Origin of the sequence: Marinobacter sp. F3R08 (assembly GCF_018860425.1) — a bacterium.
Taxonomy (GTDB): domain Bacteria; phylum Pseudomonadota; class Gammaproteobacteria; order Pseudomonadales; family Oleiphilaceae; genus Marinobacter.
This window is the reverse complement of record NZ_JAHKPI010000025.1, coordinates 173,014-230,684: the sequence shown is the minus strand read 5'-3', so window position 1 is coordinate 230,684 and position 57,671 is coordinate 173,014. Positions and strand designations below refer to the sequence as shown.

Genomic DNA, 57,671 nt, shown 5'->3' with positions numbered 1-57,671 from the left:
GACCTGAAACCCCGAGCCCGGTCCCCGGCCCTATAACAAGTCTGGGGCGACGGTTGTCGCCCGGCCCGCCACAGACATGCACCAGCTGCTCATCTGCAACGTGGGGGACGCCAAGCGCCATCGCGGTAAAATCGTTGATCACCTTGAACGCCGACCAGCCAAACAACTGACGGATTGCTTCAGTATCGAAACACCAGTGATTATTGGTCATACGCACCCGGGTTCCGCGAACCGGCGAGGCCACGGCCAGGCAGGCTCTATCAACTTCCGGAACCCCGACCCTGCTCAGGTAATCCCGCACGGCATCGTCAAGATTGCTGTATTTCCCGCAAACCAGAACCTCAATAGCCCGGGGCTGCACACTGCCCTGCTCTACCAGTGCAAAGCGCGCATTGGTGCCACCTATATCACCAACAAGCGAATAGGGAGTTGCCGTCATGCATCATGATTCCAGAAAAAACTGGCGCCCTCTTCGGGATTGCCGGCAGCGCGACGCATCCAGCCAAACAACTCCCGGCCATAGCCGTGATGGTACCCGCTCAGATCCGCATTTTCAGAATCCCGGCCGGCAAATTCCTGCTCATCCACACTGACCGCAAGAACACCTTGTTCGGCATCCAGGCAGACTTGATCACCATCCCGGACCTTGGCCAGAGGGCCGCCATCCAGGGCTTCCGGATAGACGTGGATTGCCGCCGGGACCTTGCCAGAGGCGCCTGACATACGGCCATCCGTTACCAGGCCTACCTTGAATCCTCGATCCTGCAACACCCCAAGGTAGGGAGTGAGTTTGTGCAGCTCCGGCATACCATTACTTTTCGGACCCTGGAAACGCACGATCACAATGCAGTCCCTGTCCAGATCACCGGCTTCAAACGCCGCCTTGAGCTCGTTCTGATCATTGAAGACGACAGCCGGAGCTTCAACCTTCCGGTGTTCGGGGGCGACCGCAGAGACCTTGATAACACCCCGACCAAGGTTGCCGTCGAGCACCCTGAGCCCGCCATCCGGTGCAAACGGCTCAGCCACAGGGCTGAGAACATCCGGGCGCAGGCTCTGTTCCGGCGCTGGCTTCCAGATAAGCTTATTATCCTCCAGCTCCGGCATCTCACTGAAGCGCTCAAGGCCATAACCAACCACTGTGTTCACGTCGTTGTGCAGGTAGCCGCCGCTCAGCAGCTCTTTGATCAGGAACGGAGTTCCCCCAGCCTCGTGGAACGCATTTACATCTTCCTGCCCGTTGGGGTAGATCCGGGTCATGGACGGAACCACAGAGGAAAGCTCGGCATAGTCGTTCCAGTCGATGATAATCCCTGCCGCCCGGGCAATAGCGATCCAGTGGATGGTGTGATTGGTAGAGCCACCAGTGACCAGCAGCGCCACCAGGGCGTTGACGATGCTTTTCTCATCAACCATGTCGCCCAGACCAAGCTCCCCTCCGTGAGGCTTCGACAGTTTGATCACCTGCTCGGTCGCCGCCCTCGTGAGCTCATCGCGCAGTGGTGTACCAGGATTCACGAATGCCGATCCGGGCAGGTGCAGCCCCATCACCTCTACCAATAGCTGATTACTGTTAGCCGTGCCGTAAAACGTACAGGTACCCGCACTGTGATAAGACTTGCTCTCGGCTTCAAGCAGTTCATCCTTGCCCACCTTGCCTTCGGCATAGAGCTGACGGATCCGCTGCTTCTCCTTGTTCGGCAATCCGGAAGGCATCGGCCCTGCCGGAACCAGAATGGTGGGCAGGTAGCCGAAACTCAGCGAGCCGATCAGAAGCCCCGGGACAATCTTGTCACAGATTCCCAAAAGCAGCGTGGCATCAAACATATTGTGACTCAGCGCCACAGCAGTACTCATGGCGATGGTGTCCCGGGAAAAAAGACTCAACTCCATACCTGGCTGCCCCTGGGTCACGCCGTCACACATGGCAGGTGTGCCACCGGCCACCTGAGCCACGGACCCCATCCCGCGCGCCGCTTCCCGAATAAGATCGGGGAACTTTTCGTAGGGTTGATGGGCCGAAAGCATATCGTTATAGGCCGTTACCATGGCTACGTTGGCTTTGTTCATAAACTTCAGTGCGTCTTTGTCGCCCTGATTACAAGCCGCAAAACCGTGGGCCAGATTGCCACAGGACAGAGAACTCCGGTGCGGGGATTGGGCTTTGAGAGCATTCATCCGGTTCAGGTAATCCTGCCGCGTTGATCGACTGCGCTCGATGATTCTCCGGGTAACTTTGTCTACGGTCGGGTGCATGGTGGGCTCCAGTGCATAGAATATTAGAATGCTCGCCTTTAAAGGTAATCTTACTTTCTTTTTTTGGCATTTCCACCTTTGGCACGTTCATTTATCCAATTTTTGTTGTTATATTTACTACATGCAAGCGGTTAACCAAACAAAAACGAACACCCGAGGAGTCAAACGATGACGATTCGTATCGCAATCAACGGCTTTGGCCGCATCGGTCGCAATGTTCTCAGGGCATTATATGAAAATAACTACCGAAACCAGCTACAGGTTGTTGCTATCAACGACCTGGGTGATGCCGAAACCAATGCCCACCTGCTGAAGTATGACAGCGTTCATGGCAGGTTTGATGCCGACGTCAGCCACGACACCCAATCCCTGACCGTTAACGGTGACCGGATTGCCATCACAGCACTGCGCAACCCGGAAGATCTGCCTTGGGCGGATAACCGCATTGATGTTGTCTTCGAGTGTACCGGTCTTTTCACCCAACGGGCCAAGGCGGCAGCCCATCTGACGGCCGGCGCCCGCAAGGTGATCATTTCAGCACCCAGCCCGGACTCGGATGCCATGGTGGTCTATGGCGTCAACCACCAAACCCTGACCGCCGAACACGACGTTATTTCCAACGCCTCATGCACCACGAATTGTCTGGCCCCCGTTGTCGACGCCCTGCACAAAGTCCTTGGCATTGAGAGTGGCCTGATGACCACCATCCACTCCTACACCAACGATCAGAAACTCAGCGACGTCTACCATACTGACCTCTACCGGGCACGGTCCGCTACCCAATCCATGATCCCGACCAAAACCGGCGCCGCTGCTGCTATCGGTAAGGTCATCCCGGAACTTAACGGAAAACTGGATGGCCTTGCCATTCGGGTTCCGACCATCAACGTATCGCTCGTGGATTTCGGCTTTATTGCCGGCCGGGAAACAACCGTTGAGGAAGTGAACGAGGCGGTAAAAGCAGCCGCCGAGAAAAATCCGGTTCTCGGTTATAATGTCGAGAAACTGGTGAGCGTGGACTTCAATCACAACCCACTCTCCAGCGTCTTCGACGCCAACCATACCCGGGTGCTGGGTCGTCACGTAAAAGTCATGGCCTGGTACGATAATGAATGGGGCTTCTCCAATCGCATGCTGGACAATGCGATTGCCCTGATCAAGGCCGGCCAGTAACCCGTGCCGTTCGGGCTCATTCCACCACTTTGCACGAGAATATCTTGAAGAACCAAAGGACACCTACCATGCTCAGGCGTACCAAAATTGTCGCCACCCTCGGCCCCGCCACTGACTCTCCGGAATCTCTCGCTGCCATTATTGGCGCCGGTGTAGACGTTACCCGACTGAACTTCTCACACGGCAGCGCCGAGGAGCATATCGCGCGGGCCCGACGCGTCCGAGAAGCCGCAGCTGCCCAGGGGCGGTTCGTCGCACTTCTGGCCGACCTGCAGGGGCCCAAGCTTCGCATCGCCCGGTTTTCTGAGAACAAGGTTACCCTGACGGCGGGCCAGACGTTCATTCTGGACGCGGCCATGGACAAGGAAGCGGGCACTGAAGAGAGCGTCGGGATCGACTACGAACAGCTGATCGAGGATGTGAAGCCTGGCGACATTTTGGTTCTCGATGACGGCCGCATCGAAATGGAAGTCAAGTCAGTGAACGACCACAGCATCACGTCCACTGTTCTGATTGGCGGCCCGCTCTCCAACAACAAGGGCCTGAACAAGCGTGGTGGCGGCCTGTCAGCCGAGGCACTCACTGAAAAGGACAAACAGGACATCGTCACGGCTGCCCAACTGGGCGCCGATTACGTTGCCGTCTCTTTTGTCCGAACTGCTGAGGACATGCATGTCGCCCGGCGCCTGCTCAAAGAAGCAGGATCTGAGGCCGGCCTAGTTGCAAAAATCGAACGGGCAGAACTTGCCGACGACGTGGAAGCTCTGGATGCTGTTATCGAGGCGTCAGATGCCGTCATGGTTGCCCGCGGCGACCTGGCTGTGGAGATCGGTGACGCCCAGCTGGTTGGCGTGCAGAAGCACATTATTTCCCGGGCTCGGGTCTTGAACCGTGCAGTGATCACAGCCACCCAGATGATGGAGTCCATGATCACCAGTCCAATGCCTACACGCGCCGAAGTCTCGGACGTTGCCAACGCGGTAATGGATTACACTGACGCGGTGATGCTCTCCGCAGAGACCGCTGTTGGTGACTATCCGAAAGAAGCGGTGGAAGCCATGGTACGCATCTGCCTGGGCGCGGAAAAGCACCCTTCGATGCATCAATCCAAGCACCGGATCCATGAAAGCATGGAAGAGGTCGATGAGGCTATCGCCCTGTCTGCCATGTATGCCGCCAACCACCTGGAAGGCGTGTCAGCCATCATTTGCATGACCGAAACGGGCGCCACACCCCGGTTGATGTCCCGCATCAAGTCCAGTCTGCCAATTTTTGCGTTCTCTCGCCATCACTCAACCCAACACCGGGTCGTGATGTTCCGGGGTGTCCAGACCATTCCATTTGATTCAGCAAAAATTCCGAATGAACGAACCAATGCTCTGGCGGTGTCAGAACTTGTTCATTGTGGTGCGGTCAAGGAAGGCGATCTGGTGGTGATTACCAAGGGTGATTATGTAAACGCCCAGGGCGGAACCAATACCATGAAGATTGTTCGGGTAGGTTCTGATATCCGGTAATATTCATTTCGGATGTGTCACGGTCGGATTCGCCTTGGGCGCAATCCGACCGATCCGTTCAGAGATCAGCCAGGCTGCCCCGCGCAATCTCGGTAATCTGCGCCCAATCCCTGGCCGCCACCACATCTGATGGCGTAAGCCAGGTACCACCAACGGCCTGGACGTTGCCGAGAGCCAGATAGTCTGCCGCCGTGTTTCGGCGGATTCCGCCCGTCGGGCAGAAAGAGACATCCGGGAAGGGTCCGTTAAAGGCCTTGAGGGCCGGGATACCACCAGCCACCTCAGCCGGAAAGAACTTGAATTCCCGATAGCCGAGATTGTAGCCAACCATCATTTCGGAGATCGTAGCAATTCCCGGCAGTAACGGCGCCTTCGAGGTTACCCCGAATTCCAGGATAGCTTCAGTCACACCCGGGGTGATAACAAACTGAGCGCCTGCCGCTTCCACCTGTCGGTATTGATCAATGCTGGTGACAGTACCCGCGCCCACCCAGGCGTCCGGAATGGCCTTACGGACGCGCTCAATGGCTTTGAGTCCGTGTTCGGTGCGCAGAGTGATCTCCAGGACGTTGATGCCGCCATCAACAAGCGCCTGACACAGAGGAACGGCGTCATCGAGTTCGTTAATGGCGATGACCGGCACCAGGGGCGAAGCTTGTAATACGGCCCTGACGCGCTCACGATGAAAGTCGGTTAGCTGGCTCATGGTATTCTCCATTACAAATGGTCGGGCGTTTCAGGGACTCCAGAACACCCGGAGGCCAGGTTTCAGAAAGGCTCTGACAGGCATTTCCAGAACCTTTTCCGGTTCGGCAATGGCCTGGCTCAACGTAGCCACCTTGTCCTCGCCCTTAAGGTGCAAGGCGGTGAAGCGAGCCTCCCTGAGCAGTGGCCAGGTCAGGGTGATCCGCTTTTGGGGTTGTGACACCGGGGTTGAAGCGGCAACAATTTCCTGACACTCGGTGTCCATGGCAGCCTCCAATTCCGGCGCGTCCGGGAACAACGATGCAGTGTGGCCATCATTCCCCATACCCAGAATCAGCACATCGACCGGCAAGGCCAGATCCGCCAATTCGGCCTTCACCCGCGCCAACCCTTCAACGGGCGTGGCGCCAGGCTGTTTAAGAGACAGGAACCGCGCCGATGAGGCCTTGTTCTGCAACAGATTTTCGCGAACCAGCCGGGTATTGCTGGCATCGTCGCCTTCCTCGACCCACCGCTCATCCGCGAGCAGAACATCTACCCTCCCCCACTCCAGATCCATGTCAGAGAGTGACCTGAAAAACGGCAGCGGTGTAGAGCCACCGGAAACCACCAGACTTACCCTCGGCGCTTCTTTCAATCGGGCATCCAGGAATCGCGTAACGGTCCCGGCAAGAGCCTGAGCCACCTCATCGGGAGACTCCCCGGAGTAGGCACTGACACCCTCGGGTAGACGGAGATCAGACATCCTCATACCAGCTCCTCCCGTCCCGGGTAATCATGGCGATGGATGCAACCGGGCCCCAGGTTCCAGCGGCGTAGCGTTTGGGCGGCTCGCCACCGTCTCTCCAGTTCTGGATAACCTGATCAACCCAGCGCCAGGCGTATTCCACTTCGTCCCGGCGAACAAACAGATATTGATTGCCCTTCATGACTTCCCATAGCAGACGCTCGTAGGCATCGGGAATGCGGTCAGTATCGAACGTTTCGGAGAAGGTCAGCTCCAGCGGACCCTGGCGCAGACGCATGCCTTTGTCGAGCCCCTGATCCTTGGTGAGGATTTTCAGGGCCATACCCTCGTCTGGCTGAAGCCGGATAATCAGCTTGTTATTGGCCAGGTGCTTCTGGTCCGGATCAAAAATATAGTGAGGCGCCGGCTTGAAATGAATGATGATCTGCGACAGCTTCTCGGGTAGGCGTTTGCCGGTGCGGATATAAAAGGGAACACCAGACCAGCGCCAGTTATCGATTTCCGCCTTTAACGCTACAAACGTTTCTGTGGCGCTGCCCTTATTGGCGCCATCCTCTTCCAGATAGCCCGGCACCGGCTTGCCGTCGCTTGTGCCGGCAGTGTACTGACCACGGACAACATAGCTGTCCATCATGTATGGCGTGATCTGCTTTAGCGCCTTCAGCACTTTTACCTTTTCATCCCGAATACTGTCTGCCGACAGATCCGAGGGCGGGTCCATCGCTATCAGACAAAGCAGCTGCAACAGATGGTTCTGGATCATGTCCCGAATCTGGCCAGCCTTGTCGAAGTAGCCCCAGCGACCTTCGATACCCACACTTTCCGCCACCGTGATCTCCACATGGGAGATGTGATTCTGATCCCACTGGGAGGCAAACAGGTTATTGGCAAACCGCAACGCGATCAGATTCTGGACCGTCTCTTTGCCGAGGTAATGGTCAATCCGGAACAACTGGTTCTCGTTATAGACCTCACCCAATTCGTCATTGATGACCTTTGACGATTCCAGGTCATGGCCGATCGGCTTTTCAACCACCACGCGTGTTTTTTCGGTGCAACAACTGGCACCGCGAAGATTCCGGGCGATCACGCCGTACATGGAAGGCGGTGTAGCCATGTAAACAATCAGCTCATTATTGACGTCATCGCGCCACTCATTGAGCACACTGAAACCATCCGGGTTATTAAAATCAAGAATCTGGTAATCAACCCGTTGCAAAAAAGCCTCTGCCAGCTGCGCATCGAACTCCCCCGGCTTAACGTGCTGCTTGAGTTTTTCGAACAACTGGCGACGTACCGTTTCGGTGTCGGCATCCGTACGGGCAATCGCCAGTATCCGACTACCCTCGGCCAGCAGATTGGCGCGCTCCAACTGGTACAAAGCGGGGAAGAGTTTACGCTGGGCAAGGTCGCCCAGAGCCCCGAACAGCATCAGATCACAACGGGTATTGATCTTGTTTACCATTGGTTCCTTCTCTCTGGTGGGCAGCCTGTCGTACAACCTTAACGGCAAGACTCAATGTAGTAATTCTAAACAAATAGTGACATCCGCAAGCGATAATTCCAAGAAAAAACTGCACCTCGTGATACTTTTACTACCCAAACCCCGTCGAAAAAGCGGTATAATCAGCGCGATTTTATAATAACGACCGCCCATGAATCAGGGAGTACCATTGATGGCCGCGAACCAGGCGCACCGTGACGACAATCTGCTTGAGGATATCCAGTCCCGACTGGACAGCCTTAACAAATCCGAGCGAAAAGTGGCTGAAGCCATTCTCCGCGACCCAAGCGCGGCCACCCGTTACAGCATAGCGGCGCTGGCCAGAGCCGCTGATGTCAGTGAACCGACCGTAAACCGTTTCTGCCGCGGGTTTTCGGCCACAGGTTTCCCGGACTTCAAAATCCGCCTGGCTCAGAGCATTGCGACCGGCACTCCTTATGTGGGTCAGAACATCGAACCCGACGACACGGTTGCCGAATTTGCTGACAAGATCATGCTCAGCACCATCGCCAATCTCGACAAGGCCCGCCAGGCACTGGACCCAAAGGCATTGGCCACAGCCATCGATTACCTTATTCAGGCCAAGCAGATAAATTTCTTCGGCATGGGTGGGTCAGCTTCAGTCGCCCTGGATGCCCAGCATAAGTTTTTTCGCTTCAACATTCCGGTCATGTCCTACGATGATGCACTGATGCAACGTATGGTTGCCGCAGGCTCCAGCGTGGGCGATGTCATCGTACTGATCTCCTATACCGGTCGAACCCGTGAAACCGTCGATATAGCACAACTGGCAAGGGCCAATGGCGCCACCGTGATTGGCATCACCAATCCGGACTCGCCCCTGGCGAGAATCTGCACAGTGGTTCTGGGCGTCACCGCACCGGAGGATACTGAAGTGTATATGCCAATGTCGTCGCGCATTATTCATCTGACCGTTATCGACGTCCTGGCAACCGGCGTAACCCTCAAACGTGGCGCGGACTTCCTCGGGCACCTCAAGAAGATAAAAGAAAGCCTGAAGCCAACCCGATTTCCCACAAGCTAAAGCCGGTAACCAAGGGCAAACCTCTCACACAGATACAGAAAAGCCCGGGCCTGGGCACCGGGCTTCAAGTCTTTACTTCAGGGCGCCACCCGGCGCCCTTTTTTCGTTGAGCGGTCTCAGGGTCTCTCGACTTCCGCCCGGTTCCTCAGGAACTGCTGGTAGGCGGCGTACTCTCGCTGACCCTCAAGGGATGCCAGGAACTCACGAAGCTGGTTCAATTCGGCACCTTCACCTGCTTCCGCAATTTCACCGTCCGCAACTTCATCAAGCGCAATTACCGAGGCAACCTCGGCTGTAACAGCCTTACCGAAACGAGGCTCATCCTCGCCCGGACGAGCCAGGGAAAAGACCCGCTGCATAATGGCCGGACCTGCCTCGGATGAGTTCCGGGGCACAGCCTGATAGACAGCCCACTCACCCATTGTTTCGGCATTCACGCCCGCCTCAAGGTCAGCAATGATCGCATCGGCCTTCTCCGCAAGAGCTTCACGCGACTTGCGCTGCTCGAGCGTGGCTCGAATCTGATCTTGCACCTCGTCCAATGGCATTTGCGCGGCCTGATGATATTCACGAACCCGCGCGACAACGGACACATTGTCACCAACATCAATCAACTCGGTATTGTAGCCGTCCTCAAGAACATCCCCGGAAAACAGCTGCCGAACCAAACCGGCGTGATCAAACGGTGCCTGCCCACCATCGCGAGTGATACCGACAGCTTCCCGTACCTCAAGCCCAAGCTCCTCCGCCGGGCCGGCAAGATCATCGGCTGCATAAGCGGAATCAGCAAGTTCTGCACGAATTTCTGCAAAACGCTCACGAGCCTGCTCACGAGCAAGCTCCCGACTCAGCTCCTCTCGCATGTCGTCCAGCGAAGGCACTTCAGACTGCCTCACATCATCCAGACGAATAAGATGAACCCCGAACGACGTACGGACGGGCCCGGAGATCTCGCCCTTCTCGAGGTCAAACAAAGCGTCCTCAAAAGCACCGGCATAAATACCGCGACCTGCAAAACCCAGATCGCCACCTTCCTCGGCAGACACAGTATCAATGGAGTACTCCCGCGCCAGGTCGGCAAAGGACTCGCCAGCCGCCAGTCGCTCCTGGATAAGCTCCATCGTATCGTCGGCGTCACTGCCCTCTTCGATCAGTATGTGGGACGCGCGACGCTCCTCACTGGCCAGATCAGCCGCCCGTTGCTCATAATAGGCTTCAAGCTCGGCATCATCGACGTCAATGCTCTCTGTAAGAGCGCCAAGAGAAAGAGTGATGTAAGCTGCATCAACACGCTCGGGCTGCTGGAAGGCTCCTGAATTCTCTTCGTAAAAGCGCTCAACATCCGCATCTGTTACCGAGACCGTATCCGCCACTGCACTGGCCGGAATTTCCAGCACACGGAAGCTCCGGGTCTGGTTCTGGATCTGAAGCAGCTGCTCAGCATTCTTTTCCGCCACCAGACCGCTCTGCACAATGCCTCCACGAATCTGATTAACGACATACTGCTTGCGCATCACTTCGCGAAACTCAGCTATCCCCATGCCCATATTTCGAACCGCGGCAACGAATCGGTCACGATTGAAGTTGCCATCCACCTGAAACTGAGGCATCTGGGTGATCAATGAATCGATATCTTCGTCATTGAGCTCCAAACCCTGGGCGTTGGCATCCTGGATCAGAACCTGCTCCTGGATCAGGGCATCCAGAACATCGGTCCGAATCTGGTCTTCATTGAGCATGGAAGGATCAGGGGTTTCCATTCTGGATAATTGGCGCTGACTTTCCATCTGGACCACGCGGAGAAACTCCCGCTCAGTAATATCCTCGCCATTGACCGTTGCCACCTCAGGCTCACCGGAGAATCCGCCAACGATGGCGTCCATTCCCCAGATGGATAGCGACACAATCAGAAGACCAATGATGATCTTGGCGATCGTGCCCTGGGCATTTTCCCGAATATCTTGAAGCATGTTTCTCCCGAATCCCTGTTCAAGGTCGTGCGTGTAATTCGTTTCAGCGCGCTGCTACGGGCGGACTTAACGTAAAAAGGCGCACCCGGTTCGGAATGCGCCTTGAATTCTTCTTGGGCAGCTCCCTGTGAGAGGAGCTACCGGAGAAAGAACCGTTACTTAACGGCGTCTTTCAGGGCCTTGCCTGCTTTGAACCCAGGCACTTTAGAGGCCGGAATCTTGATCTCTGCACCAGTCTGGGGGTTACGACCGGTACGAGCAGCACGCTCTTTAACGGAGAAAGTACCAAAACCGATCAGAGTAACCTGATCGCCTTGTTTCAGGGCACCGGTGATGGAGTTGGTCATTGCGTCCAGAGCACGGCCAGCGGCGGCTTTGGAGATATCTGCGGACTCTGCAATTGCATCGATAAGTTCGGACTTGTTCACACTAAACCCCTTCGATTTCAGGTTGAAGATGTTATAGGTTGGTTTGTTTTTTCTAGGACGTTCCCGACTATCGCATAAGCGGTCAGAGAATTCCATTCTTCACTTTTCTTATTCCTTTCGGTTTTACACCGGCATTCGGAATAGGCACATACTGCGCGGGAGCCCTTGGTATTGGCTGCTTCACGGCGAAACAGTTATACCAACGGGCTCTCTGGCATGTCAACAACTCATCAAGGCTTTAATGCGTATTAATGCGTTCTGACGTGTCTCCGTCTTCATCTCTCGGCGTACCAGAACCCGTTTTCGAGGATGAATCATCGACCCGGGGCTCGGGCGGATAAGCCAGCGCAATATCCAGAACTTCGTCAATCCACTTCACCGGAATGATCTCCAGAGATTCCTTGATATTCTCCGGTATCTCCTTGAGATCCCTGACATTCTCATCCGGGATGACCACGGTCTTGATGCCGCCTCGGTGCGCCGCCAGAAGCTTTTCCTTGAGCCCACCAATGGCCAATACCCGACCTCGCAATGTAATTTCACCAGTCATTGCAACGTCTGCCCGGACCGGAATTTTGGTCAGTGACGAAACCAGCGCTGTACACATGCCAATACCCGCACTCGGGCCATCTTTTGGTGTTGCCCCTTCCGGCACGTGGACATGCAGATCATGTTTCTCATGGAAATCATCCGCAATACCGAGACCAGGTGCACGGCTGCGCACCACCGTCAATGCAGTCTGAATCGACTCCTGCATAACGTCGCCCAGAGAACCGGTCTTCACCACCCGTCCTTTACCCGGTGTGAGCGCGCACTCAATGTGCAGAAGCTCGCCGCCGACCTGGGTCCATGCAAGACCAGTTACCTGACCGATCTCGTTCTTTTCCTCGGCCAGTCCGTACTTGAACTTTTTCACCCCCGAGTAGTTCTCAAGCATGTCTTTGGTGAGGGTCACAGAGGCCTTCTCACCACTCTCAACATGGTCGCGAACCACCTTTCGGCAAATCTTCGCAATCTCACGCTCCAGGCCACGCACACCCGCTTCACGAGTGTAGTAACGAATCAGATCCCGAAGGCTATCCTCCGGCATCTTCAATTCATCCTTGCGCAACCCGTTTGCCTTGACCTGCTTCGGTAACAGATACCGCAGGGCGATATTGACCTTTTCATCCTCGGTGTACCCGGGAATCCGGATAATTTCCATCCGGTCCAGCAACGCCGGCGGTATGTCCATGGAGTTTGACGTGCACACAAACATCACGTCGGAGAGATCGTAATCCACTTCGAGGTAATGATCATTGAAGGTATGGTTTTGCTCGGGATCCAGTACCTCTAACAGAGCGGAAGCCGGATCACCCCGGTGATCCATTCCCATCTTGTCGATCTCGTCAAACAGGAATAACGGGTTCTTAACCCCAACCTTGGACAATTTCTGCAGAAGCTTGCCCGGGAGAGCACCAATGTAGGTTTTCCGGTGACCACGGATTTCAGCTTCATCACGCACACCGCCCAGCGCCATACGGGTGTATTTCCGGTTGGTGGCACGGGCGATTGATTGACCAAGCGAGGTTTTACCAACACCAGGAGGTCCGACAAGACAGAGAACCGGCCCCTTGACCTTCTTGACACGACTCTGAACAGCAAGGTATTCAAGGATGCGCTTCTTGACCTCATCAAGACCATAATGGTCCTTGTCGAGGATTTCGCGCGCTTTTTCGATGTCGTGACGAACACGACTACGCTTCTTCCAGGGAATGGCCAGCATCCAGTCAATGTAGCCACGCACCACGGTCGCTTCGGCAGACATTGGCGACATCATCTTGAGCTTGTTCAGCTCAGTCTCGGTCTTCTTGCGAGCTTCTTCGGGCAAACCAGCTTCTTCCAGCTTATCCTCAAGCTCTTCAAAGTCGTTGTTACCCTCTCCCAGATTACCCATCTCCTTCTGGATGGCCTTCATCTGTTCATTCAGATAATACTCGCGCTGACTGCGCTCCATCTGTTTCTTTACTCGGCCGCGGATGCGCTTCTCAACCTCAATCAGGTCGATTTCCCCATCCAGCTTGCCCAGCAGAAGATCCACGCGCTTGCGAATATCGAGCGCCTCAAGAAGCTCCTGCTTCTCAGGTATACGCATTTCCAGATGTGTGGCCATGGTGTCGGCCAGACGCTCCAGCTCCTCAATGCCGGTAAGGGCATTGGACACTTCAGAAGGCACTTTCTTGGACAGTTTCACGTATTTCTCGAACTCGTCCATCAGTGTCTTGACGAGAACCTCCTGCTCACGCTCTGGCAACCCCTCTTCATCCATAAGCACAGCGCCACCGGACAGGTATTCAGCCTCGGTAATATCGCTGATGGTGGCGCGGGCATTGCCCTCTACAAGCACCTTAACGGTGCCATCGGGCAGGCGGAGCATCTGCAACACTGTGGCCAGGGTGCCCATCTCAAACACGTCCCTGGGGCCCGGCTCGTCAGTGGCGGCGTCTTTCTGGGCAACCAGGAGGATCTCCTTGGCGCCCTCCATTGCGGCTTCCAGAGCCTGAATGGATTTCTCTCGGCCCACAAACAACGGGACCACCATGTGCGGAAACACCACTACATCTCGCAGTGGAAGCAGCGGGTATTCTTGCACAGCACTATCGGGTATACGGGTCATTGGGAATCCTCTGACGATCTTTCTTTCAGCATATCACCCTTCTTTGGGGCACCCGCTGAAATTGCAATCTTTTTACCAAACGAAACAGGGCAGGAAAATCAGGATACAAAACGCGAAAAGGGGCGTCGCCGCCCCTTTTCAATTCAATCCCTGAACTGCCCTCAATCCTCGGGTACAGCCTTGGCGTGGTCGTTGCCCGCATAGATCTTGAAGGGTTCAGAGTCCCCGCTGATCACGCTTTCGTCGATCACTACCTTGGCCACGTCGTGCTCTGAAGGGATCTGGTACATAGTATCCAGCAACGTGGCCTCCATGATGGAACGCAAGCCTCGCGCGCCGGTCTTGCGTTCCATGGCCTTCCGGGCAACAGCCATAAGTGCGTCATCACGGAAATCAAGCTCAACCCCCTCCATATCAAACAGTTTCTGGTACTGCTTGGTAAGAGAGTTCTTGGGCTCGGTCAGGATCTGCACAAGAGCCGTCTCGTCGAGCTCATTGAGCGTTGCAACCACTGGCAGACGACCAACAAACTCCGGGATCAGACCGTATTTAACCAGGTCTTCTGTCTCGACATCCTTGATAACTTCACCGGTGTTCTTGGTGTCATCCTGGCTTGCCACCGAAGCGGAGAAACCAATGCTGTTCTTCTCAGTGCGTTCCCGGATTACCTTGTCGAGCCCCGCAAAGGCACCACCGCAAATAAACAGCATATTACCGGTATCAACCTGCAGGAACTCCTGCTGCGGGTGCTTGCGCCCACCCTGCGGAGGAACCGAAGCGACAGTGCCCTCAATCAGTTTCAGCAGTGCCTGCTGAACACCCTCTCCGGACACATCCCGGGTAATGGAGGGGTTATCTGACTTGCGCGAAATTTTGTCGATTTCATCAATGTAGACAATGCCACGCTGGGCCTTATCGACATCGTAATCGCACTTCTGCAGCAATTTCTGGATGATGTTCTCGACATCCTCACCCACGTAACCGGCTTCGGTCAGCGTGGTGGCGTCGGCAATGGTAAATGGCACGTTCAGCATCCGCGCCAGAGTCTCTGCAAGCAGAGTCTTACCGCTACCCGTCGGGCCGATAAGCAAGATGTTACTCTTGCCCAACTCCACATCGCCTTTTCCTTCACCATACCGAAGACGTTTGTAGTGGTTATAGACCGCAACCGACAAAACCACCTTGGCGCGTTCCTGGCCAATTACGTAGTCATCAAGGGTATCGCGGATCTCGGCCGGGGTAGGAAGACGATCGCTCGGCTCTTCCTGTGCACTTTCCTGGATTTCTTCCCGGATAATGTCATTGCACAGGTCGACACACTCGTCGCAGATGAACACCGAGGGCCCTGCGATGAGCTTTCGGACTTCATGCTGGCTCTTTCCACAAAACGAGCAGTAGAGCAACTTACCGTTATCGTCTCCCCTGCCGTTTCTTTCATCTGCCATTGAAATACCTCTGATCTTGTTTTGCCGACGTTATTGCCTCATACGCCGGCCAAGTATGATGCGATTACTTCCAGTATTATTTATTCGGTACGCGCTTATCAAGTATAGAATCGATCAACCCATACTCTTTCGCCTGACCCGGATCCATGAAGTTGTCACGGTCCGTATCCTTGGCGATGGTCTCCAGATCCTGACCAGTGTGATGGGCCAGAATCGAATTCAGCGTGTGCCGGATTTTCAGGATCTCACGAGTGTGAATCTCAATATCCGTTGCCTGCCCCTGATAGCCGCCCAGTGGCTGGTGAATCATCACACGGGAGTTCGGCAGACAAGCGCGCTTACCTTCAGCGCCACCTGCGAGCAGGAACGCACCCATGCTGGCCGCCTGGCCTACACACAGGGTAGCAACGTCCGGCTTGATAAACTGCATGGTGTCGTAGATAGACATTCCTGCAGTAACCGAACCACCCGGGCTATTGATATACAAGTGGATATCCTTATCCGGATTTTCAGATTCCAGAAACAGGAGCTGCGCCACAATAAGATTCGCCATGTGGTCCTCAACCGGTCCCACCATGAAGATCACCCGCTCTTTGAGCAGACGGGAATAGATATCGAACGACCGCTCGCCGCGAGCCGTTTGCTCGATAACAATCGGTACCAGTCCGGAATTGGTAACCATTGCGGGACCATCAATTGGTTTCTGCGTCATGATGCGCCTGAACTCCTTATGGACAATGGGTCGTGGACTCGCGCCACGGCAGTTTCAATAATGTTGCACCCCATACTGTGCCAGCAGCCGCCCCAGATGAAAACAGCCGGGCATGCCGGCTGTTCTCAGGGATCGGCCATCGGGACCGGCTTTTCAGCACGTGTCCCCGGCGAAATCAGCGCTGGGGCTGACCGGCCTGAACGGCCTCTTCGTACTTAACCTTTTTCTCTTTGACCTTGGCCTGCTCCAGCACATAGTCAACAACCGCATCTTCGAGCACTGAAGACTCGATCTGAGACTTCTGCTCCGGATTGCTGTTGAAATGCGCAACAACCTCTTCAGGCTGTTCATACGTAGACGCAATTTCCTGGATCTTTTCCTCGACCTTCGCAGGATCAGCTTTCAGGTCGTTCTTCTTGACCACTTCCTGGAACAAAAGGCCGGTCTTGACTCGGCGCTCAGCCTGTTCCTGGAAAATCTCTTTCGGCAGCTGCTGGAAATCTACCTGGCCCCCAAAACGCTGCACCGCATCCTGGCGAAGACGATCAATTTCCTGATCCACCAGGGCAGTCGGGATATCCAGTTCAGTGCTTTCCACCAAACCGTCAACAACGTCGTTCTTGACCTTATTGGAGACAGCCTGCTTGAGCTCCCGTTCCATGTTCTTTTTCACTTCCTCACGGAACGTGGCTTCGTCTTCCGCATCAATACCGAATTTTTTGAAAAGTTCGGCATCCAGTTCCGGCAACTGAGGCTCTTCGACCTTGTGAATCTTGATCTCGAACTTGGCCGGCTTACCTGCCAGCTCCTCGTTTTGATAGTCTTCCGGGAAGGTCACGTCGATTTCCATGTCTTCGCCGGCCTTGCCACCAACGATAGCTTTCTCAAAGCCCGGAATCATCTGGCCAGAGCCCAGCGTCAGACGGTGCCCTTCTGCAGCACCACCCTCAAACTCTTCTCCATCGATAAAGCCTTTGAAGTCGATGGTCAACACATCCTTGTTCTTGGACTTGCGCTTGACTTCTTTCATGGTGGCCTGCTGGCGTCGCAGGTTGTCGATCATGTTATCGACATCTTTATCAGTGATTTCGGAGGTCAGCTTTTCAACAGCAACCTTGCTCAGATCACCCAGTTCGATTTCCGGAAGCACTTCGAAAATGGCGACGAACTCAAGGTCCTTACCCTCTTCCATAGTCTTCGGCTCAAACTTCGGCCATCCTGCCGGATTAATATCCTGTTCCTGCAGTGCCTTGATGTAGTTGTCGCGCATGACCTCGCCTACGATTTCCTGGCGGACGCTGTCACCAAAACGACGCTTAACCACGCTCATGGGCACCTTACCCGGACGGAAACCGTTAAGACGCACAGTTTGCGCGGTTTCCTGCAGGCGTTTCTGGACCGCCTGGTCGATTTCCTGGGCGGGCACACCAATCGTCATGCGACGCTCGATGTTGGAGGTCGTTTCAACAGACACTTGCATGGAAGATCCTCAAATTACAGGTTCGGTATGTGAATGAAATTAAAACTAAAAGTCCTGTTCCAGGCTGTTTCCCGAAAAAGGACCGAAAATTAAAAGCCGATAGTTTATCATGCTTTGCCCCACAGAGAGAAACACCGCGCAGAGCAGTTTGACAGACCACACAAACAAGACCGGCAATTAACGTGAGATGATGGGGACTAAATAATAAAAAGAAAGGGGGGGGGATGGTGCGCGAGGAGAGACTCGAACTCTCACGGGTTGCCCCACTGGAACCTAAATCCAGCGCGTCTACCAGTTCCGCCACTCGCGCACAACAGAATGAAGAATGCTCAATGACCAGAATGTCATCGACCTACTCAACAAACGCGGAAAATTATAACCAGAAAGAAAAGTGGGGTGGACGAAGGGGATCGAACCCTCGACCGCAGGAGTCACAATCCTGAGCTCTACCAACTGAGCTACGTCCACCACATCGGGACACTCTACTACCTTTCAACTTTGCCTGTTACGGTCGCTCCGGCACGAACCAAGACGACGACTTGATGGCGCGCCCGGCAGGACTCGAACCTGCGACCATCCGCTTAGAAGGCGGATGCTCTATCCAGCTGAGCTACGGGCGCTTGACCGTTCGCCCACCTGAACATTCAGAAAATGGTCGGGGTAGAGAGATTCGAACTCCCGACATCCTGCTCCCAAAGCAGGCGCGCTACCAGACTGCGCTATACCCCGTTTAAACTGAACAACAAGTGCTTCAGCAAAGTTGGCGCGCATATTACCGGCGCCGGACGACTCCGTCAACACGCATTTCCAAATTATCTGAAACAACCGTCTCTTGATAGACAAATTGGCCATCGGAAAGCCCCGCTGGGCAAGGCCAACCATACCCCTAATTGGAGTTCCGACCGAAGCATGAGACAATGCGCAGCCTTCAATTTACCGATGCCCAACCGACAAGACGAGACATGACTGCCAAACTGATCAAAGGAAAAGAAATTGCCGCCGAAGTAAGACAGCAGGTCGCCGCTGGCGTAGAAGCCCGCAGGCAGCAAGGACTTCGTGCACCAGGGCTGGCCGTAGTGCTGGTCGGGGACGATCCTGCGTCCCATGTATATGTAGGCAACAAGCGAAAAGCCTGCGACCAGGCAGGAATTCTCTCTCTGTCTTACGACCTGCCGGAAGACACCTCTCAGGAGGCCCTGGAGGCCCTGATTGACGAGCTGAACGAAAACCCGGCCGTCGATGGCATCCTGGTACAACTACCTCTCCCGGAGCACCTGGACGCCGATCCGATCCTCGTCAAGATTCGCCCGGACAAAGACGTCGATGGATTCCACCCTTATAACATCGGCCGCCTGATGCAGCGCAAACCAACCCTGCGCCCCTGCACACCTGCAGGCATTATCACACTGCTCGACAGCATCCAGACCCCCTATAAGGGCCAACACGCTGTGATTGTGGGCGCCTCGAATATCGTCGGACGCCCCATGAGCATGGAACTGCTTCTCAAAGGCGCCACTACGACGGTTTGCCACCGATTTACGCCAGATCTGGAGCGGTTTGTCGGTGAGGCAGACATTCTGGTAGCCGCTGTGGGTAAACCCGGACTCATCAAAGGCGAATGGATCAAACCAGGAGCCACCGTGATCGATGTAGGCATCAACAGAATGGAAGACGGAAAACTGCATGGCGACGTGGATTTCCAGGCAGCCTCTGAGCGCGCCGCCTACATCACTCCAGTTCCCGGCGGTGTTGGGCCCATGACCATCGCCACCCTGCTCCAGAACACGCTGTACGCGGCTGACGTACTGCACAAGGACTGATGGATGAAACGCTGAATAACGGTGCAGCCCTGCCCCGCCCAGCCATAAAAAAACCCCGCCGAAGCGGGGTTTTTTTATGCTCAGAGCTTACTGCCCGTATTTGGCCTTGGCCTTCAGGCGGTATGCGTGCAGCAACGGCTCAGTGTAGCCGTTTGGCTGCTCGCGACCCTTGAGAACCAGATCCAGCGCCGCCTGGAAAGCAACGCTGTCATCGAAGTTCCCGGCCATCGGCCGGTAAGCCGCATCACCCGCGTTCTGTTTGTCGACCACAGCCGCCATACGCTTCATGGTTTCCATGATCTGCTCCTCAGAACAGACACCGTGGTGCAGCCAGTTGGCCAGCAGCTGGGAGGCAATGCGCAGGGTTGCGCGGTCTTCCATCAGACCGACATCGTTGATGTCCGGCACCTTGGAGCAACCAACACCCTGGTCGATCCAGCGCACAACGTACCCAAGGATGCCCTGAGCGTTGTTGTCCAGCTCCTGCTGGATATCTGCAGCACTCAGCGAAGCAGGATCGTCCATCACCGGTACCGTCAGGATGTCTTCCAGAGCGGCACGTGTGCGGCTTTCCAGCTGCTTTTGTACGTCCGCTACATTCACCTGATGGTAATGGGTAGCGTGCAGAGTGGCAGCGGTGGGTGACGGAACCCAGGCCGTGTTGGCACCCGCTTTCGGATGACCGATCTTGGCTTCCAGCATACCTGCCATCAGATCCGGCATGGCCCACATGCCCTTACCAATCTGGGCAACGCCACGGAAACCGGTCTCCAGACCGATATCCACGTTCCACTGCTCATAGGCATTAATCCAGGCCGCTTGCTTCATCGGGCCCTTACGAATAAACGGACCGAGCTCCATGGAGGTGTGAATCTCGTCGCCGGTACGGTCAAGGAAGCCGGTATTGATGAATACAGCGCGCTCTTTGGCAGCGTTGATACAGGCCTTCAGGTTAACCGTGGTTCGACGCTCTTCGTCCATGATGCCGACTTTCAACGTAAAGCTTGGCATGCCGAGAGCATCTTCAACACGACCAAAAAATTCGTTGGTAAACGCCACTTCTTCCGGACCGTGCATTTTGGGCTTCACGATGTACATGGAGCCTTTAGTGCTGTTCTGGAACGCGCTGTTGCCCTTCATGTCATGAAGAGCAATCAGCGAGGTGATCAGACCGTCCATCAGACCTTCCGGAACCTCGCTGCCATCTTTCAGCAGAATGGCCGGATTGGTCATCAGGTGACCAACGTTACGGATGAACATCAGACTGCGGCCTTTCAGGCTCAGGTCACTGCCGTCTGCCGCGGTATACGTGCGATCGGCGTTCATCTTGCGGGTCAGCTGCTTGCCACCTTTCTCAAAGGTTTCCTGAAGGTCGCCCTTCATCAGGCCCAGCCAGTTACGATAGGCCAGCGCCTTGTCGTCAGCGTCAACCGCGGCGACAGAATCTTCGCAATCCATGATGGTAGTGAGAGCAGACTCCATCAGTACATCTTTGACATTCGCTCCGTCGTCTTTACCAATCGGGTGGCTGGCGTCAATCTGGATCTCGAAGTGCATACCATTCTTGACCAGAAGCACCCCGGTGGGCGCATCGGCGGCACCGGTGTAGCCAACAAAGCCGGCTTCGTCTTTCAGACCAGTGGACTCACCGTTCTGCAGCTTGACGACCAGCTTGCCACCTTCAACCAGATATTTGGCGGCATCCTTGTGACTGCCAGAAGCCAGCGGCGCTGAGCTGTCGAGAAGGTTGCGGGCCCATTCGATGACTTTGGCGCCGCGCACCGGGTTGTAACCACGACCTTTCTCTGCGCCGTCTTCCTCAGAAATGGCGTCTGTGCCGTACAGGGCATCGTAAAGGCTACCCCAGCGCGCATTCGCTGCGTTAAGCGCAAAACGGGCATTCATGATCGGAACCACAAGCTGCGGACCGGCCATAGTTGCCACTTCCGGATCCACATTGGAGGTAGAGATCTTGAACTCGGAAGGCTCGTCTACCAGGTAACCGATGTCTTTCAGGAAAGACTTGTACTCGACCATGTCCAGCTTCTGACCTTTATGATCCCGATTCCAGCTGTCCATCTTTTCCTGAATGACATCGCGCTTGGCCAGCAGCTCACGGTTGCGGGGCGCAAGCTCGTTCACGATCTTGTCAAATTCGGCCCAGAATTTATCGGCATCAATCCCGGTGCCCGGGATCGCTTCATTGTTCACGAAATCATACAGATTCTTTGCGACCTGAATGCCGCCGACTTGTACGCGTTCTGTCATCGTTGTCTGCCTCAGTGGGTTACGTTTCCCGACTCCCCCTTCTTCTTGAGGGGGCATTATAATTTGAGCGCCGCATTGTAAGGGAAAATCCTTACAAGATCATTCCTCCGCACGCAAAACTGGTCTGACCAACCAACAACCGGCGAAAATTCAGGCTCTACGCCAGGTTGTCCCCTCGCGGGAGTCATCCAGAATAATACCCTTGTCCGCGAGATCGTTACGGATCCGGTCGGCTTCGGCAAAATCCCTCCCCTTGCGGGCATCCGCCCGGGCCTGGATCAGAGCTTCAATGTCGTCGGCACTCAATTCACTACCGGTGTCCGCCTGGAAGAACGCTTCAGGATCCTGCTGCAGCAGGCCGAGAACGCCTCCAAGCCTCACCAGGATCGCAGCGCTGTACTTCGCATCCTCTTCACGACCGTCCCGGCGGTGCTGGTTGATCTCGTTGGCAACAGCGTGCAGGACAGCAATGGCACCGGCAGTGTTGAAATCATCGTCCATCGCCTCAGCAAACCGCTCATCGTGTTCCGACACCTGAACATCGGCGGCCTTGGCGGGCACAATTCCCCGCAATGCATGGTAGAGCCGGGTGAGCGTGCGACCCGCCTCAGCCAGATTTTCCTCGGAATAGTCCACCTGGCTGCGGTAGTGACTGGAAACCAGAAAATAACGCACCACCTCCGCCGGATACTTCTCCATGATTTCCCGGATGGTGAAAAAATTGCCCAGGGATTTGGACATCTTTTCCTTGTTTACCCGAATAGCTCCGGCGTGCATCCATGTATTCACAAAGGTGTGACCGGTAGCGCATTCCGACTGCGCTATCTCGTTTTCATGGTGCGGGAACAACAAGTCCGGACCACCACCATGGATATCAAAGGTATCGCCCAGGCAGCAGGTGGACATCGCTGAACACTCGATGTGCCAGCCGGGACGACCATCGCCCCAGGGCGAAGGCCAGCTGACCTCACCGGCTTTTGCAGACTTCCACAATGCGAAGTCCGCCGGACTGCGCTTGGCCTCCTGGACATCCACTCGAGCACCCGCCAGCAGATCCTCCAGCTTTTTCTTGCTGAGCTTGCCGTAGCCATCGAACGAATCAACCGCAAAATACACATCGCCGTTGTCAGCCGCGTAGGCATGACCACCGGTGATGAGCGTTTGAATCATGGCAACAATTTCGCTGATAAACGCAGTCGCTCGCGGCTCTTCCGTCGGAGACAGTACACCCAGACGGGCCTCGTCTTCGTGCATGGCCTTGATCATGCGATCGGTGAGCTCGGTATAGGACTCGCCGTTCTCATCCGCTCGACGCAGGATCTTGTCGTCAATATCCGTGATATTGCGAACGTAGTTCACGTCGTATCCGCGATGGCGCAAATAGCGGGTAACCACATCAAAAGCCACCAGCACCCGGGCATGGCCCAGGTGACAATAATCGTAGACGGTCATCCCGCAGACATACATCCGGACCTTGCCCGGCTCAATCGGCCGGAACTCTTCCTTCTGCTGGGTCAGCGTGTTGTATATACGGATCACTTGCCCCCCTTACCCCAGGAATCCCTGAGCGTGACCGTGCGGTTGAATACCGGCCGTCCGGCTGCCTCGGTATGGGCCTGATCACAGAAGAAGTAACCCTCCCGCTCGAACTGGTACGGCAGATCCGTGCGCGGGTCAGCAAGGCTTTTCTCGATCCGGGCGCCTCTAAGAACCACTAGCGATTCGGGGTTCAGGTGATCCATCAGATCACCTTCCTTGTCGCTGTCCGGCGATTCATGGTTGAACAGACGGTCATACAGATTAATGTCGGCTTCCACGCTGTCGGTAGCCGAAACCCAATGGATAACACCGTTGGGTTTGTAACCTTCCGGATTGACGCCCAGGGTATTGGGATCGTATTCACACTTAAGCTCCACGATCTCACCACTGTCGTCACGGATCACTTCCCGGCAAGTCATCACATAACCGCCCCGCAGGCGGACCGCCTGATCGGGTGCCAACCGCTTCCACTTACGCGGCGGCTCCATTTCGAAGTCCTGGCGATCAATAAACAGGGTCTGTGTCCATGGCACTTCGCGTTCACCCATGTCCGGATTCTGAGGGTGTACGGGTAGTGTCAGGGTCTCGCTCTGCCCTGCCGGGTAGTTAGTCAGCGTCACCTTCAGCGGACGCATTACGCACATCGCTCGCGGCGCACGGCTGTTGAGATCTTCCCGGATAGCATGCTCCAGCATGCCTACATCCACGGTACCACCGGCTTTGTTAACACCGATCATGTCGCAAAACGCACGAATCGATTCCGGCGTATAGCCTCGCCGGCGCATTCCGGAAATAGTTGGCAGACGCGGATCGTTCCAGCCATCAACCACGCCTTCATCCACGAGTCGCTTGAGTTTGCGCTTCGAGGTGATGGTGTAGTTCAGGTTCAGCCGGGCGAACTCGATCTGCCTCGGATGGCAGGGGCCTGAGATATTGTCCAGCACCCAGTCATACAGAGGCCGGTGATCTTCGAATTCCAGGGTACACAGGGAATGGGTGATCCCCTCCATGGCGTCGGAAATCGGATGCGTGAAATCGTACATCGGGTAGATGCACCATTTGTTGCCGGTTTGATGATGCTCAGCGTACCGGATGCGATAAAGAATCGGGTCCCGCAGGTTGATGTTCGGGGACGCCATATCGATCTTGGCACGCAGAACCATCTCGCCGTTCTGGTACTTACCATCCCTCATGTCACGGAACAGCTGCAGACTCTCTTCCACGGGGCGGTCCCGATAGGGGCTGTTTCTGCCCGGCTCTTTCAGACTACCCCGGTACTCGGCCATCTCGTCGGCCGTCAGGGCACAAACGTAAGCCTTGTCCCGGGTAATCAGCTCTTCGGCAAACTCATAGAGGGTGTCAAAGTAATCCGAAGCGAAGTGCACCTGGCCGGCCCACTCATACCCTAGCCATTCCACGTCCTGTTTGATGGCGTCGATGTACTCCTGGTTTTCCTTTTCAGGGTTGGTGTCGTCAAATCGTAGATTACATTCGCCGGAAAACGTCTCGGCGATACCAAAGTTCAGACAGATCGATTTGGCATGACCAATGTGCAGGTAACCGTTAGGCTCCGGCGGGAAACGGGTGACCACCTTGCCGCCGTGCTCTCCACTGGCGATGGCGTCTTCGATCAGGCTCTGGATAAAGTTGTGGGCTTTCTTCGACTCGGCGCTCATACAATCTCTGTTAAAAGGGGGAGTGAATCTTAAACCGCGTATTATACTCACAAATCCTTGCCGGACTCATGCATAGCGGGAAAGTCTTGAGTACAATGGCCCTTCTAACGCACCTAACCTTTCTGAACAGGAAAACCTGATGATTCTGCTGACAACCAACCACGGTGAAATAAAGCTGGAACTGGATTACGACAAGGCACCGGAAACCGCCAAAAACTTTGAACAGTATGTTCGCGATGGTTTCTATGATGGCCTGATTTTTCACCGTGTAATCAGCAACTTCATGATTCAGGGCGGCGGCTTCGAACCGGGCATGACACCGCGCAAAACCCGGGATTCCATCCAGAATGAAGCCGATAACGGCCTGAGCAACATGCAGGGAACCATTGCCATGGCCCGGACCATGGATCCTCACTCAGCCACCGCCCAGTTCTTTATCAATGTTGAAAACAACGGCTTCCTGGACCACACCGCCAAGAACGCTGAAGGCTGGGGTTATTGCGTGTTTGGCAAAGTGGTGGATGGAATGGAAACCGTGAATGCGATTCGTGCAGTGCGCACCACCATGCGCGCCGGGCACCAGGATGTTCCAGCCGATGACGTTGTGATCGAAAAAGCCGAAGTTCTGGAGGATGGAGGCGCAGCGTGACGACGCTGTTTATCTCTGACCTTCACCTGGAAGAATCACGCCCCGACATTACCGAGGCCTTCCTGAGATTTCTCGACGAAACAGCCAGTGGCGTCGAGAAACTCTACATTCTTGGTGATTTTTTCGAGGCCTGGATCGGCGATGACGAACGCACGCCGCTCCAGGAGCAGGTTGCCACCGCCCTTCGCAAACAGCGGGACAGTGGCACTGATATCTTCCTGATGCACGGCAACCGGGATTTCCTGATCGGCCAGGACTTCTGCGACCGGGCGGGAGCAACCCTTCTGGACGATCCCACGGTGGTTGACCTGTATGGCACCCCTACGTTGCTGATGCATGGAGACAGCCTGTGCACCGCCGACCTGGAGTACCAGAAATTCCGGGCCAACATGCGCAACCCGCAATGGCAGCAGATGATTCTCCAGCGCCCCCTTGAAGACCGCCAGCAGATGGCCCGGCAACTCCGGGAGATCAGCATGGCAAAAAACCAGGGCAAGGAAGAAACCATCATGGACGTGACGCCCGAAGAAGTAGTCCGGGCAATGGAAGCTCATGGCGTTCAGCGCCTGATTCACGGACACACGCATCGACCGGCGGAGCACCAGCTCGAAGCAAATAACCAGCCGGCAAAAAGGATCGTTCTGGGTGACTGGCACACACATCTGTGGTGGCTCACCGTGCGCCCCGGCGAAGAGCCGGTCCTGCAGAAACAGCCGCTGTAACTGAAAAGGCCGGGCAAATGCCCGGCCTTTTTGATCGCCTTTTTCCTCAGTGTGCGAGTATCTGCTTGAGGAATTTCTGGGTCCGCGCTTCCTGTGGATTGGTAAAGAAGTCGTGAGGCGGCGCCTCCTCGACAATCTCACCACCATCCATAAAGATCACCCGGTCGGCCACCGTCTTGGCAAAGCCCATCTCGTGAGTCACGCACAGCATGGTCATGCCGCTGCCCGCCAGCTCGATCATGACATCCAGAACCTCTTTGATCATTTCCGGATCCAATGCAGAGGTTGGCTCATCAAACAGCATAATCTTTGGCTTCATGCACAGCGCCCGCGCGATCGCCACGCGCTGCTGCTGACCACCGGACAACTGGCCCGGAAACTTGTTGGCCTGGTCAGGGATTTTGACGCGTTCCAGATACTCCATCGCCGTTGCTTCCGCTTCCTTTCGGGGAGTCTTTCTCACCCAGATAGGCGACAGACAGCAGTTTTCAAGAACTGTCAGATGCGGGAACAGGTTAAAGTGCTGAAACACCATGCCGACTTCCCGTCGTACGGTGTCAATCTGGCGAACATCGTCAGTAAGCTCCACATCATCAACAATGATCTTGCCCTGCTGATGCTCCTCCAGCCGGTTGATACAACGGATGAAGGTGGATTTACCTGAGCCGGATGGCCCACAGATAACAATTCTCTCCCCCTGATCAACGGTCAGGTTGAGATCTCTGAGAACATGAAAGTCCCCATACCATTTATGCATTCCCTCAACCCGGATAATGCCAGGCTTTTGATCCGACTGATCCCGCGGCGGGGTTTGCATTTCAGAAGTTTGTGTTTGATCTGTCATAGAGTTACCCATCAGGTTTTATGACCGGTGTCGAGTTTGCGTTCCAGGTTCTGACTGTATCTGGATATGCCAAAGCAAAAGATCCAGAAGCAGAACGCCACAAATACATAGCCCTCGATGGCAACATTCTGCCAGGCGGGATCGGTGACCGTAGATTGGACAGTCCCGAGTATATCGAACAGGCCGATAATCAATACCAGCGTGGTGTCCTTGAACAGCGAAATGAACGTATTCACGATGCCTGGAATGACCATCTTCAGAGCCTGCGGCAAGATGACCAGCCCAACCTTGCGCCAGTACCCCAACCCCAGAGCATCAGCAGCCTCGTACTGACCTCGGGGAATGGCCTGCAGCCCACCGCGTATCACTTCTGCCATGTAGGCGGACTGCCACAACGTGATGCCGATCAGAGCCCGGGCCAGCTTTTCAAAGTTCACACCTTCCGGGAGAAACAGTGGAAGCATCACCGAAGCCATGAACAGGACCGTGATCAGAGGAACCGCCCGCCATACTTCGATAAAGATCACACAGATACCGCGGATAATGGGCATTTCCGAGCGCCGACCCAGTGCCAACAATATGCCAATTGGCAACGAGGCTATGATCCCGATATAAGCCAGGATCAGGGTCAGCATCAGGCCACCCCATTTTGAGCTTTGCACTTCTTCCAGCCCGAATGCGCCGCCAGGAATCAGGAAATAACCGACAACAGGCAGGCCGAAAATACCGAAAAGTCCAAGCCACTTCCGGCCGGGGAATCGCTCAATAAACTGGGGCACAAAAGCCACAGCCAGCAGCAGGAACATCACATCGACCCGCCACTGCAGTTCATCCGGATAGAACCCGTAGATAAAAAAGTTCAGTCGCTGACTGATAAACAGCCAGCAGGCACCTGCGCCCGTGCAGTCACTCGCGTCACTACCGACGAAGTTAGCGTCAAGGAAAAACCAGTTCAGCAATGGTCCAACACTGGTGACAAGCAGATAAGCCACGCCCAGCGTCAACACCGTGTTGAACCAGCCGGAGAACAGGTTCTCCCGCATCCACTTGACCGGCCTGAGCGCCTTCTTGGGTGCTTTCATGGTTGACTCGGTCATCATCGCTCCTTAATGGCCACAGCCCGGTTATAGATATTCATGAACAGGGAGATCAGCAGACTGATAGTGAGATACACCGCCATGGTGATGGCAACAACTTCAACGGCCTGTCCGGTCTGATTCAGGGTAGTACCCATGAATACAGCAACCAGGTCCGGATAGCCGATCGCGGTCGCCAGCGACGAGTTTTTCACCAGGTTCAGATACTGACTGGTCAACGGCGGAATGATGACCCGCATAGCCTGGGGAATAATCACCAGCCTCAACGTGAGACCATTCGGCAAGCCCAGAGCCTTGGACGCCTCCGTCTGCCCTTTGCTGACCGAGAGAATCCCCGAACGCACAATTTCGGCAATGAAGCTGGCCGTGTACAACGACAGGGCAATCCACAGAGCTGCCAGCTCCGGAATAATGGTAATACCGCCGCCAAAGTTGAACCCTTTCAGCGCCGGGATATCCCACTCAATCGGGCTACCCGCAGCCAGGTAGGAAATTATGGGCACAGCGATAAGAATGGCCACACCAACCTTGAAAGTCGGAAAAATCTGTCCTGTTGCCAATTGCCGCTTTTTAGCCCACACCCGGATCGCAACTACCGCAGCGATCGCAAGCAGAATACCTCCCCAGACAAGCCCAAACCCGTCCTGGGTCAAAGGTTCAGGCAGGTACAGACCCCGGTTGTTGAGGAACAGGGCACCCCCGACATCAACGCTCTGGCGCGGTGACGGAAGATTGCTGAGAACGGCGAAGTACCAGAAGAAGATCTGCAGAAGCAGTGGAATGTTACGAATAACCTCAATGTAGACCAGCGCCATCTTGGCAACCAGCCAGTTACTCGAGAGCCTCGCAACACCAATGATGAAACCGAGAATGGTGGCGGCTACGACACCCATCGCGGAGACAAGAAGCGTATTGGTCAGACCAACCCAGAAGGTTCGGCCATACGACATGGTCGCATCATAGGGCACCAGATTCATGATGATGCCAAACCCGGCGGTTTCATCAAGAAACCCGAAACCGGTGCTGATGCCACGACTTTCCATATTGGAAAGTGTATTTTCGACGAGAACCCAGCCGCCCCAGAATACCAGGGCAATGGCTATCGTCTGAAAGAAGATCGAGCGGACCTGGGGGTCGTTCCAAGGCTTCGGCCCTGCAGGTCGGGTATCAAAAGTTTGTTTTTTCATGGACGGTCCTGAAGAGCTTCCCTGTGGTTTACAGCATCAGAGATAGCAGCGAAGCCCCCATTCAGGAGACCTCGCTGCTGGCTTTCAGGTCTTATCGAACCGGCGGCGCATACAGGATGCCGCCTTCGGTCCAAAGAGCATTGATACCGCGGGACAGACCCAGCGGAGTGTCCGGGCCTACGTTACGGTCATACATTTCGCCGTAGTTGCCTACCAGCTTCACCACCTTGTGACCGAAGTCATCAGGCAGACCGAGCTTGGCACCCATGTCGCCATCGGTACCCAGCAGGCGCTGAACATTGGGGTTATCGGATTCCAGCATTTCGTCAGCGTTGGCGCTGGTCACACCCAGCTCCTCAGCGTTGATCTGCACGGAGAGTACCCACTTGACGATGTTGAACCACTCATCGTCGCCCTGACGAACAACCGGGCCCAACGGTTCCTTGGAGATGGTATTCGGCAGAATTATGGCTGAGCTCGGATCAGACAGCTTCGAACGAAGGGCTGCCAGCTGGGAGCGGTCAGACGTCAGAACATCACAACGGCCGGCGGAGAAGCCCTGAACCGTTTGCTCAGAAGTGTCGAATACGATCGGTTTGAACTCCATGCCCTTGGCACGGAAATAGTCAGACAGGTTGAGCTCAGTGGTAGTACCAGCCTGGATACAGATCGTCGCACCATCCAACTGGGTAGCATCGTCCACGCCAATATCTTTGTTAATCAGGAAGCCCTGGCCGTCATAGTAGTTGACGCCGGCAAAGTTCAGGCCCAATGACGCATCACGGGTCAGAGTCCAGGTAGTGTTCCGCGACAGCATATCGATTTCGCCGGACTGCAGAGCGGTGAAACGCTCTTTGGCGGTCAGCGGGGTAAATTCTACAGCCTTGGCGTCACCGAAGATGGCAGCAGCCACAGCGCGACAGGTGTCCACATCAATACCTGTCCAGTTGCCCTTTTCATCGGGTTGTGAGAAGCCCGGCAAACCACTGGTCACACCACACTGCAGATGGCCTTTTTCTTTGACGTTTTCCAGAGTGGTAGCAGCCATGGCACCAGTAGCCGTAAACGTGCCTACAGCCAGAGCAATTCCCAGGGCAATCGTTTTCGTCTTTCTCATTGTCTCTTCTCCGAACATCAGTTGGTTTTATCGCGACGAGTGGGCTCAGCAATTTGCAAGCCATTCATCATAACCCAATGATTTATAATCTTTTTTTCAATCACCAGGCCATTTCAGGCGAATGAGGAACAATGTGACACTGTTTCGCGCACCAAGGCGGTGCCACCATTCCATCCTAATGCGCCAAAAAATGGCAGATTAAGGGTCGCGCCTCTTTAAAGTAGAACAAGGTTCGGGAAATTAACTAGTTTTTAGGAAAAATTATTCAGAAATTTTTAAGACAGGCGGCTCTTCGTAAGACTCAAGACGCTTTAACCACCCGGGCAGCCAGCGCTCGCGCTCGATCGGATCCTCAGCGCTCTCAGCCCGGCGTGTGAGCACTACGCCTGCGGCCTCCCGGAATTGCACCAGCGTGCTTTTGTCCGATGAGCCAGACATCTCCAACAGCACTTGCAACAAACCCCAGCCTTCACCGTTGTATCTTTCCGCAGGCGAAAGCCCCTCACCCTTGAAATTCACATAGTCGATAATGGCGTAGACACCACCGGGTGTCTCGCTCAGAGCAGACAGGTTCGCAGCGACCCCGTCCTTTCGATCGTCCGGAGTCGCCTCGAGAATACTGGCGAGTGCGGCCCTGGCGCGACGGAATATGAATTCGGCCTGTATACCCTGGGTACCCGCCAGAAACTCCCGTAGTTCTGCCACTTTGGGAGAATTCTCCACAGCCAGAAAGGCCTCCCGGTCTGCCCAGGGGGCGTCAAAAGGATCAAGAGCTATCAGCCAGTCAGGCATGCTGGCCTGGCGCTGCGCCATGTAATCAACCAGGGCGGGAAAGCTTTCAACAAACCTCCCCTCAACGCCCTCCGGATACCAGATAAAGTGACCGATTCCGAGTGAAGGAAACGCTTCACCCGGGTTCCAGTGCACCAGACACTCGAAACGACCCGCGCATTCGTTCTGAAAAATTTTCTGGCCGACCCAATCCAGCTGGGCGGGTTTCAGAGCTATTGAAATAGCGCTGCCAAGCTCTTTTTGCGACTCCGCTACAGAGCCCGCCTCGCTCTTACTCTGCTCACCATTCTCGGCATTGCAGCCGGAAAACAACAGAGTAGCTATCAGCAAAACCAACCCGAATATTTTTACTGTCAAATCCACCACCTCGTTTATAGAACCAGCACTGAGCTTGTTTGACGTCGTCTCGCAAGGAGCCTGAGCCGATCAATTGTCTGACCCCCCGCCCTAGCCGGGTGCAGCTCAGGGCTATCCGTTTTCTTCCGTCAGCGGTACTGTATCATCACTGGCATCTGCACCTGTTTCGTTCTATTGGCGTAAGGTGTCCAGCAGGGTTTGTTTTTTCGGCGGTGGTATGCGGGGCGTACTCCCTCACGGCGAAACTCCGGCAACGAAGACTTGCCGAAGTTCTACTCTAGAGGTTTTGTGGTTTCCAGGGAGGGAAATGACCAGACCAACGTTTTCCGGCGAGGTGCGCCGTCAGGCAATATCCCCGGCACTTGCCGGAGACATTGCTAACGCAATACCAGCAGTCCTCTAGACCGTCAGTTGATTCCTCAACATATGCTTTTGTAATTTCCCGGTCGATGTCTTTGGCAAGTCATCCACAAAGAGAATTTTCTTGGGCACCTTGAAGCCGGCAAGGTTCGCTCTGCAATGTGCGACTATATCGGCTTCTGTCAGGTCATCGTTGCCGGGCTTCAGACTAATGAATGCACAGGGAACTTCACCCCAGTGATCATCAGGCGCTGCCACAACAGCGGTTTCCAGTACCGCAGGGTGATCGTACAGCGTACTTTCCACTTCGAGGGTCGAAATATTTTCCCCACCGGAAATGATGATGTCTTTGGAGCGGTCTTTTATTTCCACATAACCATCGCTATGCCAAACGCCCAAGTCTCCGGTACGGAACCATCCACCACTAAACGCTTTCGCGGTTTCTTCCGGGTTATTGAGATATCCCTTCATCACAGAGTGACCACGAACAAACAGCTCACCAATCGTCATGCCGTTTTTAGGTACAGGCTCGGACGTTACGGGGTCGGCCACCATCATATCCGTCATGGACAATGAGAGGATTCCCTGGCGGGCCATCTTTGCGGCTTTGTTCTTGGCATCCATGGTTTTCCATTCGTCCTGAAATTCACAGATCAGACTGGGGCCATAGGTTTCCGTCAAACCATACAGGTGAACCACCTGAATCCCCATGGCTTCCATGGCTTCAATCGTAGCAGCTGGGGGTGCCGCTCCACCGGTCGCAGCTGTCACATGCTGACTGAATGGCTTCTTGTGCTCAGCAGGCGCATTTATCATCATATTCATCACCACCGGCGCGGCACAGAAGTGAGTCACGCCATGCATTGCCAGAGCTTCATATATCTCCTTCGGTTGTGGCGAGCGCAGGCAGACATGTGTGCCGGCTACTGCGGTTACCGCCCAGGGGTAGCACCAACCATTGCAATGGAACATCGGTAGCGTCCACAGATAAACCGCACCTGATGGCAAGCCAAAGCCGATGACATTGCTCATTGCATTCAAATTGGCACCGCGATGGTGATACACAACGCCTTTTGGATTGCCCGTAGTACCTGACGTGTAGTTCAGTGCAATAGCCTGCCACTCATCGTCTGGCATATCCCAATGAAAATCGTCATCGCCGGTTTCCAGCAGGGTGTCATACGTCATCTTGCCGATCAGCTCACCACCGTCGAACTCAGGATCATCGACATCTATCACCATTGGCTTGGCATCACAGCCCTCAAGCGCTTCACGGGAACGGTCGCTGTATTCTTTATCAGTAAAGAACACTTTGGCTCGACTGTGATTAAGCATGAACGTCATGGTCTTTGAATCAAGCCGGGTGTTCTGCGCATTCAATACTGCACCGATCATCGGAACCGCAAAATGCAACTCCAGCATTTCAGGGATGTTCGGCAATAATGCTGCGACCGTATCCCCTTTTCGAACACCAAGTTTCCGTAGAGCGGACGCCATTTTCAGACACCGCTCATAGGTTTCAGCCCAGCTGCGTCGGATGCTACCGTGGATAACGGCTGTGCGCGTTGGATGCGCCAGGGCTGTCCGCTGAATGAAGGTGATCGGAGTCAGAGGTGCATAGTTCGCCTCTGTCTTATCGAGCCCAAGCTCAAACATATTTTCCATTGCGTTTAACCTCTTTTTGTTTTCTCAGGCAAGCTTTGCCACCGTTAACTTCGCTCAGCCAGAGCATCAGCATCAGCTGCAGGCTCATCGTCGTTATGGTGTGTTGCCACATAAACGTCTGCGAACCAGTTTTTCTCCAGGAACAGCCACAGAACCAGGCCAATACCAAGTCCCCAGGCCGCACCTTTGACCGCAAGAACAGAGCCAACAATTACAGCTACACCGCGCTCCAGGTTGGTTTGGCGATCCAGCATTTCGATCGCCAGATAGCCACACAGGTAGCCCTGAATCAGCAGGGTCAACGCCATACCGATATTGAGACCCGGCTTGAACAGCGTAACCACGGGCACCAGAACAATGGCAATGGTCATCCCCCAGTAGATACTGGTTGCACCACCCCAGTAGCTGTCCATGACGGAACGCGGGTTATTCATATAACGGTTGATGACCAGAGCTTGACCACCTGTCCATGCAGGTCCGGACAAACTGATGAATGGTGCAAACAAACCATGAAGGGTATTTCGAACACCCACGATGATGCTGTTGCGACGCGGGCTGAAGACCAGTTTCTCGTCCTTACGGGCACTGTCCGCATTTTTGAACAGCGAATCCATAACCAGAATATCCCCGAAAGCAATAATGTAAGCAGCCAGAGCCAGCGGGATAGCATCAATGAAATATTGCAGTGGCGGCATACCCAGCCCGATCACACTGTAGTCCTGAATGATGGTCCCCAGCGGAATGGAGGTGAAGCCCCACTCAATAACAGGCATATCAACCTCACCGATAAGCAGTCCGAATACATATGCGATCAGGAACGGTACTGCGATGCCATACTGAGCCACAAAACGGAAGAAGCCATAACGCGCACGCAAAGGGTCGGCGGTTTCAGAAAACAGCATAAAGAAACCGAGAACCGCTCCGGTCAGAATGGTGATCGGCATAGTCCAGACACGACCATCGGCGGCGAACTCACCCATGACTGCAGAAATACCTGCGCCAATCAGAATGCCCGACTTGAGTGACATCGGCATCTTGCGCACCAGGGCGTCAGCACCTTTAAAGGCACCCAGCCCCAGGAAAATCACAGCGACCGTTAACTGCAATGCAATGAGCGCCAGTATTCTGGCCTCCCCCTCCGGATAACCCATCAGGAACGCGATATACAGTGGAATACCTGCCGTGATCCAGCCGGCAACGGTAGGGTCACCAAAGTGCGTGTGCACCAGGTAAAGAATGTTGTTCAGCAGTACAAAGGCAACTGCAATTTCGAAGGGAATTCCCAAAACGGAAGTCATTAGAGCCGTGATGCTCAAGGGGACAACGCACAGAATTGCGCCCTGCAAAATGTCTGGTATTTCAATTTTGTAGTGAACGAAAGGTACGCGGAAATTCAATACGCCTAACGCCGACGGCTGCTCACCGCCCGTTGGTCTTTTCTTCAAGGACATTGTTTTTATTCTCCATCCAATTGGATTTATCGAATACGAAGGGGAGATATACCCCATGCCAATACTAGGTCTTAGTACCCATACAATCAATGGTTTTTACTTGGTTTTGCGATCACTTATACCTAGCCAGGTCACGACTAACATCAGCGTAGCGCTCATACTCTTCTTCAGCGGGTTATCTCGAGGGATAGCGAACCAGGAAACGCTCAGCAACATTCACTACTGATCGCCGGCGGCAAGAAGGCACCCAAGGCCAGATCCTCCCCAGCGTACAGTTCAATTTCGACGAGGCATGACAACGCACTTGGCCCTTGTGCCAGACGTGAGGTTCCTTCATCCCGGGTCAGAACGTTCGGGTTACCATGCTGACAGGACACGCCTAAAACGCCTGGTTGTGGCGGGTCAAACCAAGCCCCGGTGCTCAACTGCAACACCCCAACTCGCACTTCGTCACTTACCACGGCAGAACACAAGCAGGCGCCTCGTCCGTTATATATGCGTACCAGACTATTTTGTTTGATGTTCCGGATCTTCGCGTCTTCCGGATGAATAACCACCGGTTCCCGCCCGTTGATTTTCGACTTGCGACTAAGGGAACCGTGGTCCAACTGGGAGTGCAGTTTGTTTTTCGGTTGATTGGAAATCAGGTGCATGGGGAATTCAGGGTTTTCCTTCCCCAACCATTCCTTAGGCTCATTCCAGAACGGAAAGCCCGGACATTCTTCATAGCCAAAGCCCGCGACAGTCTCAGAGAAAATCTCTATTTTTCCACTGGGCGTTCGAAGGGCATTGCCTACAGGATCCTCGCGATAGGCTTTCATCAGAACCTGCGGTTCGTTCGGCATCAGGTTTTCAAACCAGCCCTTCGCTTTAAAGTCCTCAAAGCTCGGGAGGTCAATACCGCTATTGCCAGCTTTTTCACAGGTTTCGTCGTAAAATACTTTTAACCATTGCTCCTCGTCACGGCCTTCCGTGAATGCTTCCCGTGCACCGAGCTCTTCTGCCAACTTACTGAAGATTTCATAGTCCGACAGGCTCTGCCCTGCCGGCTCCACAGCCTTTTCCATATAGATAAGGAAGGGATCGCGACTGGATGAAGCAATGTCATTCCGCTCCAAAAACGTTGCAGCGGGTAGCACAATATCAGCGTGTTTAGCTTGAGCATTCCAACACCACTCATGGACAATCACCGTATCCGGTTTCTGCCAAGCCGCCCTCATTCGAACGAGATCCTGATGGTGATGAAAAGGGTTTCCCCCTGCCCAGTAAATCAGCTTAATATCAGGATAAGTTTCAGTCATACCGTTGTATTCGAATTGGGCGCCGGGATTCAGCAGCAGGTCGGTAATTCTGGCAACGGGAATAAAGCTTTTTACCGGGTTTTTACCCTGAGGCAAAGCCGCCCCGGGAATCCCCTGATAGTTAGCGCCAATTGCATTCATAGCACTGTATCCAAACCCTATACCTCCACCCGGTAAACCGAGCTGCCCCAACATCGACGCGACAGCAATAGCTGCCCAGTAGGGTTGCTCGCCGTTATCCTGACGAGTTAAAGACCAGCTCACGGAGATCATCGTGCGTTGGCGAGCCATATCCCGAGCCAAATGACGGATACGAGCAGCAGGCATGCCTGTCTTTCTCTCGGCCCAGGCGCTGTCTTTCACGACACCGTCCGTCTCTCCCAAAAAATAGTCTCGAAAACGCTCGTAGCCCACCGTATAGGTCGATAGAAAGCCGGTGTCTGCCAGTTTTTCTTCGTGAAGGGTATGGGCAATGCCAAGCAAAAGCGCAACATCACTACCAGGGTATATAGCGAACCAGTCTGCATTCATTTCTTCCAGCACATCTGAACGCAAAGGGCTGACGTTAACGACTTTAACGCCATTTGCAGCGGCTTCCTGCATTCCCTGTTGCTGCACATGACGCCCAACACCACCATTAGTGACCTGTCCGTTTCTGAGCGGTGCCCCACCGAAAGCCACGAACAGGCCCGTGTATTCCTTAATAACGTCCCAGCTGGTTGCACCATTCACCATGGAATAGAAATCGCCAAGGACGTAAGGCAAAGTGACTTCGGCAGCCGCATAGCTATAGGTATTCCGTGAATAGGTGTAGCCGCCAATCGAGTTGAGGAACCTCTTCAGCTGGCTCTGGGCATGATGAAAACGCCCAGCACTGGACCACCCATAAGATCCCCCATAAATTGCCTGATTACCGTAACGGCCGCGTACACGATTTAATTCATCCACCACCAACCTGATCACTCTGGACCAGGAAACCTCAACAAACTCATCAGCTCCTCGACCACCTTCTGCATTTCCCGGCCCGTTTTCCAACCATCCGCGACGAACCATAGGTTTCTTGATACGCATTGGTCCATCAAGCACATCAACGATACCCTGACCAATAGGGGACGGATCTTCATCCCTCTCGAAACCCTCCAGCGCGGTGAGTTTTCCAGACTTGGTATGAACCCGATAGGTCCCCCAATGGCTGCTGGTAAGTGACTTTTTTGTTCCATGCTCAGATGTCATAAGCTGACCCTTTTTATTTTGTTATTCGGAAATTTCAGCATAGACCAAAATCAAGTATTATTACTTGGTTTTTTTAAATTGCACTCGATTATTTTTACTTAACAATTCAGTGGATTTACTTGATTCTGAATTATGAGAAACAAAAGGACACCAATATCTCAACAGGGTCGCGAGGTGCACTATGGGGAGCAACCGGTCCTAACGACCAGTGCAATTGGGGGGAAAACCGTGGTATTCGAGGAATGCAGAATGGGCCAGGTTGTTACCTGAAATATTGGCTCAACCCAGCCGCTGGAAACGATTGGACTTACGACTTGGCAATACCCTTGACCAGCCCCAGTGCTATAGCCACCTGCACCAGCTCTGCAAACGAATCCACTTGCATTTTTGCAGTCATATTCGCGCGATGACCCTCAACCGTTTTTCTGTTGATACCGAGTTCATCGGCGGCTTCCTGATTCGAGAGCCCCTTAACAATCAGCTCAAGAACCTGACGCTCTCTTCGCGTCAAGCTGTCGTATCGTTGCCGGATACGAGACTGTGAACGACGCTGAACAAATCGGGTCCGGTCTTTTTCCAATGCATCATGGACGTGGTCAATGAGCATTTGGTCATCAAACGGCTTTTCGATAAACGTTACGGCACCTTGAGTCAGCGCTGTCACGGCCATATCCACATTGCCGTGAGCCGATATCATAATTACCGGGAGTTCAATGTTGTACTCTGACAGTTTCTTCTGCGCGTTAATTCCGCTGAGCCCGGGCATCCTCACATCCATCACAATGCAACCGCTTGAGCCCGTTTCGAAGCCCTCGAAAAACGCCATGGCATTCTCGTAGGTTTGAACCGTTAGGCCTACAGACTCAAGCAACCATTTCAGAGAGTCTCTTACGTCCGTATCGTCATCAATGACGAAAACTGTCTGTGCATCGTTTTTAGAGGTCATGAGTGATCAGTCAGTCATATTTAGCGTAAATGAAAAGCGAGCCCCGCCTGCAGCGATATTTTCTGCCCAGAGTTCGCCCCCGAGATTCTCTACCAATGAACGACTGATGGCCAGCCCCATTCCAAGCCCGGTTTCCTTGGTCGAAAAAAAGCGATCAAAAAGGCGAGACATATCCGCTTCTGAAATACCTTTGCCCTGGTCCTCCACCTCAACTCGCAACTGCCCGCTATCATGAGGCTCGACACTGATCCGCACGGTGGTAACGATCTCATCGTCCGCTGAGGCGCTTGCTTCAATAGCATTCACAATCAGATTCAACAACACCTGTTCCAGCTGAATTTTGTCCCCCCTGACTGCGGTAACATCCGAGGGCGGTTCAAACACTATGCGAACGTTAAGTCGTTCTGCCATATTTTCGCAGAAGTCAATCATCTCACTGATCAGTTCCGGTAAATTGAGGCTGGCAATCACCGGTTCCTGCTTGCGGGTGAAGTCCATCATTCGATGGATAATCTCACCAGCCCTCAACGCCGTTCGGATGCTTCGAGTAATCGGCACCTCTACATCGTCCCAGGACAAGGTGGGGTTGTTCGCAAACCTCCGCTCTATGCCCCGAAGGTAATTCACCATCGCTGACAGCGGCTGGTTCAGTTCATGGGCCAGGCTAGACGCCAGCTCACCCATAGTGACCAAGCGACTGGCGTGGTCAATATCGGCCTGATACTGCTTGAGCTGTTCTTCTGCGGCAGCTTTCTCTGTGAGGTCATGGGCAACCAGCGAGAAGTACTCAATATCCCCATGCAGAGAACGGTGAGCCAATAGTTCAAGCATGACCGGAATACGAATGCTATTCAGACTCCGCATCGCAAGCTCCCCCCGCCAACTCCCCGTTTTTCTCGCTGCCGGGAAGCCATCATCCATCAGCGTAGCGAAACCTTTCTCCGTTACAAACCAGGAAAGGGGGCAAGCGCTGTAATCCCTGTGCTCCAATTCAAAAGCAGTTCTGGCAGCTTCATTCAGGTGTGAAACGGTAAAATCCAGATTCACAAAAATAACCAGATCCTGAGTGCTTTCCAGCACTCGGGCCAACCGACGGTTTGCTTTATCTGCCTTGATTCTGTGGGAAGCATCTCGGGAAACGACCAAGATCTCACGAATCCCGTTGGTTTCAGGATCGCGAATCGTTCGGCTTGTACTTTCCAGCCAGGTGTAATGACCATCTTTACAACGGAAGCGATAGGTGTGGGTGTACAGGCCTCGATCGTAATTCACTGTAGGCGCCCGCAACCGGAAATCCGCTACATCGTCGGGGTGGTAGAGATCGTATGCTGAAATACCAACAATCTCTTCAACTGTGTACCCCAGTAAATGCGTAACTGCTGGAGATACATAGATAAACCGCCAGTCTTCCGGTGTGTGGCGGGAGATCATGTCGGTGGATTGTTCCGCCATTTCCGCGAGCAAACGATTCCGTTCAGCGTCGTCAGTCAGGGCTGTCAGTCCTTCTTCCGGTGTACGGTTTTTCATGGCTATGGAAGCCTCCGGAACTCGGGTTGTGTTAACCATTCCTATTCTGATGATCGCCAGGACCCTGACCACAGAGATCCAGGCCCTGGCGACTGACTAGCGCAGGAATTCTTTGCTGAAGGCCTTGAATTGAACCGAATCCGAACGCCGAAGCCATTCAAATCCGACCATTTCTTTAGTAACTATCCGGGCACCGGCTTGCTCCATCCGACACAGCGCTACCTCGGTATCGTAGGAGTTACGTGCTGAAATGGCATCCGCCACCACAAATACCTCCAACCCCTTCTCCAGGAGCCTCAGGGCCGATTGCATTACGCAAGCTTGAGACTCCATACCACAGAGAACAACCTGCTTACGATCATGCGACCGGAACGCCTTTTCGAAGCCGGGGTCATCAATACACGCGAAGAAGGTTTTTCCGTAAAGATTGGCGGGGCCCACAACTTCACGCAGCTTCTCTTCTGTATGGCCCAAGCCGTCTGGGTACTGCTCGGATCCAATCACCGGTACGTTCATCAATCCGGCCAGGCGCACCAACCAATTGCAGTTGTCCACCAGTTTCTCACTTTCATGCACTCCGCCCAACAACCGTGCCTGCACATCGATCACGGCGACGATGCAATTCTCTTGATCCATTAACATAGTACTCTCCAGACTTACGCCGGACGGCGGTCAACCATATTCGTTGCAACGCCCTCTGCAACCACTGTATCGCCAACTCTGCAGACGGTCTCCAGCTTTACACGACGCCGCTCCACATTGATCTCAACGACCTTGGCAGAAGCAACAACGGTGTCACCAATATGAACGGGCGCCTTGAACTTGATCTGCTGATCAACGTAGATCGCCCCCGGACCGGGCAGACGTGTACCCAACACGCAAGAGATCAGGGCCGCACTGAACATGCCGTGAACAATGCGCTCTTTGAATGGTGTGGTCTTCGCATACTCAGCATTAATGTGTACCGGGTTGTCATCGCCGCTGATGCCTGCGAACAAAATGACGTCTGCGTCAGTGATGGTCTTGGCGTAAAAAGCCTCCATTCCAACTTCCAGGTCTTCCAGATAGTAACCGTGTAATTCTTGCATTGTGCTTTCCTCTTGTTAATCCATACGCCGACTACATTACTGGTTTGTATCCATCAAACCAAGTACTTTTACTTGGTTTTATCAAAATGCTCTGGTAGCCTTCTTTCGACCACAAAGACAACACCGCTTGGTTAACAGGGAGTCGCGGTTATGCAGAGGCAACCCGTAAGCATTTTTGAGAAGGCTTTCAAGAAACTGGTTCCGGGCGGACTGGAATCCTCAGGCCGTCGTGGCCCAAATATCATGAACATAGCCGAAGACCTCCCGGAGACTGATCTTACCGCTGTCAAGGAATGGATCGACGATTGCCTTGCCGAAAACGGCGGCCAGGTTGAGGCTCGCAAGCGCGCGGCCCTGCTCGGTCGCGCTTATCTAAAACTCTCCACTACGGGAAGAACCCGCTTTCTCGGCCTACTCGCTGAACACTACGGCATCAACGAAGACAGCGTCGAGCAAGCCATCGATCAATGGCATAACGCGAAAGCAAATGAGAAAACGCAAGCAGCCCAATCCCTGCGCAGAGCACTGGTACCCAGCCGAACGACGCTTCTTAAACAATTCAACGGTGTACCTTCCGGGGTTAAATTCCTGGTGGATATGCGGGAAGAGTTGCTGCAGCTTTGCATAGATTATCCGGAGCTGAAACCACTGGAAACCGACCTTCGCGACCTGCTGGCGACCTGGTTCGACATCGGTCTGCTACAGCTCGAAGAGATCAGCTGGAACTCCAGTGGTGCCATACTGGAGAAACTGATTGCCTACGAGGCCGTACACGCCATCAAGAGCTGGAGCGACCTCAAGAACCGTCTTGATTTCGACCGTCGGTGCTTCGCCTTTTTTCATCCGAACATGCCCGACGAACCGTTAATCTTCGTTGAGGTCGCTTTGGTGAACGGTCTGGCGGACAACGTTCAGAAACTACTGGATGAGCACGCCCCTACCCAAGACGCCGATAAAGCGGATACTGCGATTTTCTATTCAATCTCCAACGCCCAGCAAGGCCTTGCCGGCATCAGCTTTGGTAACTTCCTCATCAAACAGGTCGTCAGCAAGCTTCAAATGGAGTTCCCCCAGTTAAAACAGTTCGCAACGCTGTCTCCAATCCCCGGCTTTCGTCGCTGGCTGGACAACACGCCGGCGGACCAATTAACTCAATTGCCAGGCGGCGAAGAATGGCTACGTTGTCCTCCGCCACGGGACCCGGCCCGGGCAGGCCAGTCCGATAGCACAGGCGCCCAACAGGAAGCCATTATGAAACTGGCGGCATCCTACCTGTGCTCCAGCAAACCCGGTACGTCTCGTTCAAACGACCCCGTAGCCAACTTCCATCTGAGCAACGGAGCCCAGGTTGCCCGGCTTAACTGGATGGCTGACACCTCAGACAAAGGACTCAAACAGGCTGCCGGCCTGATGGTGAATTACCTTTACGAGCTTCCCAAGATTGTTGACCGCAGCAATCAGTACACCTCAGAGGGAATCATTTCCCAATCATCCAATATCAAGAAACTCTTGAAGTAAACAACCCCTAAGAAGAAAGGAGAACACCATGACTAATCGCATCGCAGTTGTTACCGGAGCAACCGGTGGTCTGGGTACCGCTATGTGTAAAGCGCTGGCCGCTCAAGGCCGTGCAGTAGTAGGCACCCACCTGCCCGGTGAAGAAGCACAAGCCAAAGAGTGGCAAGCCGGGCTGCAGCAGGACGGCATCGAAGCCTCCGTGTACCCGCTGGACGTAACCGACTTTGATGGCTGCAAAGCCTTTGTTGCTGCTGTTGAGAAAGACCTGGGACCTATCGATATTCTGGTCAACAACGCAGGCATCACCAACGACGCCCCACTGAAGAGGATGCAACCAGAACAATGGAATCAGGTCATCAACGTGAACCTGACCTCTATGTTCAACATGTGCCAGCAAGTGTTCGAAAATATGTGCGAGCGTGGCTTTGGCCGTATCGTTAACATTTCATCCCTGAACGGGGAGAAAGGTCAGTTCGGCCAGTGTAACTATGCCGCCACGAAAGCCGGCATCTATGGTTTCACCAAATCCATTGCTCAGGAAGGCGCCCGTAAAGGTGTAACCGCCAACTCGGTTTCTCCAGGCTACATCGACACGCCAATGGTTCGTCAGGTACCTGAAAAGGTACTGAACAACATTGTTGCAGGTATTCCGGTTGGCCACCTTGGGCAGCCTGAAGACATCGCCAGAGCCGTCGCTTATCTGACAGCTGATGAAGCCAGTTTCGTAACCGGCACGAACATGTCGGTTAACGGCGGCCAATACATGGCCTGAGGGAGTAAACCATGACAGAGTTCAGAGCACCCACCCGTGAGATGGCGTTTACCCTGCAGCAAGTCGCCGGGTTTTCAGAAATGGCCAAAGCCTGTGGCTACGAAGATGCTTCCGAGGATGTCGTTGCAGCCATTCTTGAAGAAGCTGCACGCTTTGCAGGTTCCGTCATCGCACCAACCAACGTTACCGGCGATCAAACCGGCGTTCGCCTGGATAGCGACCACAACGTGGTCACGCCAGCAGGGTTCAGGGCGGCTTACCAGCAATACGCAGAGAGCGGTTGGGCCAGCCTGCAGTTTGACCCGGAGTTTGGTGGGCAGGGCTTGCCTTTCTCGCTGGCCATCCCGGTTCAGGAAATGTGGCATGCCGCCAACATGGCGTGGGGGCTCTGTCCTTTGTTGTCTCAAGGTGCCGTAGAGGCGCTTTCCGAGAACGCCAGCGATGAACTGAAAAAGAAGTTCCTGCCCAAAATGATTTCCGGGCAGTGGACCGGAACCATGAACCTGACCGAACCACAGTCCGGTTCTGATTTGTCAGGTATCCGGACCCAGGCCCGCCCGGATGGCGATGCCTACCGGATAAAAGGACAAAAGATTTTCATCACCTGGGGTGAGCACGACATGGCGGAGAACATCATCCATCTTGTGCTTGCCCGCTTGCCGGATGCTCCTCCCGGCGTCAAAGGTATATCACTGTTTGCGGTACCCAAGTATTTACCCGATGCGTCCGGAGAACCGGGAGAAAGGAACGATTGCCACGCAGTCTCACTGGAACACAAGCTCGGTATCCATGCCAGCCCCACCTGCGTGATGAGTTATGGCGATAACGAGGGCGCTATCGGTTACCTGGTGGGCGAAGAGAATCGGGGCCTGGCCTGCATGTTCACCATGATGAACAACGCACGGCTGACCGTTGGTTTACAAGGCGTTTCAATCTCCGAGCGCGCTTACCAGCAAGCTCGGGACTATACCGTCGAACGAACTCAAGGCACGGCTCCCGGCCAACAAGGCGTTTCCCCTATCATCAAGCACCCGGACGTCCGCCGCATGCTAATGATTATGAAAACCTTGACCGAGGCCGCTCGCGGTCTTGCTTACACTGGCTGCGTAGCCGTTGATTACGCCAAGGCGGATACCCTCCCAGACGACATCAAGAGCCGCTACAAGCGCCGGGCCGACTTGCTGACACCACTGGTGAAAGGCTGGTGCACAGAAATCGCACAAGAAGTCACGTCTCTGGGCATTCAATGTTACGGTGGAATGGGCTTTATCGAAGAGACAGGCGCTGCACAACACTACCGTGACGCCCGTATTCTACCGATATATGAAGGCACCAACGGCATTCAGGCCCTTGATCTGATCGGCCGGAAAACCGTGAGCGACCGGGGGCAGGCCATAGCTGAGCTGATTGATGACATGCGTCCACTCACCGGGTCGCTACAAAGCCATTCCGTGCTTACAGCCGAGCGCCAGGCAAGATTTGACCAGGCAGTCGCCTTCCTTGAAGATGCCACAAAAATGATTCTGGAGCGTGGCGATGACCCCCAGTTTACGGGCGCCGTTGCCTTTGACTATCTGATGCTGAGCTCTACCGTGACCGCCGGCTGGCTGTTGTTGAAAGCCGCTACTGCAGCTAAGAATACGCAGGCTGACCAAAGCTCATTGGCAATCAACAAACTGGCTACCACAAACTTTTTCATCGATCACATCCTCCCGCGCTGTTCCGTGCACCTGAGCTCGATACGATCGGGCGATGACGCCATCATGGCGCTGTCGGAAACAGAGTTTTAATATCAACCAAGAGGTACCGCCTCATGTATGTAAACGGAGAATGGTTAACCGGGCGCCCGGAGCTCCCGGTTACCAACCCGGCCACGGGTGAAGTCATCGGGCAGGTGCCCGACTGCACAGATCAGGATATTGAGGCGGCCATTACGGCCGCCGATTGCGCGTTTAAAGAATGGAAAAAGACCACGGCGTATCATCGCTCCCAATTGCTTTACCGGGCCTGGGAACTGATGATCCGTCAGAAACGCGAACTGGCTGAGCTGATGACCCGCGAACAGGGTAAGCCCCTGAAAGCGTCCCTCAATGAAGTACAGTACGGCGCTGACTTCCTGCTATGGTTTGCCGAAGAAGCCAAACGCGTATACGGGCAAAGCATTCCTTCCGCCCGTGAAAACCAGCGCTTTATCGTACAAAAATCCCCTGTTGGTGTGGTCGGTGCGATCACTCCCTGGAATTATCCGATTTCCATGATTACCCGCAAGTTAGCGCCCGCACTGGCGGCCGGCTGCAGCGTGATTCTGAAACCAGCTGAAAGTACACCCTTGTGCGCAAAAGCCATGATAGAAATCTTCGCCGAAGCAGGCTTCCCGGCTGGGGTGATCAACATGCTGACGGTGCAGGATCCTTCCCGGGTGGGCGAAGCTTTTTGTACCGACCCGAGGGTTCGCAAGCTGACCTTCACCGGCTCTACCCCTGTCGGTAAGAAACTGAATGGCCTGGCCGCAGCCAACATGAAACGCGTATCCATGGAACTCGGCGGCCATGCACCCGCCATTGTTTTCCCTGACGCCGACCCGGTACATGCTGCCAAAGGCCTGTCACTGGTCAAGTTCCTGAATACTGGACAGGCCTGCATTAGCCCCAACCGTATTTTTGTGCACGAAGATCACCTTGAACCATTTATCAAAGAACTCACCAACCGCGCCAGTCGATTGGTGGCGGGTAACGGTATGACTGATGGCGTCGGCATTGGCCCGCTGATCAACGAACAGGCCATCGCGAAAGTCGACAACCAGGTCCAGGATGCCATAGCCAAAGGCGCGAAAATTGAAACCGGCGGTCAGCGCCTGACAGACAACGGCCTGTCACAGGGTTACTTTTTCGCACCAACCGTACTCTCCGGAGTAACCCCAGACATGAAGATATACCGGGAAGAAACCTTTGGCCCGGTGGCTCCCGTCATCACCTATCGCTCAGAAGACGATGTCATCGCCATGGCCAACGATACTGAGTATGGATTGGCCGCCTACATCTACAGCAATAATATGACGACGGCCATGCGTGCGTTTGAAGCTCTGGATTTCGGCATTGTCGGCATTAACGATATCAATCCGACCAGTGCTGCGGCACCGTTTGGCGGGATGAAAAACAGCGGCCTTGGTCGCGAAGGTGCTCAGGAAGGTATAGAGGAATATCTCGAAACAAAACTGGCAGGGATGGCTATCTGATTGGCCAGTTTGAAGACAACATTGTAGGTGATGCTTATGAGAAGGGGCGAGACTTCGCCCCCTCGCTCTGTGCTGCATAACACTCCGCGCGCCCTAGCTCTCCACAAAAGCCCTCTCAATGACATAGTGCCCCATGTCACCACCGCGAGCCTCTTTGAAGCCCATGTTGTTCAGAATGGCACAGGTGTCCTTGAGCATGCTCGGACTTCCGCAGATCATGAACCGGTCGTTTTCAAGATCAAACTCCGGAAGATCAAGATCACGGGTGATCTTTCCGGTTTCCATGGCGTCCGTTAATCGCCCTTTGTTCCGGAACTCCTCTCGGGTAACAGTCGGGTAATAGACCAGTTTGCCTTCAACCATTTCACCGAAAAACTCGTTCTCGGGCAGCTCCTCAATTTCCTTTTGATAAGCCAGCTCTGACACATAGCGCACACCGTGGGTCAGGATCACCTTGTCAAACGCCTCATAGACTTCCGGATCCTTGATGATGCTCATGAAAGGCGCAAGCCCGGTACCTGTACTGATCAGCCAGAGATTTTTACCCGGCAGGAGGTTATCGAGAATCAGCGTACCCGTCGGCTTTCGGCTCACCAGAATTTCGTCACCCACCTGGATCTTCTGAAGACGTGAGGTCAGCGGGCCGTCCTGCACCTTGATCGAGAAAAACTCCAGTTCTTCCTCGTAATTGGCACTGGCGATGCTGTACGCGCGCATCAGAGGCTTGCCCTCAGTTTCCAGACCGATCATTACAAAGTGACCGTTCTTGAAACGGAATCCCGGGTCCCGGCTTGTTGTGAAGCTGAACAGTGTATCGTTCCAGTGATGAACGCTGGTGACTTTTTCTTTGATCAGGTTGCTCATGAAATCCTCTTGGCCGTTTAATGCGCTGTGTTACGGCGAATGGTTTAACTTTGAATTGCGGTAATTCTAACCTGACACTAACCTATCGGGAAAATGGGATATTCTCATAACCTTATTCGACCGAGCCGATTTAGAGCAAAAAGCTATGAAATACAGTTTCCGTCAGTTGGAAGTCTTCCTGGCCGCCGCCCATTTCCAGAACATCACCCGCGCTGCCGAATCCCTTGCCATGTCCCAGTCCGCAGCCAGCAGTGCCCTGAAAGAACTTGAAAACCAGTTCGACATCCAATTGTTTGACCGTGTTGGCAAGCGCCTTCAATTGAATGAACTCGGGAGACTCTACCGGCCGAAAGTGGAAGCTGTCCTTGCCCAGGCCAATGAGCTGGAACAGGCGCTCAGCAAACACACCGAAGTGGGTGCCCTGAAGGTTGGTGCCACGCTCACCATCGGGAACTATCTGGCCGTTGGGGTCATGGCCCAATACATGAATACCCCTACCCACCCGAGAATTTCGCTGGAGGTAGCCAACACCAGCACCATTGCCAAACGCGTGAAGGACTTCGAACTCGACATCGGTCTCATAGAGGGGGAACTGCAAGCGTCTGAACTGGAAGTATTGCCCTGGCGCGGCGATGAGCTGGTCGTATTCTGCTCCCCCAGCCACCCCTTCGCCAGCCAGAAATCACTGTCTGACGAGGACCTGCGCAATGCCACCTGGATCATGCGTGAGCAAGGTTCCGGGACACGTCAGAGCTTTGAGCGGGGAATGCATGGTCTATTACCCGATCTGAACGTGCTTCTCGAGCTGGAGCACACGGAAGCCATAAAACGTGCGGTAGAAGCTGACCTGGGCATTGGCTGTTTGTCCGAGGTCGTTCTTGAAGACGCCTTCAAGCGAGGCAGTCTGGTTCCTCTCGCCGTGCCTGAGCACCGCAAGTTCGACCGGCAGTTCTACTTCATCCTGCACAAACAAAAATACCGCAGCGCAGGTATTGATGCCTGGATGAAGCTGTGCCGGCAGTTACGATGACACCGGCCCACTGTGAAACCGGAACTCCGTATCCGGCGCCTCGATCAGTTCTTTCTCGATCGCCAGGAATTCTGAAACCCGTGTCTCTATTGAGTTCCCGGCAGCCTGCTCAGCCAGTGTCAGATAATCCTTATAGTGCCGGGCTTCAGACTTGAGCAGGCTGCTGTAGAAATCTGCCAGGCTGTCATCCAGGCACGGCGCAAGAGCGGCGAATCTCTCACATGACCGCGCTTCGATAATCGCACCCACGATAAGCACATCCACCAGGCGCCCCGGATCATCTGCACGGACCTGCTGTCTCAAACCGGCCGCATAGCGGGCTGGCGTAAGGTGACAGTAGTCCACCCCCCGCTTCTTCATGATCGCAAGAACCTGCTCGAAATGCCTCAGCTCTTCCCGGGCCAGCCTGGACATCTTGTTCAACAACCTGGTGTTATCGACATATCGATACATCAGGCTCAGTGCCGTGGATGCTGCTTTTTTCTCGCAATGGGCGTGATCAATCAGCATCAGATCCTGATTCGCCAGGGCGTTGTCGATCCATTGTTTCGGAGTCGGGCATGGCAGGAAGTCGTGAATCTCTTTCAGGGCGTCATTCATAGGAGAATTCGGTCGTTAATTTGCGGCCGGCGATTATAACGCACTTAACAGATCTCTCCGACCTCTGTCCAACTTAACTTTATAAGGGGTTTCCTATAGAATACAGCGCCAGATTAAGGAGTCTCTGAATAAATCCTGAAACCCCATCGGTGATTTGAGGCATTATTCAGAGGCTCCTGTGGCCTTTCCGCCAAAAAACTCCCGCCAGGCATATAGCCAACGGCGCGGGACATTCCAACTGATGAGGGTCCATATCGTGTTAGAAGCCTATCGTGAACACGTTGCTGAACGTGAAGCCCTGGGTATTCCTCCCAAGCCCCTGAACGCCGAACAGGCTGCTGCTCTGGTTGAGCTGCTGAAAAACCCGCCGGCCGGTGAGGAAGAAACCCTGGTGTATCTCCTGGAAAACCGCATTCCGCCAGGCGTGGATGAGGCCGCCTACGTGAAGGCCGCCTTCCTGACCGCCATTGTCAAAGGCGAAGCGTCCTCTCCCCTGCTGAACAAGCAGAAAGCGGTTCAGCTGCTGGGCATGATGCAGGGCGGCTACAACATCGCGACCCTGGTTGATCTTCTGGACGATTCCGAACTGGCCGAACTGGCTGGCGAGCAGCTCAAGCGCACCCTGCTCATGTTTGATGCCTTCAATGACGTGAAGGAAAAGATGGACGCCGGCAACGCCGTCGCCAAAGCAGTGGTTGAATCCTGGGCCAATGCCGAATGGTTCACCAACAAGAAGAAGGTTCCTGAAAGCACCAAGATGGTGGTGTTCAAGGTTACCGGCGAAACCAACACCGACGACCTGTCACCGGCTCCCGATGCCTGGTCCCGCCCGGATATTCCCCTGCACGCCCGCGCTGCCTACAAAATGGAGCGTGATGGCCTGAAACCGGAAGAGCCCGGCGTTACTGGTCCGATGAGCCAGATTGACGAAATTAAATCCAAGGGCCTGCCTGTTGCCTTTGTTGGTGATGTTGTAGGTACCGGCTCTTCCCGTAAGTCGGCCACCAACTCCGTTTTGTGGTTCTTCGGTGATGACATCCCCGGCGTTCCCAACAAGCGTGCCGGTGGTGTCTGTATCGGTAACAAGGTAGCCCCGATCTTCTTCAACACCATGGAAGATGCTGGCGCCCTGGTATTCGAAGCTCCTGTTGACGACATGAACATGGGCGACGTGATCGAGATCCGCCCCTACGACGGCAAGATCCTGAACGAAGCGGGAGAAACCATCTCCGAGTTCGGCTTCAAGTCCGACGTAATCCTCGACGAAGTTCAGGCCGGCGGTCGAATTCCGCTGATCATTGGTCGCGGCCTGACCGCCAAAGCCCGTGCCGCACTCGGCCTGGGAGCCACTGACATCTTCCGTCTGCCGACAGACCCTGAAGCCGGTACCAAGGGCTTCACCCTGGGCCAGAAGATGGTCGGTAAGGCCTGTGGCCTGGAAGAGGGCAAAGGCGTTCGCCCTGGCACCTACTGTGAGCCACACATGACCACCGTGGGTTCCCAGGACACCACCGGTCCGATGACCCGTGACGAACTGAAAGATCTCGCGTGCCTGGGCTTCCAGGCCGACCTGGTTATGCAGTCTTTCTGTCACACCGCGGCCTACCCTAAGCCGGTAGACGTGGAAATGCAGCACACCATGCCGGACTTCATCCAGACCCGTGGCGGTGTTGCCCTGCGTCCAGGTGACGGCATTATCCACTCCTGGCTGAACCGCATGCTGCTGCCAGACACCGTGGGCACCGGTGGTGACTCCCACACCCGTTTCCCGATGGGCATTTCCTTCCCGGCCGGTTCTGGTCTGGTAGCCTTCGCAGCCGCCACCGGCGTTATGCCGCTGGACATGCCGGAATCCGTTCTGGTTCGCTTCAAAGGCGAAATGCAGCCGGGCATCACCCTACGTGACCTGGTACACGCCATCCCGCTGTACGGCATCAAGCAGGGCATGCTGACCGTTGAGAAGAAGGGCAAGATCAACGAATTCTCTGGCCGCATCCTGGAAATCGAGGGCCTTGAGCACCTGACCGTTGAGCAGGCGTTCGAGCTGTCTGACGCATCCGCTGAGCGCTCCGCCGCAGGTTGTACCATCAACCTTTCGGAAGACTCCGTTGCCGAGTACCTGCGCTCTAACATCACCATGCTGCGCTGGATGATTGCCGAGGGTTACGGCGATCCGCGTACCCTGGAGCGTCGTGCCCAGCAAATGGAAGAGTGGATTGCAGATCCGAAGCTGATGCGTGCCGATAAAGATGCCGAGTACGCCCACGTCATCGAAATCGATCTGGCCGATATCAAAGAGCCGATCGTATGCTGCCCGAACGATCCGGACGACGCCAAGTTCCTGTCTGAAGTGGCTGGCGACAAGGTCGACGAAGTGTTCATCGGTTCCTGCATGACCAACATCGGTCACTTCCGTGCCGCCGGCAAGCTGCTTGAGCAAAACAAAGAGCCGCTGAAGACCCGCCTGTGGATGTCGCCTCCCACCAAGATGGATCAGGCGCAGCTGATGGAAGAAGGCTACTTCAACACCTACGGCACCGCCGGTGTTCGCACCGAGATGCCGGGCTGCTCCCTGTGCATGGGTAACCAGGCCCGTGTTGCGGCCAAGTCCACCGTGCTGTCCACCTCCACCCGTAACTTCCCGAACCGCCTCGGTGATGGTGCCAACGTGTACCTGACCTCCGCGGAACTGGCAGCGGTTGGTGCGGTTCTGGGCAAACTCCCCTCCCCGCAGGAGTACATGGAGTATGCCAAGGACCTGAACAGCATGTCGAAAGAGATCTACAAGTATCTCAACTTCGACCAGATGGAGAACTACACCACAAAGGCCGCTGAAGCGAACATCGCCTAAGCATCAAGCCTTTACGGTAAGCTCCACGAAAAACGCCAGCCCTCGGGCTGGCGTTTTTTTGTGAGACAGAAACGTTAAACCTGCTGCACCAGGTCTGGCCTGTCCAACCTCAATTCGGATTTCAGTACAGAATCAGCCTCAGAAGAATCGCTCCCACCATGATCAGGGTAAGAACCTTGATCCATTGCGCTCCTCGTTCGCTCATATTAACCCTCGTGGCAATGTAAGCACCGGTGACATTACCCAGCGCGAGCGTCAGCCCCACACCCCAGCGAACCTGATCATTGAGGGCGAACACAACAAGAGCCGCAAACGTAAAAGGCAATACAATAGACACCTTGAGTACGTTTACCTGGCGCAGGTCGATCTTGAGCACGTGGTAGAGCACGACAATAAACAGCACTCCAACTCCTACCTGAATGAATCCGCCATACATACCAACGACAAACATTGCCAGGTATATGGCCACACCCAGACGTTCAGGGGTTAACGGACGAGTATTCAAGGCGGGTTGCGGTAATAGCATAAAGACAGAAGCACCAATCATTGCAAGCACCAGGACCCACTCGAACACTGCGTCTGATACCCAGGTAGCAATCCAGGCACCCACCAGTGAGCCCAGAACCGCCGGTACCGCCAGATGCAACGTAACAACAAGGTTGCCATGCCCCATCCTGTAGAAGCTACTCACGGCCATCATACTCTGCAGCGTTATGGCTACCCGATTGGTACCGTTAGCGACCTGTGGCGGCAAACCCAGAAACATCAACAACGGCAGAGTCAGCATTGAGCCGCCAGCTGAGAGTACGTTAATAAATCCGGCGATACCGCCGATCGAAAGAAGAGCAAGAACTTCCAGGACAGTCACTCATTGAACTCCGTGGCGAATGGCAAAGTCGTCGTGAAAGCGGCGACAGAATCAACGTCATTATGACCAAAAAAAGGACTCCCGAAGGAGTCCTTTTTTAATATTTGAAACGCGCTTTGCGGGTTTCTCTTTACCGCTCGATATGCTGATACTCACCTGCATCCGCAGTGAGGCTGCTCACAAGCAGAATAGCTATCATAGAGGCAATGAACCCTGGAATGATCTCGTAGATACCTGGGCCACCCATAAATGAACCGTTCCAGCCCAGGGAAATCCAGATCATAACGGTCGCCGCACCAACTACCATACCAGCGATAGCGCCAGCACCGTTTGTGCGTGACCACATCAGCGAAAGGATAATCAGTGGCCCAAAGGCAGCACCAAAGCCTGCCCAGGCATTAGACACCAGCGCCAGAACCTGAGAATCGGGATCGGAAGCAATAACGGCAGCAACCAGACCGACAAGCACAACACACACCCTGCCGACATTCACACATTCTTTGTCGCCAGCCTCTTTACGCAGGAACAGACGATAGAAATCTTCTGTCAGCGATGAAGAAGACACCAGAAGCTGACTGGAAATGGTACTCATCACCGCAGCCAGCAACGCCGCATAAAGGAAACCGGTAATCAGAGGGTGGAACAGGAGATCCGACAGGATGATGAAAATGGTTTCAGGATCCTGGACATCCATTCCATTTCGGATGGCGTAGGCGCGACCAAACACACCCAGAGAGATAGCGCCGATCAGGGAAATCAGCATCCAGCTCATACCAATATTTCTGGCAACAGGCACATCCTTCAGCGTGCGGATTGCCATAAAGCGCACAATAATGTGTGGCTGACCAAAATAACCGAGCCCCCAGGTAACCGCAGACAACCAACCAATAAAGGTCAGCCCTTCCGTCCAGGACAGCAGGGTGGGATCAACGTCATTCAGAGTTTGTGATGCCTGGGCAAAACCGCCACCGCCTTCACCAAAGAGCACAACCGCTGGCATGATAACCAGCGCCAGCATCATAATGCAGCCCTGAACAAAGTCGGTCATGCTCACCGCAAGGAACCCGCCAACAACGGTGTAAGCCAGAACCACGCCCAGCGTAATCACAATGCCTACGGCGTAGTCACTCAAGCCCCCGAAGTTGAAGATTCCGGAAAATGCGCTTTCAAACAGTTTGCCACCGGCAACCAGGCCCGATGCGGTATACACCGCGAAAAAAATGACGATAACGATCGCCGAGACAGTGCGCAGGGACAGCGCCTGGGTCGGGAACCGGTTTGCCAGGAAAGACGGTATTGTAATCGCGTTGCCGTAGTGAACAGTCTGTTCACGCAGGCGTGGCGCAACCAGCGTCCAGTTAAAGAACGCCCCAACGAGCAGGCCAATACCAATCCAGGCCGACCCCAAGCCAGAAGCAAACAGCGCCCCCGGAAGCCCCAGAAGCAACCAACCACTCATGTCAGACGCGCCAGCTGAAAGCGCTGCGACCTTTGGACTGAGGGCTCTCCCACCCAACATGTAATCCTCGGATGAAGAGGTAGCTCTGCGCATGGCATAAACGCCAATGGCGATCATGAGCGCAAAATATGCAAATAGACTGATCCAAACACCAATAGCCATAGGGCTCCTCCGGTTTAATGAGTCGGAATTGATCCGCTCTCAAAGCGCACAGCTGACCAAATGCCAACTTGCGGTACTACTCGTTTTTTATTCCTGAATTCCCTCTCAATTGGAGCACTAATCTTCCTTGTAATGACTCCCTGAACCTGAGTTCGCAACAAACAAATGCATCTCTCGCCCCCACGCGTGAGTGAGCGCCGTCTCAAGTCGCTATAACTTAGTATTAGTACTGACCATAGGCTTACGAAATCCTACGATTCTTTTGCACAATCCTACGGGACTGCGGAACTAGCAGGTCAAATCAGGCGACACGGTCACCGATTTGCAATCTTGATGGTGTTGTCCCTTTGTATTTCCTGAAGGCATTTGTCAGGGCACTTTGAGACGAGAAACCGGTTCGGTAGCTGATTTCAGATACTGTAAGAGTCGTTGTTGCGAGGAGATGGGTGGCCTGATCAAGACGTGTCTGTAACAGGAACTGGTGCGGCGTTATACCTGCCACTTCCCTGAACACCTCATGAAAACGGCTGACACTGAGGCAAGCCTCTCCCGCCATATCTTCAACGGTAATCTTCCGGTGGAGGTTTCTGAGAATATAATGACGAACCGTATCGGGACTGATCGAATTCCTGTGTGAGGTAACGGACTGGCCATCCGTGATCCGGTCAGCCATGCAGTACAGAATGCTCGACGCCAAGTGGCGACGCAGAGTGATATGCTCGGGCGCCCGGTCGAATTCACCAGCGGCGAACTGGACAAGACCATGCAAACGACTGTCCATCTGCAAGGTTCGGGGCTTCTCGAAAACCCGCATCATGCGCTCATAATCAGCGTGAGCCGGGGTGTTGATGGCGGGAGTCAGCGGATCAAGATTGATGACCAGAACATGATTTTTGTCATTACCACAATAATCGTGTCGGGCATCTGTCGGCACCAGGCAGGCTTTCCAGGTATCCAGATGAGCCCCTGCCCCATCAATGCTCAAATCAGCCTCACCCCGCACGCCAATAACGATCTGATGATGTTCATGCCGGTGCTGGTGCGCGGCCATGGGAAGCTTGAGAAGTTTCGCGTTAACCATTGAGATCGCCAGCGTTTAACTGAGAATGTGCCTCAATTAAAGCAGAACATTACAGAAAGTGCACGAATGGGACAGAACACCAGGACGAACGCCCCCCTTCAGAGAGCACCGGAACGACTTGCCCACTGGCAAAACAGTCGCTCAATCTGTTCCGTGACCTGGTCCAGTGGGCGTGCGGCATCAATCACGCAATACTTCTCGGGTTGTGCAGCAGCCCGCGCAAGATAGGTATCTCTGATTTTCTGAAAGAAATCCCTGTGTTCCTGCTCAAAGCGATCAAGTGCACCTCGCCTTCGCGCCCTCTCCATCCCGGTGTCCACCGGGGCATCCAGCAAAATTACGTGGTCTGGACGTATGTCACCCTGGACCAGGGTTTCAAGGAGAGCAATGCGTTGCTCCGGAACACCGCGCCCACCGCCCTGATACGCAAACGTTGCGTCGGTGAAACGGTCGCAGAGAACCCATTGCCCCCGATCAAGCGCCGGCAATATCCGCGTATGCAGGTGCTGAGCCCTGGCTGCAAACATCAGCAACAGCTCTGTAATTTCATTCACGGGTTCATCCCGGGTTGCCAGAAGGAGATCCCGAATGGCCTCAGCCATGGGCGTGCCACCTGGTTCACGGGTTACCAGTACATTCACACCCAGGTTCTCGAGAGTCTTGGCGGCATTCGCTAACTGGGTGGATTTGCCAACCCCTTCGGTGCCCTCAAACGTGATGAATTGTCCTCTCATGCTCACTCTCCACCCTGCTTAACCGAGGAACGGTAATCCTCACGGCGATTAAGCTGGAAGTCACGCACAGCCTTCTGATGTTCCGCCAGTGTGCGCGAAAATTTATGGGTACCATCACCACGGGCAACGAAATAGAGCGCATCTCCATCATCCGGATGAAAACTCGCATGAATGGATTCACGTCCGGGCAAAGCGATGGGGGTTGGGGGCAGTCCGTTGATTCTGTATGTGTTGTACGGTGTGTGGGTACGCAGATCCTTACGCCCGATACGCCCCTGATAACGATCACCCATACCATAAATAACCGTCGGATCGGTTTGCAGGCGCATTCCCTTCTGAAGGCGTCGAACAAAGACCCCTGCAACCTGGTCACGCTCTCCAGGCGCACCCGTCTCGCGTTCCACGATAGAGGCCATAATCAGAGCTTCATAGGGATTTTGATAAGGCAACCCGTCTTCCCTTTCAGCCCATTCCTCAGCCAACACCGATTCCATACGGTCGAAAGCACGTTTCAAGAGATCCAGATCGGACTCGGTGCTGGTAAAGGCGTAGGTATCGGGAAAAAACCGCCCCTCAGGATGCTCTCCCTCTGCACCGACAGCCGCCATGATCTGTTCACTCGACCAGTCACCTGTCTGCTTTTGCAATCGCTCCGCGTTGGCCAGAGCTGCCCTCATATCCTGAAATGTCCATCCTTCGATAAACTGCACATACCAGTGTTTGGTATCGCCGGAGACCATGATGCCGACGATGTCTTTAGAACTCATGCCATCACGGAATTCGTATTCGCCAGCCTTGATTCGGGTTTGCTCAGGCTCAAGTCGACCATAGAGTCTGAGCCACAGCCGGTCAGAAACCAGACCTTCAGCCTCAAGACGACCAACCACTTCCGTGAAAGACGAACCTTTCGGGACGTGAAAAAGCAGTGGCTCTTCGAGCTCGACTGGTTTCTCAAGGCCTTTCAGGCCTTGCCATACCCACAGACCGGTTCCCGTTGAAATCAGGACAGCTGCACAAAAACACGCAAGCAATAACTTCTTGAACAAACGATTTATTCCAGTGTTTCGAGAGGATTGAAGATTGTCGCAAGTCCGCTATCGACAGGCAAATCATGACCGGCGATTGTGCGAACAGGAACAATTCCAAGAACGCTATTCAGAAGAAACAATCCATGGCAATCCGGACCCAGGACATCGTCTACGGCCACCGGTCGCTCCGT

General features: G+C 54.4%; 46 protein-coding genes and 4 tRNA genes (2 of these 50 only partly in view). 12 read left to right on the top strand and 38 right to left on the bottom strand.

Annotated elements, in window-relative coordinates:
* On the bottom strand, positions 1–439 hold the beginning of the coding sequence (locus tag KO499_RS16425; protein WP_215984841.1) for a glucokinase. It extends 527 nt beyond the left edge of the window; only the first 439 of its 966 coding nucleotides appear in the window; it begins with the start codon at positions 437–439; its stop codon lies off the left edge, out of view.
* Complete coding sequence (edd, locus tag KO499_RS16420) at positions 436–2,256, bottom strand: phosphogluconate dehydratase (RefSeq protein ID WP_215984840.1); 1,821 nt, start codon at positions 2,254–2,256, stop codon at positions 436–438. Before edd ends, KO499_RS16425 begins: the two co-directional genes overlap by 4 nt.
* 168 nt (positions 2,257–2,424) lie before the next feature.
* Between edd and gap the strand changes: the two genes are divergently transcribed.
* Together gap and pyk are read left to right on the top strand one after the other, a co-directional pair.
* A complete protein-coding gene (gene gap, locus KO499_RS16415; RefSeq protein ID WP_215984839.1) occupies positions 2,425–3,429 on the top strand; it encodes a type I glyceraldehyde-3-phosphate dehydrogenase in 1,005 nt (334 codons plus the stop codon).
* Positions 3,430–3,497: 68 nt separating this feature from the next.
* Positions 3,498–4,946 carry a pyruvate kinase gene (gene pyk, locus KO499_RS16410; protein WP_215984838.1) on the top strand — a complete coding sequence of 483 codons (1,449 nt, stop codon included), beginning with the start codon at positions 3,498–3,500 and terminating at the stop codon, positions 4,944–4,946.
* Positions 4,947–5,004: 58 nt separating this feature from the next.
* Here the strand turns inward: pyk and KO499_RS16405 are convergent, their stop codons facing one another.
* Genes KO499_RS16405 through zwf form a run of 3 tightly spaced genes read right to left on the bottom strand, consistent with a single transcriptional unit; the run spans position 5,005 to position 7,864 of the window.
* Entirely contained in the window at positions 5,005–5,652 is a 648-nt protein-coding gene (locus tag KO499_RS16405) for a bifunctional 4-hydroxy-2-oxoglutarate aldolase/2-dehydro-3-deoxy-phosphogluconate aldolase (RefSeq protein WP_215984837.1), read from the bottom strand.
* Positions 5,653–5,682: 30 nt separating this feature from the next.
* Positions 5,683–6,396 carry a 6-phosphogluconolactonase gene (gene pgl / locus KO499_RS16400; RefSeq protein ID WP_215984836.1) on the bottom strand — a complete coding sequence of 238 codons (714 nt, stop codon included), beginning with the start codon at positions 6,394–6,396 and terminating at the stop codon, positions 5,683–5,685.
* A complete protein-coding gene (zwf, locus tag KO499_RS16395; RefSeq protein ID WP_215984835.1) occupies positions 6,389–7,864 on the bottom strand; it encodes a glucose-6-phosphate dehydrogenase in 1,476 nt (491 codons plus the stop codon). The genes pgl and zwf overlap by 8 nt, the downstream gene beginning before the upstream one ends.
* Positions 7,865–8,075: 211 nt before the next feature.
* Here zwf and KO499_RS16390 point away from each other — a divergent pair, with 211 nt between their 5' ends.
* The gene (locus tag KO499_RS16390) at positions 8,076–8,948 is read left to right on the top strand and encodes a MurR/RpiR family transcriptional regulator (RefSeq protein ID WP_215984834.1); all 873 of its coding nucleotides are present in this window, start codon (positions 8,076–8,078) and stop codon (positions 8,946–8,948) included.
* Between the two features lie 116 nt (positions 8,949–9,064).
* Here KO499_RS16390 and KO499_RS16385 read toward each other — a convergent pair whose 3' ends face one another.
* The 10 genes from KO499_RS16385 to KO499_RS16340 form a co-directional block, all read right to left on the bottom strand.
* Positions 9,065–10,918 (bottom strand): SurA N-terminal domain-containing protein, encoded by a 1,854-nt coding sequence (locus tag KO499_RS16385; protein ID WP_215984833.1) that lies wholly within the window; start codon positions 10,916–10,918, stop codon positions 9,065–9,067.
* Positions 10,919–11,073: 155 nt separating this feature from the next.
* The gene (locus KO499_RS16380; protein ID WP_215984832.1) at positions 11,074–11,346 is read right to left on the bottom strand and encodes an HU family DNA-binding protein; all 273 of its coding nucleotides are present in this window, start codon (positions 11,344–11,346) and stop codon (positions 11,074–11,076) included.
* A 238-nt stretch (positions 11,347–11,584) separates the two neighbouring features.
* Positions 11,585–14,002 carry an endopeptidase La gene (lon, locus tag KO499_RS16375; protein WP_215984831.1) on the bottom strand — a complete coding sequence of 806 codons (2,418 nt, stop codon included), beginning with the start codon at positions 14,000–14,002 and terminating at the stop codon, positions 11,585–11,587.
* Between the two features lie 161 nt (positions 14,003–14,163).
* On the bottom strand, positions 14,164–15,447 hold the full coding sequence (gene clpX, locus KO499_RS16370; RefSeq protein WP_215984830.1) for an ATP-dependent Clp protease ATP-binding subunit ClpX: 1,284 nt from the start codon (positions 15,445–15,447) through the stop codon (positions 14,164–14,166).
* 76 nt (positions 15,448–15,523) lie between these two features.
* Positions 15,524–16,159 (bottom strand): ATP-dependent Clp endopeptidase proteolytic subunit ClpP, encoded by a 636-nt coding sequence (gene clpP, locus KO499_RS16365; protein WP_215984829.1) that lies wholly within the window; start codon positions 16,157–16,159, stop codon positions 15,524–15,526.
* 175 nt (positions 16,160–16,334) lie between these two features.
* Positions 16,335–17,639 carry a trigger factor gene (tig, locus tag KO499_RS16360; protein WP_215984828.1) on the bottom strand — a complete coding sequence of 435 codons (1,305 nt, stop codon included), beginning with the start codon at positions 17,637–17,639 and terminating at the stop codon, positions 16,335–16,337.
* Between the two features lie 225 nt (positions 17,640–17,864).
* Positions 17,865–17,949, bottom strand: a tRNA-Leu gene (locus KO499_RS16355).
* Positions 17,950–18,031: 82 nt separating this feature from the next.
* Positions 18,032–18,107, bottom strand: a tRNA-His gene (locus KO499_RS16350).
* Positions 18,108–18,182: 75 nt separating this feature from the next.
* A tRNA-Arg gene (locus KO499_RS16345) sits at positions 18,183–18,259 on the bottom strand.
* Positions 18,260–18,291: 32 nt separating this feature from the next.
* A tRNA-Pro gene (locus KO499_RS16340) sits at positions 18,292–18,368 on the bottom strand.
* Between the two features lie 233 nt (positions 18,369–18,601).
* On the opposite strand from KO499_RS16340, the gene folD reads away from it, so the two are divergent.
* Positions 18,602–19,459, top strand: a complete 858-nt coding sequence (gene folD / locus KO499_RS16335; protein WP_215984827.1) for a bifunctional methylenetetrahydrofolate dehydrogenase/methenyltetrahydrofolate cyclohydrolase FolD — start codon at positions 18,602–18,604, stop codon at positions 19,457–19,459.
* Between the two features lie 87 nt (positions 19,460–19,546).
* Here folD and KO499_RS16330 read toward each other — a convergent pair whose 3' ends face one another.
* The 3 genes from KO499_RS16330 to KO499_RS16320 form a co-directional block, all read right to left on the bottom strand.
* Positions 19,547–21,727, bottom strand: coding sequence for a malate synthase G (locus tag KO499_RS16330; RefSeq protein WP_215984826.1), 2,181 nt, complete (start codon positions 21,725–21,727; stop codon positions 19,547–19,549).
* A gap of 150 nt (positions 21,728–21,877) precedes the next feature.
* The gene (gene cysS / locus KO499_RS16325; protein ID WP_215984825.1) at positions 21,878–23,266 is read right to left on the bottom strand and encodes a cysteine--tRNA ligase; all 1,389 of its coding nucleotides are present in this window, start codon (positions 23,264–23,266) and stop codon (positions 21,878–21,880) included.
* Positions 23,263–24,942: a glutamine--tRNA ligase/YqeY domain fusion protein gene (locus tag KO499_RS16320; protein ID WP_215984824.1), complete on the bottom strand. Its 1,680-nt coding sequence runs from the start codon at positions 24,940–24,942 to the stop codon at positions 23,263–23,265. The genes cysS and KO499_RS16320 overlap by 4 nt, the downstream gene beginning before the upstream one ends.
* Positions 24,943–25,081: 139 nt before the next feature.
* Between KO499_RS16320 and KO499_RS16315 the strand changes: the two genes are divergently transcribed.
* A complete protein-coding gene (locus tag KO499_RS16315) occupies positions 25,082–25,591 on the top strand; it encodes a peptidylprolyl isomerase (protein WP_215984823.1) in 510 nt (169 codons plus the stop codon).
* A complete protein-coding gene (locus KO499_RS16310; RefSeq protein ID WP_215984822.1) occupies positions 25,588–26,313 on the top strand; it encodes a UDP-2,3-diacylglucosamine diphosphatase in 726 nt (241 codons plus the stop codon). Before KO499_RS16315 ends, KO499_RS16310 begins: the two co-directional genes overlap by 4 nt.
* Positions 26,314–26,359: 46 nt before the next feature.
* On the opposite strand, the gene KO499_RS16305 is transcribed toward KO499_RS16310, so the two are convergent.
* The 12 genes from KO499_RS16305 to KO499_RS16250 all read right to left on the bottom strand — a co-directional run bounded on the left by KO499_RS16305 (position 26,360) and on the right by KO499_RS16250 (position 41,278).
* Complete coding sequence (locus KO499_RS16305; protein WP_228340061.1) at positions 26,360–27,130, bottom strand: amino acid ABC transporter ATP-binding protein; 771 nt, start codon at positions 27,128–27,130, stop codon at positions 26,360–26,362.
* Positions 27,131–27,168: 38 nt separating this feature from the next.
* On the bottom strand, positions 27,169–28,254 hold the full coding sequence (locus KO499_RS16300; RefSeq protein WP_215984821.1) for an amino acid ABC transporter permease: 1,086 nt from the start codon (positions 28,252–28,254) through the stop codon (positions 27,169–27,171).
* Complete coding sequence (locus KO499_RS16295; protein WP_215984820.1) at positions 28,254–29,441, bottom strand: amino acid ABC transporter permease; 1,188 nt, start codon at positions 29,439–29,441, stop codon at positions 28,254–28,256. Before KO499_RS16295 ends, KO499_RS16300 begins: the two co-directional genes overlap by 1 nt.
* Before the next feature lie 91 nt (positions 29,442–29,532).
* Complete coding sequence (locus tag KO499_RS16290; protein ID WP_215984819.1) at positions 29,533–30,558, bottom strand: amino acid ABC transporter substrate-binding protein; 1,026 nt, start codon at positions 30,556–30,558, stop codon at positions 29,533–29,535.
* A 261-nt stretch (positions 30,559–30,819) separates the two neighbouring features.
* A complete protein-coding gene (locus tag KO499_RS16285) occupies positions 30,820–31,707 on the bottom strand; it encodes a hypothetical protein (RefSeq protein WP_228340019.1) in 888 nt (295 codons plus the stop codon).
* A 399-nt stretch (positions 31,708–32,106) separates the two neighbouring features.
* Entirely contained in the window at positions 32,107–33,732 is a 1,626-nt protein-coding gene (locus tag KO499_RS16280) for an AMP-binding protein (protein ID WP_215984818.1), read from the bottom strand.
* Positions 33,733–33,776: 44 nt separating this feature from the next.
* Entirely contained in the window at positions 33,777–35,030 is a 1,254-nt protein-coding gene (locus tag KO499_RS16275) for a xanthine/uracil/vitamin C permease (RefSeq protein WP_215984817.1), read from the bottom strand.
* A 359-nt stretch (positions 35,031–35,389) separates the two neighbouring features.
* The gene (locus KO499_RS16270; RefSeq protein WP_215984816.1) at positions 35,390–37,717 is read right to left on the bottom strand and encodes a molybdopterin-dependent oxidoreductase; all 2,328 of its coding nucleotides are present in this window, start codon (positions 37,715–37,717) and stop codon (positions 35,390–35,392) included.
* A 307-nt stretch (positions 37,718–38,024) separates the two neighbouring features.
* A complete protein-coding gene (locus KO499_RS16265; protein WP_215984815.1) occupies positions 38,025–38,663 on the bottom strand; it encodes a response regulator transcription factor in 639 nt (212 codons plus the stop codon).
* A gap of 6 nt (positions 38,664–38,669) precedes the next feature.
* Complete coding sequence (locus KO499_RS16260; RefSeq protein WP_215984814.1) at positions 38,670–40,190, bottom strand: PAS domain-containing sensor histidine kinase; 1,521 nt, start codon at positions 40,188–40,190, stop codon at positions 38,670–38,672.
* A gap of 96 nt (positions 40,191–40,286) precedes the next feature.
* Complete coding sequence (locus KO499_RS16255) at positions 40,287–40,832, bottom strand: isochorismatase family protein (protein ID WP_215984813.1); 546 nt, start codon at positions 40,830–40,832, stop codon at positions 40,287–40,289.
* Positions 40,833–40,846: 14 nt separating this feature from the next.
* Positions 40,847–41,278 (bottom strand): MaoC family dehydratase, encoded by a 432-nt coding sequence (locus KO499_RS16250; protein WP_215984812.1) that lies wholly within the window; start codon positions 41,276–41,278, stop codon positions 40,847–40,849.
* Between the two features lie 150 nt (positions 41,279–41,428).
* On the opposite strand from KO499_RS16250, the gene KO499_RS16245 reads away from it, so the two are divergent.
* From KO499_RS16245 to KO499_RS16230, 4 genes are read left to right on the top strand one after another with little or no spacing between them, the layout of a single operon-like run.
* Positions 41,429–42,796 (top strand): malonyl-CoA decarboxylase, encoded by a 1,368-nt coding sequence (locus KO499_RS16245; RefSeq protein ID WP_215984811.1) that lies wholly within the window; start codon positions 41,429–41,431, stop codon positions 42,794–42,796.
* A gap of 28 nt (positions 42,797–42,824) precedes the next feature.
* On the top strand, positions 42,825–43,568 hold the full coding sequence (gene phbB / locus KO499_RS16240) for an acetoacetyl-CoA reductase (protein ID WP_215984810.1): 744 nt from the start codon (positions 42,825–42,827) through the stop codon (positions 43,566–43,568).
* An 11-nt stretch (positions 43,569–43,579) separates the two neighbouring features.
* On the top strand, positions 43,580–45,358 hold the full coding sequence (locus tag KO499_RS16235; RefSeq protein ID WP_215984809.1) for an acyl-CoA dehydrogenase: 1,779 nt from the start codon (positions 43,580–43,582) through the stop codon (positions 45,356–45,358).
* A 23-nt stretch (positions 45,359–45,381) separates the two neighbouring features.
* Positions 45,382–46,803 carry an NAD-dependent succinate-semialdehyde dehydrogenase gene (locus KO499_RS16230; protein ID WP_215984808.1) on the top strand — a complete coding sequence of 474 codons (1,422 nt, stop codon included), beginning with the start codon at positions 45,382–45,384 and terminating at the stop codon, positions 46,801–46,803.
* Positions 46,804–46,896: 93 nt separating this feature from the next.
* Here KO499_RS16230 and KO499_RS16225 read toward each other — a convergent pair whose 3' ends face one another.
* A complete protein-coding gene (locus KO499_RS16225; RefSeq protein WP_215984807.1) occupies positions 46,897–47,667 on the bottom strand; it encodes a ferredoxin--NADP reductase in 771 nt (256 codons plus the stop codon).
* Positions 47,668–47,812: 145 nt separating this feature from the next.
* Between KO499_RS16225 and KO499_RS16220 the strand changes: the two genes are divergently transcribed.
* Positions 47,813–48,697, top strand: a complete 885-nt coding sequence (locus KO499_RS16220; RefSeq protein WP_215984806.1) for a LysR substrate-binding domain-containing protein — start codon at positions 47,813–47,815, stop codon at positions 48,695–48,697.
* On the opposite strand, the gene KO499_RS16215 is transcribed toward KO499_RS16220, so the two are convergent.
* A complete protein-coding gene (locus KO499_RS16215; protein ID WP_215984805.1) occupies positions 48,689–49,297 on the bottom strand; it encodes a tRNA-(ms[2]io[6]A)-hydroxylase in 609 nt (202 codons plus the stop codon). The two genes, KO499_RS16220 and KO499_RS16215, sit on opposite strands and share 9 nt — an antisense overlap.
* Positions 49,298–49,553: 256 nt before the next feature.
* Between KO499_RS16215 and acnB the strand changes: the two genes are divergently transcribed.
* On the top strand, positions 49,554–52,148 hold the full coding sequence (gene acnB / locus KO499_RS16210; protein WP_215985428.1) for a bifunctional aconitate hydratase 2/2-methylisocitrate dehydratase: 2,595 nt from the start codon (positions 49,554–49,556) through the stop codon (positions 52,146–52,148).
* Between the two features lie 121 nt (positions 52,149–52,269).
* Here the strand turns inward: acnB and KO499_RS16205 are convergent, their stop codons facing one another.
* The 6 genes from KO499_RS16205 to KO499_RS16180 all read right to left on the bottom strand — a co-directional run.
* On the bottom strand, positions 52,270–53,016 hold the full coding sequence (locus KO499_RS16205; protein ID WP_215984804.1) for a sulfite exporter TauE/SafE family protein: 747 nt from the start codon (positions 53,014–53,016) through the stop codon (positions 52,270–52,272).
* A gap of 130 nt (positions 53,017–53,146) precedes the next feature.
* Positions 53,147–54,637: a sodium/proline symporter PutP gene (putP, locus tag KO499_RS16200; protein WP_215984803.1), complete on the bottom strand. Its 1,491-nt coding sequence runs from the start codon at positions 54,635–54,637 to the stop codon at positions 53,147–53,149.
* 301 nt (positions 54,638–54,938) lie between these two features.
* Entirely contained in the window at positions 54,939–55,718 is a 780-nt protein-coding gene (locus tag KO499_RS16195) for an AraC family transcriptional regulator (protein ID WP_215984802.1), read from the bottom strand.
* Positions 55,719–55,816: 98 nt separating this feature from the next.
* Positions 55,817–56,452: a dTMP kinase gene (tmk, locus tag KO499_RS16190; protein WP_215984801.1), complete on the bottom strand. Its 636-nt coding sequence runs from the start codon at positions 56,450–56,452 to the stop codon at positions 55,817–55,819.
* Between the two features lie 2 nt (positions 56,453–56,454).
* Positions 56,455–57,498: an endolytic transglycosylase MltG gene (gene mltG, locus KO499_RS16185; protein ID WP_215984800.1), complete on the bottom strand. Its 1,044-nt coding sequence runs from the start codon at positions 57,496–57,498 to the stop codon at positions 56,455–56,457.
* Between the two features lie 5 nt (positions 57,499–57,503).
* On the bottom strand, positions 57,504–57,671 hold the final stretch of the coding sequence (locus KO499_RS16180; RefSeq protein ID WP_215984799.1) for an aminotransferase class IV. The gene runs 651 nt beyond the window's last position; the window shows 168 of its 819 coding nt (coding positions 652–819); its start codon lies off the right edge, out of view; it ends in the stop codon at positions 57,504–57,506.

Bases quoted from the DNA above. Each gene is read 5' to 3' on its own strand.
- edd (WP_215984840.1), bottom strand. From the start codon at position 2,256: ATGCACCCGACCGTAGACAAAGTTACCCGGAGAATCATCGAGCGCAGT.
- gap (WP_215984839.1), top strand. From the start codon at position 2,425: ATGACGATTCGTATCGCAATCAACGGCTTTGGCCGCATCGGTCGCAAT.
- pyk (WP_215984838.1), top strand. From the start codon at position 3,498: ATGCTCAGGCGTACCAAAATTGTCGCCACCCTCGGCCCCGCCACTGAC.
- KO499_RS16405 (WP_215984837.1), bottom strand. From the start codon at position 5,652: ATGAGCCAGCTAACCGACTTTCATCGTGAGCGCGTCAGGGCCGTATTA.
- pgl (WP_215984836.1), bottom strand. From the start codon at position 6,396: ATGTCTGATCTCCGTCTACCCGAGGGTGTCAGTGCCTACTCCGGGGAG.
- zwf (WP_215984835.1), bottom strand. From the start codon at position 7,864: ATGGTAAACAAGATCAATACCCGTTGTGATCTGATGCTGTTCGGGGCT.
- KO499_RS16390 (WP_215984834.1), top strand. From the start codon at position 8,076: ATGGCCGCGAACCAGGCGCACCGTGACGACAATCTGCTTGAGGATATC.
- KO499_RS16385 (WP_215984833.1), bottom strand. From the start codon at position 10,918: ATGCTTCAAGATATTCGGGAAAATGCCCAGGGCACGATCGCCAAGATC.
- lon (WP_215984831.1), bottom strand. From the start codon at position 14,002: ATGACCCGTATACCCGATAGTGCTGTGCAAGAATACCCGCTGCTTCCA.
- clpX (WP_215984830.1), bottom strand. From the start codon at position 15,447: ATGGCAGATGAAAGAAACGGCAGGGGAGACGATAACGGTAAGTTGCTC.
- clpP (WP_215984829.1), bottom strand. From the start codon at position 16,159: ATGACGCAGAAACCAATTGATGGTCCCGCAATGGTTACCAATTCCGGA.
- tig (WP_215984828.1), bottom strand. From the start codon at position 17,639: ATGCAAGTGTCTGTTGAAACGACCTCCAACATCGAGCGTCGCATGACG.
- folD (WP_215984827.1), top strand. From the start codon at position 18,602: ATGACTGCCAAACTGATCAAAGGAAAAGAAATTGCCGCCGAAGTAAGA.
- KO499_RS16330 (WP_215984826.1), bottom strand. From the start codon at position 21,727: ATGACAGAACGCGTACAAGTCGGCGGCATTCAGGTCGCAAAGAATCTG.
- KO499_RS16320 (WP_215984824.1), bottom strand. From the start codon at position 24,942: ATGAGCGCCGAGTCGAAGAAAGCCCACAACTTTATCCAGAGCCTGATC.
- KO499_RS16315 (WP_215984823.1), top strand. From the start codon at position 25,082: ATGATTCTGCTGACAACCAACCACGGTGAAATAAAGCTGGAACTGGAT.
- KO499_RS16305 (WP_228340061.1), bottom strand. From the start codon at position 27,130: ATGCAAACCCCGCCGCGGGATCAGTCGGATCAAAAGCCTGGCATTATC.
- KO499_RS16300 (WP_215984821.1), bottom strand. From the start codon at position 28,254: ATGACCGAGTCAACCATGAAAGCACCCAAGAAGGCGCTCAGGCCGGTC.
- KO499_RS16295 (WP_215984820.1), bottom strand. From the start codon at position 29,441: ATGAAAAAACAAACTTTTGATACCCGACCTGCAGGGCCGAAGCCTTGG.
- KO499_RS16290 (WP_215984819.1), bottom strand. From the start codon at position 30,558: ATGAGAAAGACGAAAACGATTGCCCTGGGAATTGCTCTGGCTGTAGGC.
- KO499_RS16280 (WP_215984818.1), bottom strand. From the start codon at position 33,732: ATGGAAAATATGTTTGAGCTTGGGCTCGATAAGACAGAGGCGAACTAT.
- KO499_RS16275 (WP_215984817.1), bottom strand. From the start codon at position 35,030: ATGACTTCCGTTTTGGGAATTCCCTTCGAAATTGCAGTTGCCTTTGTA.
- KO499_RS16270 (WP_215984816.1), bottom strand. From the start codon at position 37,717: ATGACATCTGAGCATGGAACAAAAAAGTCACTTACCAGCAGCCATTGG.
- KO499_RS16265 (WP_215984815.1), bottom strand. From the start codon at position 38,663: ATGACCTCTAAAAACGATGCACAGACAGTTTTCGTCATTGATGACGAT.
- KO499_RS16260 (WP_215984814.1), bottom strand. From the start codon at position 40,190: ATGAAAAACCGTACACCGGAAGAAGGACTGACAGCCCTGACTGACGAC.
- KO499_RS16255 (WP_215984813.1), bottom strand. From the start codon at position 40,832: ATGTTAATGGATCAAGAGAATTGCATCGTCGCCGTGATCGATGTGCAG.
- KO499_RS16250 (WP_215984812.1), bottom strand. From the start codon at position 41,278: ATGCAAGAATTACACGGTTACTATCTGGAAGACCTGGAAGTTGGAATG.
- KO499_RS16245 (WP_215984811.1), top strand. From the start codon at position 41,429: ATGCAGAGGCAACCCGTAAGCATTTTTGAGAAGGCTTTCAAGAAACTG.
- phbB (WP_215984810.1), top strand. From the start codon at position 42,825: ATGACTAATCGCATCGCAGTTGTTACCGGAGCAACCGGTGGTCTGGGT.
- KO499_RS16235 (WP_215984809.1), top strand. From the start codon at position 43,580: ATGACAGAGTTCAGAGCACCCACCCGTGAGATGGCGTTTACCCTGCAG.
- KO499_RS16230 (WP_215984808.1), top strand. From the start codon at position 45,382: ATGTATGTAAACGGAGAATGGTTAACCGGGCGCCCGGAGCTCCCGGTT.
- KO499_RS16225 (WP_215984807.1), bottom strand. From the start codon at position 47,667: ATGAGCAACCTGATCAAAGAAAAAGTCACCAGCGTTCATCACTGGAAC.
- KO499_RS16220 (WP_215984806.1), top strand. From the start codon at position 47,813: ATGAAATACAGTTTCCGTCAGTTGGAAGTCTTCCTGGCCGCCGCCCAT.
- KO499_RS16215 (WP_215984805.1), bottom strand. From the start codon at position 49,297: ATGAATGACGCCCTGAAAGAGATTCACGACTTCCTGCCATGCCCGACT.
- putP (WP_215984803.1), bottom strand. From the start codon at position 54,637: ATGGCTATTGGTGTTTGGATCAGTCTATTTGCATATTTTGCGCTCATG.
- KO499_RS16195 (WP_215984802.1), bottom strand. From the start codon at position 55,718: ATGGTTAACGCGAAACTTCTCAAGCTTCCCATGGCCGCGCACCAGCAC.
- tmk (WP_215984801.1), bottom strand. From the start codon at position 56,452: ATGAGAGGACAATTCATCACGTTTGAGGGCACCGAAGGGGTTGGCAAA.